At 69.1% G+C, this 55073-nt stretch carries 53 protein-coding genes (2 of these 53 only partly in view); 19 read left to right on the forward strand and 34 right to left on the reverse strand.

Features of this window, described 5'->3' with window-relative positions; translation table 11 throughout:
- On the reverse strand, nt 1-21 hold the start of the coding sequence (locus FHS00_RS05240; RefSeq protein ID WP_183470504.1) for a TldD/PmbA family protein. The gene continues 1326 nt to the left of window position 1, outside the view; the window shows 21 of its 1347 coding nt (coding positions 1-21); it begins with the start codon at nt 19-21; the stop codon falls past the left edge of the window.
- A 64-nt stretch (nt 22-85) separates the two neighbouring features.
- Nucleotides 86-1600: a hypothetical protein gene (locus FHS00_RS05245; RefSeq protein ID WP_183470506.1), complete on the reverse strand. Its 1515-nt coding sequence runs from the start codon at nt 1598-1600 to the stop codon at nt 86-88.
- Between the two features lie 122 nt (nt 1601-1722).
- On the opposite strand from FHS00_RS05245, the gene FHS00_RS05250 reads away from it, so the two are divergent.
- Complete coding sequence (locus tag FHS00_RS05250; RefSeq protein WP_221188714.1) at nt 1723-2466, forward strand: SDR family oxidoreductase; 744 nt, start codon at nt 1723-1725, stop codon at nt 2464-2466.
- Between the two features lie 4 nt (nt 2467-2470).
- Here the strand turns inward: FHS00_RS05250 and FHS00_RS05255 are convergent, their stop codons facing one another.
- Complete coding sequence (locus tag FHS00_RS05255) at nt 2471-2821, reverse strand: HNH endonuclease family protein (RefSeq protein WP_183470508.1); 351 nt, start codon at nt 2819-2821, stop codon at nt 2471-2473.
- Nucleotides 2822-2889: 68 nt separating this feature from the next.
- Between FHS00_RS05255 and FHS00_RS05260 the strand changes: the two genes are divergently transcribed.
- The 4 genes from FHS00_RS05260 (at nt 2890) to FHS00_RS05275 (ending at nt 7267) form a co-directional block, all read left to right on the forward strand.
- The gene (locus tag FHS00_RS05260) at nt 2890-4080 is read left to right on the forward strand and encodes a TIGR03862 family flavoprotein (protein ID WP_183470510.1); all 1191 of its coding nucleotides are present in this window, start codon (nt 2890-2892) and stop codon (nt 4078-4080) included.
- Between the two features lie 70 nt (nt 4081-4150).
- Nucleotides 4151-6298, forward strand: coding sequence for a YjbH domain-containing protein (locus FHS00_RS05265; protein WP_246391061.1), 2148 nt, complete (start codon nt 4151-4153; stop codon nt 6296-6298).
- 14 nt (nt 6299-6312) lie between these two features.
- Complete coding sequence (locus FHS00_RS05270; protein WP_221188715.1) at nt 6313-6942, forward strand: YjbF family lipoprotein; 630 nt, start codon at nt 6313-6315, stop codon at nt 6940-6942.
- A 100-nt stretch (nt 6943-7042) separates the two neighbouring features.
- A complete protein-coding gene (locus FHS00_RS05275) occupies nt 7043-7267 on the forward strand; it encodes a hypothetical protein (RefSeq protein WP_183470514.1) in 225 nt (74 codons plus the stop codon).
- A 120-nt stretch (nt 7268-7387) separates the two neighbouring features.
- Here FHS00_RS05275 and holA read toward each other — a convergent pair whose 3' ends face one another.
- From holA to FHS00_RS05295, 4 genes are all read right to left on the reverse strand, one after another.
- On the reverse strand, nt 7388-8410 hold the full coding sequence (holA, locus tag FHS00_RS05280) for a DNA polymerase III subunit delta (RefSeq protein WP_183470516.1): 1023 nt from the start codon (nt 8408-8410) through the stop codon (nt 7388-7390).
- Nucleotides 8407-8892: an LPS assembly lipoprotein LptE gene (lptE, locus tag FHS00_RS05285; RefSeq protein ID WP_183470518.1), complete on the reverse strand. Its 486-nt coding sequence runs from the start codon at nt 8890-8892 to the stop codon at nt 8407-8409. The genes holA and lptE overlap by 4 nt, the downstream gene beginning before the upstream one ends.
- Nucleotides 8879-11437, reverse strand: a complete 2559-nt coding sequence (gene leuS / locus FHS00_RS05290; RefSeq protein WP_183470520.1) for a leucine--tRNA ligase — start codon at nt 11435-11437, stop codon at nt 8879-8881. Before leuS ends, lptE begins: the two co-directional genes overlap by 14 nt.
- A gap of 163 nt (nt 11438-11600) precedes the next feature.
- Complete coding sequence (locus tag FHS00_RS05295; protein WP_183470522.1) at nt 11601-12746, reverse strand: porin; 1146 nt, start codon at nt 12744-12746, stop codon at nt 11601-11603.
- A gap of 179 nt (nt 12747-12925) precedes the next feature.
- Here FHS00_RS05295 and FHS00_RS05300 point away from each other — a divergent pair, with 179 nt between their 5' ends.
- Complete coding sequence (locus FHS00_RS05300) at nt 12926-13573, forward strand: YggS family pyridoxal phosphate-dependent enzyme (protein ID WP_183470524.1); 648 nt, start codon at nt 12926-12928, stop codon at nt 13571-13573.
- Between the two features lie 7 nt (nt 13574-13580).
- Here FHS00_RS05300 and FHS00_RS05305 read toward each other — a convergent pair whose 3' ends face one another.
- Nucleotides 13581-14819 carry an MFS transporter gene (locus FHS00_RS05305; protein WP_183470526.1) on the reverse strand — a complete coding sequence of 413 codons (1239 nt, stop codon included), beginning with the start codon at nt 14817-14819 and terminating at the stop codon, nt 13581-13583.
- 93 nt (nt 14820-14912) lie between these two features.
- The gene (locus tag FHS00_RS05310; RefSeq protein WP_183470528.1) at nt 14913-15407 is read right to left on the reverse strand and encodes a GNAT family N-acetyltransferase; all 495 of its coding nucleotides are present in this window, start codon (nt 15405-15407) and stop codon (nt 14913-14915) included.
- A gap of 65 nt (nt 15408-15472) precedes the next feature.
- Here FHS00_RS05310 and zapE point away from each other — a divergent pair, with 65 nt between their 5' ends.
- Complete coding sequence (gene zapE, locus FHS00_RS05315; RefSeq protein ID WP_183470530.1) at nt 15473-16546, forward strand: cell division protein ZapE; 1074 nt, start codon at nt 15473-15475, stop codon at nt 16544-16546.
- 249 nt (nt 16547-16795) lie between these two features.
- On the opposite strand, the gene FHS00_RS05320 is transcribed toward zapE, so the two are convergent.
- Genes FHS00_RS05320 through accD form a run of 3 tightly spaced genes read right to left on the reverse strand, consistent with a single transcriptional unit; the run spans nt 16796 to nt 19598 of the window.
- The gene (locus FHS00_RS05320; protein WP_183470532.1) at nt 16796-17329 is read right to left on the reverse strand and encodes a hypothetical protein; all 534 of its coding nucleotides are present in this window, start codon (nt 17327-17329) and stop codon (nt 16796-16798) included.
- Nucleotides 17326-18606, reverse strand: a complete 1281-nt coding sequence (locus tag FHS00_RS05325; RefSeq protein ID WP_183470534.1) for a bifunctional folylpolyglutamate synthase/dihydrofolate synthase — start codon at nt 18604-18606, stop codon at nt 17326-17328. The genes FHS00_RS05320 and FHS00_RS05325 overlap by 4 nt, the downstream gene beginning before the upstream one ends.
- The gene (accD, locus tag FHS00_RS05330; protein ID WP_183470536.1) at nt 18603-19598 is read right to left on the reverse strand and encodes an acetyl-CoA carboxylase, carboxyltransferase subunit beta; all 996 of its coding nucleotides are present in this window, start codon (nt 19596-19598) and stop codon (nt 18603-18605) included. Before accD ends, FHS00_RS05325 begins: the two co-directional genes overlap by 4 nt.
- A 191-nt stretch (nt 19599-19789) precedes the next feature.
- On the opposite strand from accD, the gene ilvD reads away from it, so the two are divergent.
- The 4 genes from ilvD (at nt 19790) to FHS00_RS05350 (ending at nt 25266) form a co-directional block, all read left to right on the forward strand.
- A complete protein-coding gene (gene ilvD / locus FHS00_RS05335) occupies nt 19790-21523 on the forward strand; it encodes a dihydroxy-acid dehydratase (RefSeq protein ID WP_183470538.1) in 1734 nt (577 codons plus the stop codon).
- A gap of 13 nt (nt 21524-21536) precedes the next feature.
- Complete coding sequence (locus FHS00_RS05340; protein WP_183470540.1) at nt 21537-22136, forward strand: DUF6478 family protein; 600 nt, start codon at nt 21537-21539, stop codon at nt 22134-22136.
- A gap of 88 nt (nt 22137-22224) precedes the next feature.
- The gene (locus FHS00_RS05345) at nt 22225-24240 is read left to right on the forward strand and encodes an FAD-dependent oxidoreductase (RefSeq protein ID WP_183470542.1); all 2016 of its coding nucleotides are present in this window, start codon (nt 22225-22227) and stop codon (nt 24238-24240) included.
- Nucleotides 24241-24360: 120 nt separating this feature from the next.
- Nucleotides 24361-25266: a LysR family transcriptional regulator gene (locus tag FHS00_RS05350; protein WP_183470544.1), complete on the forward strand. Its 906-nt coding sequence runs from the start codon at nt 24361-24363 to the stop codon at nt 25264-25266.
- A 65-nt stretch (nt 25267-25331) separates the two neighbouring features.
- On the opposite strand, the gene FHS00_RS05355 is transcribed toward FHS00_RS05350, so the two are convergent.
- The 3 genes from FHS00_RS05355 to FHS00_RS05365 are packed head-to-tail and all read right to left on the reverse strand — an operon-like array spanning nt 25332 to nt 27690.
- Entirely contained in the window at nt 25332-26273 is a 942-nt protein-coding gene (locus FHS00_RS05355) for a cation diffusion facilitator family transporter (protein ID WP_183470546.1), read from the reverse strand.
- Nucleotides 26274-26284: 11 nt separating this feature from the next.
- Entirely contained in the window at nt 26285-26971 is a 687-nt protein-coding gene (locus FHS00_RS05360) for a GNAT family N-acetyltransferase (protein ID WP_183470548.1), read from the reverse strand.
- Nucleotides 26968-27690 carry a competence/damage-inducible protein A gene (locus FHS00_RS05365; protein ID WP_183470550.1) on the reverse strand — a complete coding sequence of 241 codons (723 nt, stop codon included), beginning with the start codon at nt 27688-27690 and terminating at the stop codon, nt 26968-26970. The genes FHS00_RS05360 and FHS00_RS05365 overlap by 4 nt, the downstream gene beginning before the upstream one ends.
- Before the next feature lie 91 nt (nt 27691-27781).
- Here FHS00_RS05365 and map point away from each other — a divergent pair, with 91 nt between their 5' ends.
- Entirely contained in the window at nt 27782-28636 is an 855-nt protein-coding gene (gene map / locus FHS00_RS05370) for a type I methionyl aminopeptidase (RefSeq protein ID WP_183470552.1), read from the forward strand.
- Here the strand turns inward: map and rsmD are convergent.
- Both rsmD and FHS00_RS05380 read right to left on the reverse strand, forming a co-directional pair.
- The gene (rsmD, locus tag FHS00_RS05375; RefSeq protein ID WP_183470554.1) at nt 28615-29190 is read right to left on the reverse strand and encodes a 16S rRNA (guanine(966)-N(2))-methyltransferase RsmD; all 576 of its coding nucleotides are present in this window, start codon (nt 29188-29190) and stop codon (nt 28615-28617) included. The two genes, map and rsmD, sit on opposite strands and share 22 nt — an antisense overlap.
- Nucleotides 29187-30398, reverse strand: coding sequence for an NAD(P)/FAD-dependent oxidoreductase (locus FHS00_RS05380; RefSeq protein ID WP_183470556.1), 1212 nt, complete (start codon nt 30396-30398; stop codon nt 29187-29189). The genes rsmD and FHS00_RS05380 overlap by 4 nt, the downstream gene beginning before the upstream one ends.
- Before the next feature lie 79 nt (nt 30399-30477).
- On the opposite strand from FHS00_RS05380, the gene FHS00_RS05385 reads away from it, so the two are divergent.
- Complete coding sequence (locus FHS00_RS05385) at nt 30478-30966, forward strand: peroxiredoxin (protein ID WP_183470558.1); 489 nt, start codon at nt 30478-30480, stop codon at nt 30964-30966.
- A 79-nt stretch (nt 30967-31045) separates the two neighbouring features.
- Here the strand turns inward: FHS00_RS05385 and FHS00_RS05390 are convergent, their stop codons facing one another.
- From FHS00_RS05390 to FHS00_RS05420, 7 genes are all read right to left on the reverse strand, one after another.
- Nucleotides 31046-31930 carry a mechanosensitive ion channel family protein gene (locus FHS00_RS05390; RefSeq protein ID WP_183470560.1) on the reverse strand — a complete coding sequence of 295 codons (885 nt, stop codon included), beginning with the start codon at nt 31928-31930 and terminating at the stop codon, nt 31046-31048.
- Complete coding sequence (locus FHS00_RS05395; protein ID WP_183470562.1) at nt 31930-32217, reverse strand: 4a-hydroxytetrahydrobiopterin dehydratase; 288 nt, start codon at nt 32215-32217, stop codon at nt 31930-31932. Before FHS00_RS05395 ends, FHS00_RS05390 begins: the two co-directional genes overlap by 1 nt.
- Nucleotides 32214-33419 carry a GNAT family N-acetyltransferase gene (locus FHS00_RS05400; RefSeq protein WP_183470564.1) on the reverse strand — a complete coding sequence of 402 codons (1206 nt, stop codon included), beginning with the start codon at nt 33417-33419 and terminating at the stop codon, nt 32214-32216. Before FHS00_RS05400 ends, FHS00_RS05395 begins: the two co-directional genes overlap by 4 nt.
- 31 nt (nt 33420-33450) lie before the next feature.
- A complete protein-coding gene (locus tag FHS00_RS05405; RefSeq protein ID WP_183470566.1) occupies nt 33451-34227 on the reverse strand; it encodes a glycerophosphodiester phosphodiesterase family protein in 777 nt (258 codons plus the stop codon).
- Nucleotides 34224-34694: a RidA family protein gene (locus FHS00_RS05410; protein WP_183470568.1), complete on the reverse strand. Its 471-nt coding sequence runs from the start codon at nt 34692-34694 to the stop codon at nt 34224-34226. The genes FHS00_RS05405 and FHS00_RS05410 overlap by 4 nt, the downstream gene beginning before the upstream one ends.
- A 67-nt stretch (nt 34695-34761) precedes the next feature.
- Nucleotides 34762-36081 (reverse strand): HlyD family type I secretion periplasmic adaptor subunit, encoded by a 1320-nt coding sequence (locus FHS00_RS05415; protein WP_183470570.1) that lies wholly within the window; start codon nt 36079-36081, stop codon nt 34762-34764.
- Nucleotides 36081-37820 carry a type I secretion system permease/ATPase gene (locus FHS00_RS05420; RefSeq protein ID WP_183470572.1) on the reverse strand — a complete coding sequence of 580 codons (1740 nt, stop codon included), beginning with the start codon at nt 37818-37820 and terminating at the stop codon, nt 36081-36083. The genes FHS00_RS05415 and FHS00_RS05420 overlap by 1 nt, the downstream gene beginning before the upstream one ends.
- Nucleotides 37821-37998: 178 nt before the next feature.
- On the opposite strand from FHS00_RS05420, the gene FHS00_RS05425 reads away from it, so the two are divergent.
- Nucleotides 37999-38649 (forward strand): hypothetical protein, encoded by a 651-nt coding sequence (locus FHS00_RS05425; protein ID WP_183470574.1) that lies wholly within the window; start codon nt 37999-38001, stop codon nt 38647-38649.
- A gap of 3 nt (nt 38650-38652) precedes the next feature.
- Here the strand turns inward: FHS00_RS05425 and FHS00_RS05430 are convergent, their stop codons facing one another.
- The gene (locus FHS00_RS05430) at nt 38653-40974 is read right to left on the reverse strand and encodes a transglycosylase domain-containing protein (RefSeq protein ID WP_183470576.1); all 2322 of its coding nucleotides are present in this window, start codon (nt 40972-40974) and stop codon (nt 38653-38655) included.
- Nucleotides 40975-41221: 247 nt separating this feature from the next.
- Here FHS00_RS05430 and FHS00_RS05435 point away from each other — a divergent pair, with 247 nt between their 5' ends.
- Together FHS00_RS05435 and FHS00_RS05440 are read left to right on the forward strand one after the other, a co-directional pair.
- On the forward strand, nt 41222-41560 hold the full coding sequence (locus FHS00_RS05435) for a P-II family nitrogen regulator (RefSeq protein ID WP_183470578.1): 339 nt from the start codon (nt 41222-41224) through the stop codon (nt 41558-41560).
- Nucleotides 41561-41585: 25 nt separating this feature from the next.
- Nucleotides 41586-42965, forward strand: a complete 1380-nt coding sequence (locus tag FHS00_RS05440; protein WP_183470580.1) for an ammonium transporter family protein — start codon at nt 41586-41588, stop codon at nt 42963-42965.
- Nucleotides 42966-43082: 117 nt separating this feature from the next.
- Here FHS00_RS05440 and FHS00_RS05445 read toward each other — a convergent pair whose 3' ends face one another.
- The 7 genes from FHS00_RS05445 to dapA all read right to left on the reverse strand — a co-directional run bounded on the left by FHS00_RS05445 (nt 43083) and on the right by dapA (nt 49240).
- A complete protein-coding gene (locus FHS00_RS05445; protein ID WP_183470582.1) occupies nt 43083-44186 on the reverse strand; it encodes a DUF3618 domain-containing protein in 1104 nt (367 codons plus the stop codon).
- The gene (locus tag FHS00_RS05450; RefSeq protein ID WP_183470584.1) at nt 44179-44628 is read right to left on the reverse strand and encodes a phage holin family protein; all 450 of its coding nucleotides are present in this window, start codon (nt 44626-44628) and stop codon (nt 44179-44181) included. Before FHS00_RS05450 ends, FHS00_RS05445 begins: the two co-directional genes overlap by 8 nt.
- Nucleotides 44625-45452, reverse strand: coding sequence for a hypothetical protein (locus tag FHS00_RS05455; RefSeq protein WP_183470586.1), 828 nt, complete (start codon nt 45450-45452; stop codon nt 44625-44627). Before FHS00_RS05455 ends, FHS00_RS05450 begins: the two co-directional genes overlap by 4 nt.
- Before the next feature lie 180 nt (nt 45453-45632).
- Nucleotides 45633-46817 (reverse strand): amino acid aminotransferase, encoded by a 1185-nt coding sequence (locus tag FHS00_RS05460; protein ID WP_183470588.1) that lies wholly within the window; start codon nt 46815-46817, stop codon nt 45633-45635.
- A gap of 2 nt (nt 46818-46819) precedes the next feature.
- Nucleotides 46820-47719, reverse strand: coding sequence for a 3-mercaptopyruvate sulfurtransferase (sseA, locus tag FHS00_RS05465; RefSeq protein WP_183470589.1), 900 nt, complete (start codon nt 47717-47719; stop codon nt 46820-46822).
- Nucleotides 47720-47784: 65 nt separating this feature from the next.
- Nucleotides 47785-48261, reverse strand: coding sequence for an SsrA-binding protein SmpB (smpB, locus tag FHS00_RS05470; protein WP_183470590.1), 477 nt, complete (start codon nt 48259-48261; stop codon nt 47785-47787).
- Between the two features lie 103 nt (nt 48262-48364).
- Entirely contained in the window at nt 48365-49240 is an 876-nt protein-coding gene (dapA, locus tag FHS00_RS05475; protein ID WP_183470591.1) for a 4-hydroxy-tetrahydrodipicolinate synthase, read from the reverse strand.
- 147 nt (nt 49241-49387) lie between these two features.
- On the opposite strand from dapA, the gene FHS00_RS05480 reads away from it, so the two are divergent.
- Nucleotides 49388-51487 (forward strand): lytic transglycosylase domain-containing protein, encoded by a 2100-nt coding sequence (locus tag FHS00_RS05480; RefSeq protein ID WP_183470592.1) that lies wholly within the window; start codon nt 49388-49390, stop codon nt 51485-51487.
- Here the strand turns inward: FHS00_RS05480 and FHS00_RS05485 are convergent, their stop codons facing one another.
- The gene (locus FHS00_RS05485) at nt 51488-52354 is read right to left on the reverse strand and encodes a DMT family transporter (protein ID WP_183470593.1); all 867 of its coding nucleotides are present in this window, start codon (nt 52352-52354) and stop codon (nt 51488-51490) included.
- Nucleotides 52354-53031 (reverse strand): tRNA (5-methylaminomethyl-2-thiouridine)(34)-methyltransferase MnmC2, encoded by a 678-nt coding sequence (gene mnmC2, locus FHS00_RS05490; protein WP_183470594.1) that lies wholly within the window; start codon nt 53029-53031, stop codon nt 52354-52356. The genes FHS00_RS05485 and mnmC2 overlap by 1 nt, the downstream gene beginning before the upstream one ends.
- Nucleotides 53032-53079: 48 nt before the next feature.
- Between mnmC2 and FHS00_RS05495 the strand changes: the two genes are divergently transcribed.
- Together FHS00_RS05495 and FHS00_RS05500 are read left to right on the forward strand one after the other, a co-directional pair.
- A complete protein-coding gene (locus FHS00_RS05495) occupies nt 53080-54138 on the forward strand; it encodes an NAD(P)/FAD-dependent oxidoreductase (protein WP_183470596.1) in 1059 nt (352 codons plus the stop codon).
- 71 nt (nt 54139-54209) lie between these two features.
- Nucleotides 54210-55073, forward strand: partial view of a thiamine pyrophosphate-binding protein gene (locus tag FHS00_RS05500; RefSeq protein ID WP_183470598.1) — the 5' portion only. 762 nt of this gene lie beyond the right edge of the window; 864 of the gene's 1626 nt are visible here — the first part of the coding sequence; its start codon is at nt 54210-54212; the stop codon falls past the right edge of the window.

Consider the following 55073-nt stretch of genomic DNA (forward strand, 5'->3'; position numbering starts at 1 on the left):
ATCGGCGAGCTGGAGGGTCATGGCGGGTCCTTTCGGTCTGTCGCCCGACCATCTAGCGCGCCGGCGGCGGGCGGGAAAGCGCGGCTTATTTCAACCGCTGGCCATTGGCCATGACATGGCCCTCCGGCGTGACCTCGATGGTCGAGCCGAGTTCGTCGCGACCCAGCGGCGTGGTGAACAGCCCCAGCATCATCCGCGTGCTCATCAGCTGCTCGGCCGGTAGCGCGCCCAGCTTGGCCAGGTTCTCGATCAGCGTGTTCAGCCCGGTGGCCTTCAGCTCCAGCTTGCCCTCCGGCCGCGGAAAGCCCGGAAAGGTCTCCAGGTCCGAATTATCGAACACGAAGGCGCCATCGCCGAGGATCTCGGCCCCGGCGAGCCGCAGCACCAGTCGCTCCAGCGTCAGACGCTCGATCTCGGGCGCGGCCTCGGCCATCGCCGCCTCTTCGCCCACCGCTTCGGCGGTTTCGGGGTCAGTGAGATCCTGCGGCAGCGTCGCGGCGCCGGTGAACTCGGCGATCAGCGAGGCTGGGCTGCGCGGCAGCACGGCCTGCGGATCGAACAGCCGCCAGACCGGCTCGCCCACGGTCAGACCGTCGAGCGTCAGCCGAGCCGAGAAATCCTGCGGTGCCGCATCGGCGGCCAGCGGCGCGTCGACGCCGAAGCCGTATTCGGTGACGCCGATCTCGATCGGCAGGGGCAGCGGGCTTTCGGTCAGCCGCAGCTCCAGCCCCCGGGTCGAGGAATCATAGGTCGCGCGGGACCGATCGAGGGCCAACGCCACCGTGCTGCCCGCCGTGCGGGCGGTGCCGGCGGCGCGGCCCTGCGGGCCATCGCCCGAGAACTCGACCAGCGCGGGACCCGTGGCGTAGTCGAAATCGAGGACGAAATCCTCGGGCAGCGCCTCGGATTCCTCCATGCCCTCGGGCAGGGCCAGCACGCCGGAGAGAGCGACATCGGCCACCGCCGCGTCGATCGCGACGGTGCCGCCCTCCTCGGTGTCGGCGCCGTCCAGCGACAGCGACAGGTTGCCGGCGACGAGATCGTATTCGGTACGCCGCAGCCCGTCCGGGGCCGTGGTCGCGAGATAGCTGCCGACGGGCGCATCGAGCGTCAGCACCGCCTCGGCGGGCACGACCTCGCCATTCTCGGTCAGCCGCTCAAGCTCCAGCGCGTAGCGGGTCGCGGCATAATCGTAGCGCATCGCCTCTGGCACGCCGCTCACCGTCACCTCGAGCCCTTCTTGCCGGACCGCCAGGTCGATCGCCGCCTCGACGCCCTCCTCGTCGGTGCCGGTGATCTCGATCGGGTAGGATTCGGGCAGTGCCACATTGACCGTGCCATCGCCGGCCTCGGTGAAGGTGATCTCGGGCAGCCGCACGACCAACTCGCCATCCTCGCCCTGCATGGTCAGCACCAGATCGGTCACGGTCAGCGTGTCGCCCGCGCGGTTCTCGGCGCCGGTCTCGATCCGGGTCTCGCCCAGCCGGGCCGCGCCTTCCTGCCAGTCCTGCCAGACCTGTTCGGCGGTGACCTGGGCCTGCGCCGCGGGCGCCAGCACGAGCAGCGCACCGATTGCTGTGGTTTTCGACAATCCGGCCATGCCCGGGCCCTCCTCGCATTCCTGTCGCGGGCCATGCCCGCCCTGCCGGACCTCCGGCGTGCTGGACCGCAGACTAGGCCGCCGCTAGGCTGGACGAAAGGCGAAAGCGGGGGGAGATCACGATGCAGGGAAAGACGGTTCTGATCACCGGCGCGAGCCGCGGCATCGGCGCGGCGGCGGCGCGCGAGTTCGCCCGCGCCGGGGCCCGTGTCGCGCTACTGGCCCGCAGCGCCGAGGCGCTGTCGGACATCGCCAAGGAGTTGGGCGAGTCCGCGCTCGCCATTCCCTGCGACGTCAGCCGCTACTGGGAGATGGAGGCGGCGGTCGAGGCCTGCGTCAAGGCGTTCGGCCGCCTCGACGTGATGGTCAACAATGCCGGCGCGATCGAACCGATCGGCGCGATGGGCGATCTCGACCCCGAGGCCTGGGGCAAGGTGATCGACATCAACCTCAAGGGTGTCTTCAACGGCATGCGCGCGGCGCTGCCGGTGATGCTCGAGCAGGGCGGCGGCACCATCATCACCGTTTCCTCGGGCGCAGCGCACAACGCCGTCGAGGGCTGGTCGGCCTATTGCGCCTCCAAGGCCGGGGCGGCGATGCTGACCCGCTCGCTCGACCTCGAATACCGTGGCCGGGGCATCCGCGCGATGGGGCTGTCGCCCGGCACCGTCGCCACCCAGATGCAGCGCGAGATCAAGGCCTCGGGCATCAACGCGGTGAGCCGGCTCGACTGGTCGGTCCACATCCCGCCCGAATGGCCCGCCAAGGCGCTGGTCTGGATGTGTTCGGACCGGGCCAAGGACCAGATGGGCCAGGAAGTGTCGCTGCGCGACGAGGGCATCCGGCGGCGGATCGGTCTGGCCTGAGCGCTCAGTCGCGAACGCGGCGGCGGCCCGGTACCTTGGAGGAGAAGCCGGGTGGCCGTTTCGACACCCAGGCCACGAACTTCTCCAGCCGTGGATGCGCGCGCAGCGCCTCGGGTGTGTTGTAGTCGCGCGCCAGCTCGGTCTCGCTCAACGTGGCATGGATTTCCTTGTGGCAGATATGGTGCAGCAGCACCTGCGGCCCGTGTGTGCCGCCCCTGAGCTTGGGGACCAAGTGATGCGAGCTTTGCGGCACGCTAGGCGGGATCGGCCGCAGGCACAGCGCGCAGACCGGATCCTCGCGCGGGGTCGCGACGGACAGGGCCTCGGTCTGGCGTTTCTCGCGACGGCTTGGCATGGGGAAAAGATGGGGCGCGTGCGGCGCTCCGGCAAGCGCGGCCCGGGGCCGCAGAGCAGGTGCGGCGGGTGGCCGCGGGGGGCATGATGGCACGGGTGGTGGTGATCGGCGGCGGACCGGCGGGGCTGATGGCCGCCGAGACGCTGGCCTCTGCAGGGCTCGAGGTCACCGTCGCGGAAAAGATGCCGACCATGGGGCGCAAGCTGCTGATGGCCGGCAAATCCGGGCTCAACCTGACCAAGGTCGAGCCGCAGGTTGAATTCGACGCGGCCTATGGAGCGATGCCGCCGGCGCTGCGCACCGCGCTAGGCGCGTTCGGCCCGGACGAGGTGCAGCGCTGGGCCCGCGGGCTGGGACAGGAGGTCTTCACCGGCTCCTCGGGGCGGGTGTTCCCGACTGTCATGAAGGCTTCACCACTGCTACGGGCCTGGCTTGCCAAACTAGAGGAGCGTGGCGTTTCGCTGCGCACCCGCTGGCGCTTTGCCGGCTGGGACGGGGCGGCGGTGCTGTTCGACACGCCGCAGGGGCGCCAAGCCATGACACCGGATGCCACGGTGCTGGCGATGGGCGGGGCGAGCTGGTCGCGGCTCGGTTCGGACGGGGCTTGGGCTGCGCTGTTGCCCGAGGCCGTCGCACCGTTCCAGCCGGCCAATATGGGGTTCGAGATCGACTGGTCGGCGCATATGCGGCCGCATTTCGGCGCGGCGATCAAGCCGGTCGCGCTGATCGCCGGGGCGCGGCGGGTGCGGGGCGAGTTCGTGATCTCGGCGCGCGGGCTGGAGGGCGGCGGAATCTACACGGTCTCGGCCGAGCTGCGCGGCGGCGCCGGGCTGGCGCTCGACCTCGCCCCTGATCTCGAAGGGGAGGCAGTGGAGCGCCGCCTGGCCCGGCCGCGCGGCAAGGCCAGCCTCTCCAATCATCTTCGCAAAACGCTCGGCTTCGATCCGGCGCGGCTGGCGCTGCTGCAGGAATTCGCCCGGCCGCTACCGGCCGCGCCCGGGCCCCTGGCGACATTGATCAAGGCTTTGCCGGTACCGCTCGGCCCGCCGCGACCGATCGACGAGGCGATTTCGACCGCCGGGGGGCTGCGTTTCGACGCGCTCGACGGGTTGATGCTGCGTGAGCGGCCCGGGGTCTTCGCCGCGGGCGAGATGCTCGACTGGGAGGCGCCTACCGGTGGCTATTTGTTGACCGCCTGCCTCGCCACCGGCCATCTCGCGGGACGCGAGGCAGCAGCTTGGGCGGTGCGCCGCCCCTGATCGCGGCTCGCTTTCATTTGCGTGATTGCCCGGCTAGGGTGCGGCAAGCGAGCAGGGAGTGCAGCACGACATGACGATCCGAGCGATGCGCCGGGGCGGGGCAGCGAGTCTTCTGGCCCTTCTGGCGGCGGGGGCGGTGAGCGCCCAGACCGTTTCCGACCGGGGGCTGAGCTACACGCTCTACGGTACGCCGGGCCTGATCGAGACGCCCTCGGCGCTCAGCGCCAAGGACGGCCAGATCGCCGCCACTGTCGGCGCCTTCGACGGCCAGACCCGTACCACCTTCACCTTCCAGCTGCTGCCGAACCTCTCAGGCAGCTTCCGCTATACCCGGATCGAGGACTACACGCTTCCGGGCCAATCGGTACGCGACGAGACCTATTTCGACCGCAGCTTCGACCTGCGCTACCGCTTCAACGACGAGACGGCGACCATGCCCGCGGTCGCGATCGGCCTGCAGGACTTCCTCGGCACCGGCGCCTATGGCGCGGAGTACCTCGTCGCGACCAAGACCTTCGGCGACACGTTGCGAGTCTCGGCCGGCCTTGGCTGGGGGCGGTTCGGCTCGCATGGGGGCTTCGACAACCCGCTGGGCGTGCTCGCCTCGGATTTCGACAATAGGCCGAGCCTCGATTTCGGCGAGGGCGGCACCTTCGCACTGGACCAGCTCTTCCGCGGCGACGCGGCGCTGTTCGGCGGCGTGGAATACGCGCCTTCGGAGACCCTCACGCTCAAGGTCGAGTATTCCTCCGACGCCTATGATCGCGAGAGCGAGCTAGGGCTGATCGAACGCGATTCGCCGCTCAATTTCGGTGCCGTTTACCGGCCGCTGCCGGGCGTGCAGCTGGGCGCGTCGTGGCTCTACGGTTCGGAACTGGCGCTGACCGGAACCTTCCTGATCGATCCGACCGAGCGGCCTTATGGTCCCGGGCTCGACCCCGCGCCGGTGCCGGTGCGGATCCGCGACGCCGATGCCCGCGTGGCGCAAAGCTGGGACCGGAGGGCGATTCCCGAGGCAACGATCGGCGCGGCGCTGCAGCAGGCGCTGGCCGCCGAGGGCGTGGAGCTGTCCTCGATCCAGCTGTCGGACCGTGCTGTGCGACTGCGCTATACCAACACCCGCTACCGTTCCGAGGCGCAGGCGATGGGACGGATCGCTCGGATGCTGAGCCTCGGCCTGCCGGCCTCGATCGAGCAGTTCACGCTGGAACCGATGCAGCGCGGCGTGCCGCTCTCGGCGGTGACGCTGTCGCGCTCGGACATCGAGAGCTTTGCGGACGTCGCCGGCGGCACGGCCGCTTTGGCGCAGCGACGCGTGCTCGACGACGCGGGCTCGGCGGCGGCTCTCGCCGAACTGCCGCGCATCGATGACCGCTTTTCCTGGGGGATCGCGCCCTATGGTCGGATCACCGTCTTCGACAGCGAAGCGCCGTTCCAGCTCGAATTCGGCGCGCAGCTGACCGCCAGCTACGAGATCACCGACAGCCTCGTCGCATCGGGCACGTTTCGCCAACAGCTCTACACCAACCGCGAGGACCCCGAACTGGTCGTGGCCGAAGAGGGCGAGCCGCACCCGGTGCGCCGCAACGCCGCGCTCTATGCCAAGGAGGGCACGACCGGCATCCGCGACCTGACGCTGGCACATTATGGACGGCTGGCGCCGGACGTTTATACCCGCGCGACACTGGGATATCTTGAGGAGATGTATGGGGGCGCCTCGACCGAGGTGCTGTGGAAACCCGCCGACAGCCGGCTCGGTCTGGGTGCCGAGGTGAACTACGCCAAACAGCGCGACTTCGATCTCGGCCTCGGCTTCCAGGACTACGACGTCGTCACCGGTCATGCCTCGGCCTATTACGATTTCGACAACCGCTTCTACGGCCAGGTCGATGTCGGTCGCTACCTCGCAGGCGACTGGGGCGCGACCTTCATTCTCGACCGCGAGTTCGAGAACGGCTGGAGCGTCGGTGGCTATTTCACCCTGACGGATCTGCCCTTCGAGGCCTTTGGTGAAGGCTCCTTCGACAAGGGCATCCGGGTGTCGATCCCGCTCGACTACGTGGTGGGGCAGCCAACCCGGCGCGAAGCGTCGAGCACGCTGGCCTCGCTGCAACGCGACGGCGGCGCGCGTCTGCGGGTCGACGGGCGGCTCTACGAGGTGGTCCGCGACGGCCACCTGAACGATCTCGACGATGGCTGGGGACGGTTCTGGAAATGACAATGCGGATCAGGTTGACGGGCGCGCTGGTGGCGCTGGCTCTCTTGGCGGGCTGTGGGGGCGGGGCCGGACTTGGCGCGGCGTTGCAGGGCGGTCTGGCGTCGCTGACCGGGACTGGGGGCGCCGCGGCGTCCACGGCCGCTGCCCCGGCCGGGACCGCGGCCGATCCGGCGACGCTGCGACGGGTCGAGCTCGCGACGATCGGTATCGTCGGCACGGCGCAGCAGCTCACCGCCAGCGGCGGGCGCGAGACCTTCGCCGGACCCGAAGGCTTCACCTACACCCTGCATGACGGGATGCTGGTTTCGACCCGGGGTCTTAGCCACGATCTGATGGCCGCCGACATCCGCCAGAGCCGCGCCGCGCTGCGCGCCGGCGGGGGCGAGGCGCTGCGCGTGCACGAGACGCTCGACGGGCTGGACAGAATCGTTCGCAGCGAATTCGCCTGCACGATCACCGCAAGAGGGGCGGAGACGATCGAGATCGGGAACCGGCGGAAAGAGGCCCGTCGCTTCGACGAAAACTGCCGTGGCGAGGGCGTGATCTTCGACAATCGCTACTGGATCGACGGCTCCGGACGCATCGTTTCGTCGCGTCAGTTCGTCAACCTGAGTGTTGCATATTTGCGCAGCAGCGACCTTTAGTTTCGTTTTTCGGGGGGTGGACTCTGGTCATCCAGCTTGTGTGATACACCTATCTTGGCTATAGCCGACTTAACGCTTTGTTATCAACTGGAGTAGAGACATGCGCCTCACTAAGACCCTCGTCGCCGCCGCCCTCGCCGGCACCGTGACTGCCTCCTCGGCTTTCGCCGGTGGTCTGGCCGTCGAGATCGTCGAGCCCCCGGTCGTCGTCGTCGAGCCGGAAGCTCCGGCTCCCCGCGGCTCGCTGGCTGGCCCGCTCGGCTTCCTGCTGCCGCTGGCCGCCGTCGGCGCGCTGGTTGCTCTGGCCGCTTCGGACGACTCCTGATCTCAGGACCTTCCGGCCCTCGGGTCGGATGGCTGGAACGGCGGGCCTTCGGGTCCGCCGTTTCGCGTTTCAGAGCGTGGAATACAGGGCGAGACCGGTCTTGGCGCGCCGTGCCGCAGTCTAGCGGCGGGCCATCATCGCCAATCGGATCAGCGCCCGCTCGACCAATGCCTGCGCCGGCGCACGGCTTGCCGAACGCAGCTGCAGATCGGTCTCGATCAGCAGCATCACCGCCCGTTCAAGCCGGTCACGGCCCCAGCCGGAGGCCTGGCGCGCCATGGCATCGCGGCGCGGGCCCCAGACTGGGGGTCTGAGGCGGGCGATCCCCTGGCCCGGCCCGCCCGGATCGCAGGCCACGACATGCAGCTGTCGAAAGTGCCGCAGCGCCATGATGCACAGCGACACCGGCGTGGTGCCCTGAGCATAGAGGCGCCGCAGCAGCGCCGCGATCTGCGGAGCGCGGCCCTCCGCCACCACCGCGAGCAGCGCGTCGGCATCCGCCTCGGTCGAGCGCGGGGCGACCGAGGCGACATCGGCCGCGGTGGTCGCGCTCTCGTTGCCATGCTTGTAGAGGCCGAGCTTCTCGATCATCTGTCGAAACGCGCCAGGATCGAGCGCGCGCGACAATTCGGTCAGCAGCGCCCGCCCGTCGGCATCGGGCTCGGGTACTTGCGCCGCGGCGAGCATCGCGGCGATCTCCTCGGGCCCGGGCGGATCGTCGTAGAGGCCGATCGACACGGCGAGGGGCTGGGCCTCGAACAGCTTGCGCAGGGCCGACTTGGCAGGCAGCTGCGCGGCGGTGGCCAGGATCTGCGCGTCGCCGGGACGCCAGTCCTTCAGTGCGGCGTCGAAGAGCGGTGCCAGGCTGTCGGTCGCGCCCTCGACGAAGACCACGCGAGGGCCGGGAAAGAAGCCCTGCGCCTTGACCGCGTCTATCAACGCCGCGCCGTCGCGGCGCAGATCGGCGGCGGGCAGGCGGGTCAGCCGCATCTCAGTCTCGGCCTGCGGTCCGGCGAGACCGGCGATCACCTCGGCCCGGCGCTGCGCCACGCGCATCGCGTCGTCGCCCCAGATCAGCGCGCCCGCCACCTTGGGGTCGGGCTTGCGGAAGAAGGCGGCCGCGTCGCGCGTCGAGAGCTTCATGGCCGGGCAGGGACCGCCAGCAGGCGGGTCACGATCTGGTCCGCCAGCAGCACCGCCAACCGCTCGCGAGCGTCGCGCTCGGCCGCCTCGGAGGCCACCGTGCCGAGCGTCGTGGAGTAGCTGGCGATGTCTTCGACCGTGCCCTCGGCGAGCGCGTCACCGCCCGCGACCGGGCGCAACGCGTAACGCGCCGCTCCGAGCAGCCGGTAGCGCAGCACCGCGCCATCCGCGCTGATCGCGGCTTGCTCGGTCTCCTCGGTCACGTCGATGTCGAGCAGGTAGAGCGGGCGTTCGGCCGGCCCCAACCGGTCTAGCAGCCTTGCCCGCAGCAGGTAGCCGGGGAAGGTCGCCGGCGTCTCGACCGCCATGGTGCCGCGCAGCGGCGCCGCGCCGCCCGGCCCATAGGCCGGGGTGAAGCCGCAGCCGCCGAGCGCCAGCGCGCCCAGCAGCCAGGCCCGGCGGGAGGGCTCAGACGACCACATTGACGATCCGGCCGGGAACCACGATCAGCTTCTTGGGGCTACCGCCGTCGAGCGCACGGGTCACCGCCTCATCCGCCAGCACCAGTGCCTCGATCTCCGCCTTGGGCATCGCCTTGGGCACCGAGATCTCGGAACGACGCTTGCCGTTGATCTGGATCGGCATGGTCACGCTGTCCTCGACGAGGAAGCGCTCCTCGGCCACCGGCCAAGGCGCCGCGGCAACGAAGCCTTCGCCACCCAGACGGGCCCAGATCTCCTCGGCGAGATGCGGCGTCATCGGCGACATCAGCTGCGCGAGGGTACGTGCAGCGGTGCGGCGCGTCTCGGCAGAGGCGATCGATTTCGACAGCACCGAGGTGAAGGCGTAGAGCTTCGCGATCGCGGCGTTGAAGCCGAAGCTCTCGAGCCCGAGCGTCACGTCGCGGATCGTGCGGTGCAGCTGGCGCAGCAGCTCCTCGTCGGCGGCGGCATCGCCATCCGTGGCATCGGCGATCTCGTCGGCGATGCGCCAGACCCGGGCGAGGTGCTTGTGCGCGGCCTCGGCGCCCGAGGCGGTCCACTCCACGTCGCGCTCGGGCGGGCTGTCGGACAGCACGAACCAGCGCGCGGTGTCCGCCCCGTACTGCGCGAGGATCGCGTCCGGATCGACCACGTTCTTCTTGGACTTCGACATCTTGGCCGAGGGGATGATCTCGACCTTCTCGCCGGTGTCCTTGAGCGCGCCGTTCTCGACGCTCTCGGGCAGGTGGTAGACCGGGCGGCCGTTGGCGTCGCGGGTCTGGTAGATCTCGTGCGTCACCATGCCTTGGGTGAAGAGCGCGTTGAACGGCTCGATCGCCTTTTCGGGCAGGTGGCCGGTCGCATGCATCGCCCGGGCGAAGAAGCGCGAATAGAGCAGGTGCAGGATCGCGTGCTCGATGCCACCGATATACTGGTCGACATTCATCCAGTACTCGGCTTCGGCCATGTCGGTCGGCGTCTCGGCGCGGGGGCTGGTGAAGCGTGCGAAATACCACGACGAATCCACAAAGGTGTCCATCGTGTCGGTCTCGCGGCGCGCGTCCTTGCCACAGCGCGGACAAGGGGCGTCGCGCCAGTTGGCATGCCGATCGAGCGGGTTGCCCGGCACGTCGAAGGAGACGTCGTCGGGTAGGCGGACCGGCAGATTCTCTTTTTTCTCCGGCACCGCGCCGCAATCGTCGCAATGCACGATCGGGATCGGGCAGCCCCAGTAGCGTTGGCGGCTCAGGCCCCAGTCGCGCAGCCGGAAGCGGGTGACGCCGCGGCCGACGCCGTGCTCCTCGCAAAACGCGATGGCGGCGTCGATCGCCTCTTCGCCGGTCTGCTCGGTCGCGCCGGCAAAGCCCTTGATGTAGATCACCGGCTCGGTCTTGGGCGGCACATAGGCCGGCCCGCCATCCTCGGCGAGCGGCTGGCCGTCATCCTTGGCAGGTGCGAAGGTCGAGATCACCGGCAGGTCGTATTTGCGCGCGAAGTCGAGGTCGCGCTGGTCATGGCCGGGGCAGCCGAAGATCGCGCCGGTGCCGTAATCCATAAGCACGAAGTTGGCGATCCACACGGGCAGGTCGCGGCCTTGGTCGAAGGGGTGGCGTACCCTCAGCCCGGTGTCGAAGCCCAGCTTCTCGCCGGTCTCCAGCGCCTCCTCGGTGGTGCCGCCCTTGCGCGCCTCGGCGCAGAACTCGGCCACCTCGGCGCGCTCCTTCTCGAGCGCCCGCGCCAGCGGGTGGTCGGGCGAAATGCCGATGAAGCTCGCGCCCAGGAGCGTGTCGGGGCGGGTGGTGTAGACCTCGATCCGGTCATGGCCATGCACGGCTTCGGTCAGGCCGAACGCCATCTCGAGCCCGCGCGAGCGGCCGATCCAGTTGGCCTGCATCAGCTTGACCTTGGCTGGCCAGTCGTCGAGCCCGTCAAGCGCCGCCAGCAGCTCGTCGCTGTAGTCGGAGATCCGGAAGAACCACTGGGTCAGCTCGCGCCGCTCGACCTCGGCGCCCGAGCGCCAGCCCTTGCCGTCGATCACCTGCTCGTTGGCGAGGACGGTCATGTCGACCGGGTCCCAGTTCACCACCGCGTTCTTGCGATAGACCAGACCCTTTTCCAGCATGTCGATAAACAGCGCCTGCTGCTGGCCGTAATATTCCGGGTCGCAGGTCGCGAATTCGCGGCTCCAGTCGATCGACAGGCCCAGCGGCTTCATCTGCGCGCGCATGTCGGCGATGTTGTTGTAGGTCCACTCCTTGGGGTGCCCGCCCGAGGCCATGGCGGCGTTCTCGGCCGGCATGCCGAAGGCGTCCCAGCCCATCGGGTGCAGCACGTTGTGCCCGGTGGCCAGCTTGTGACGCGCGATCACGTCGCCCATCGTGTAGTTGCGCACATGGCCCATGTGGATCCGCCCCGACGGGTAGGGGAACATCTCTAGCACGTAGTATTTCGGGCGATCGGCGCTGCGCCGCGCGGTGAAGAGGCCGGCCTCGTCCCAGGCGGCCTGCCATTTGGCTTCAATCTCGGCGGCAGTGTAGCGCGACATGTCGGTGTCCTCGGATGGTCGTTCGGGGCGTCTCGGCCCGGTCGCGGTGATACTGCACATCGTCGTCCTGTGCCACACCCGCGCGCCCGCGAAAGCGCCTCTCGAAAAAGCGAAGGGCGGCTCCAGTGGAGCCGCCCTTGCCTGAAGTCGTGATCCGGGTGGATCAGAACTCGAAGTTCACCTCGACGGTGGTGCCTTCCAGGTACTCGCCGTCACCAATCTCGTCACCCGAGTCGGCATCGTCGTCAACCGCATAGGAGACGAGCATCGAAGCGCCTTCGGCCAGTTCGTAGGTGGTGGCAACGTAGTAGTCGTCGCCGTGGTCGGTCAGACCGGCGTAGGCCATCAGGCCCATGCCGAAGTCGAAGCCGGCCTCGACGATGAAGTCGGTGTTGCCGCGGACGTCTTCGTAGGCAGTTTTCACGGTCAGCGCGCCCGAGACGTAGTCAACGGCGACGCCGTAGCTGTCCTGGCCTTCGGACTCGGAGACGTAGAAGCCACCGACGGTGACCGGGCCGATCGGATAGGCGGCCTCGATGCCGGTCGAGTCCTCTTCGGTGGTCAGGTTGCGGGCGTAGGCCACATCGACGTCAGCGCCGGCGAAGGCGGTGCCGACCGAGATACCGAAGATCTCGTCCTTATTAAAATCGTCGTTGGTGTTGAAAATCAGCTGGGTTTCGCCATCTTCGTCGATCTGCGGAAGGAGGTTTTCGACTTCTTCCTGATAGGCTGCAGTCATCTCAAAGGCGCCGAAGGTCGCGGCGGTGCCAATGGAAAGCTGCTGAATCTCGTCGAGATTGCCAGGGAAGAACAGTTCGTCATCAATTTCCGGATCGTTCGACAGGTCAGGATCGTAGACGAAAGCAGTATCCAGAACGTAGGAGATCGAGGTCGAGAAGCCGTAGGCATCAAAGTCGCCACGGATCACGGTCTCGCCGTCGGTCTCGGAGAAGTTGTCCTGAGCCATTTCCGACACGCCGTCCCAGCGCTTGTCGGCTGCCATGTCCGTGTCACCGAAATACAGGCCAGCGGTCTCGGAAGTCAGCGAGAGCACGTAGCCTTCAGCGAAGATGTCGCCCTCAAGCCGGTTGTCGACGAGATCGGAGGTGACGGTGGCGGCAGCGGTCAGACCATTGTCGAGCTCCTGGGTCAGCGTGATGCCGAGCTCGGCGTCCCAATAGAAGCCGTCTTCGTCGCCGGCTGCGTTGTCATTGTAGCCCAGAGCGGCTTCGCCGTTGAAGGTGACTTCCGCGGCGGCGGCGCCGGCAAAGGCCACGATCGAGGCCGAGGCGAGCAGGATGCGTTTCATGAATTTCCCTCGTGTTTGCATTCCCGAGAATGCCAGTCCAGCCAGCATTGGCGTTTTCATTGCGCGGAGGGGCGTTCACACTCAAGGAGTTTGGCCCCAAGTCGAGGCCCCGCCAGAAAATTGATGCATCGGGGTCACACAGATGGCAGGGGAACCCCGGACCCCTGCAGGAGATGCCCATGTCGCTCGACACGATCCGCCGCCGCATCGCCGAAACCGCCCGTGAAGCGGGGCGCGACCCGGCCGATGTCACCCTCGTCGCCGTCTCCAAGATGCAGCCTGAGTCGCACGTTCTACCGGTGCTTGAGGCCGGTCAGCGGGTCTTCGGCGAGAACCGGGTGCAGGAGGCGCAGAATCGCTGGGGCGCATTGGCACCGCGTTTCCCGGGCGTCGAGATCCATGTCATCGGGCCGCTGCAGACCAACAAGGCGCGCGCGGCCATGGAGATCGCCTCCGCCATCCATTCGCTCGACCGGCCCAAGCTGGCGGAGACGCTGGCGCGGCTGGCGCAGGAGCGCGGTGCCTGTCCGGACCTCTTCGTGCAGGTCAACACCGGCGAGGAGCCGCAGAAGGCCGGGGTGCTGCCCGCCGAGGCCGACGGCTTCGTCGCGCGCTGCCGCGATCTCGACCTGCCGGTGGTCGGGCTGATGTGCATTCCCCCTGCCGAGGAAGATCCGGCGCCGCATTTCGACATGCTGCGCGAGATGGCCGGGCGCAACGGGCTGGCCGGGCTGTCGATGGGAATGAGCGGCGATTTCGAAGCCGCCATCGCGCGCGGCGCCACCCATGTGCGGGTGGGCTCCGCGATCTTCGGCGCGCGCGACTAGAGCGGCGTCAGGCCGGGGCGGCGATCGGGGTGCGGCGTTCGCGGATCGGCAGATGCACGATCGCCGAGAGCGCGCCGACGCCGACGCCGACCCACCAGACCGCCTCGTAATTGCCGTAGATGTCGTACATCCGGCCGCCCAGCCAGACGCCCATGAAGCTGCCGAGCTGGTGGCTGAAGAACACGATGCCGTAGAGCGTGCCCATGTAGCGCAGCCCGTAGAGATGGGCGACCAGCCCGCTCGTCAGCGGCACGGTGGCGAGCCAAAGGCTGCCCATCACGCCCGAGAAGATCAGCACCGTCGCGGGCGTCATCGGCGTCAGGATGAACCACGCCGCCGTCAGCGTCCGGCCGGTATAGATTCCGGCTAGCAGGTATTTCCGGCTATAGCGCTTGCCAGCCCAGCCCGCCGCGATCGTGCCGGCGATGTTGGCGAGCCCGATCAGCGAGATCGCCACCGCGCCCAGGCCGGCGGTGGTGGTGATGCCCAGCGAGGCCAGCACGCCACCTGCGGCGATCGGCGCGCAGATTTCGGTCACGAAGGCCGGGAAATGCGCGGTGATGAAGGCGAGCTGGTAGCCGCAGGAGAAGAAGCCGAGGAAAATCAAGGCGTAGGAGGGATCGCGCACGGCGCGCCCCAGCACCCGGGCCATGCTTTCCTGCAGCTCGGCGGTGGAGGCGGGGGCGGGCGAACGCATCATCGGCAAGGTGAGCAGCGTCGCGAGGATCAGCCCGGCGAAGACGATGAACACCGACTGCCAGCTCATGTAACCCAGCAGGATCTCGGCCATCGGTGCGCCAAAGACCTGTCCCGCCGAACCCGCCGCCGTCGCCACCGCCAGCGCCATCGAGCGATTGTCGTCCGAGGCGGCGCGGCCCACCACGGCGAGGATCACCCCGAAGCCGGTGCCGGCGATGCCGAATCCCACGAGGATTTCTAGCAGCTGGTGCTGGATCGGCAGGGTCGCACCGGCCGACAGGATCAGCCCCGTCGCATAGGCCAGCGCCCCCAGCACGATCGCCTTTCTATCACCGACCTTCTCGGCCATCGCCGCGAAAAGCGGCTGGCCGATGCCCCAGGCGAGGTTCTGGATCGCGATGGCGAGACTGAACTCGGCGCGCGGCCAGCCGAACTCCTCTGCGATGGGAATCTGGAACACGCCAAAGCTCGCACGGATGGCGAAGCCCGCCATCACGATGAGGCAACCGGCGATCAGGACGGGGGTGAAGAGGGGCTGGCGAGTCATGCGCGATCTAGGCCGCCGCTGCGCATTGCTGTCAATCCATGCCGTGCGCATGTAGCGGCCGACTGGCCCGATATTCAAAGAGGCCCGTTCCCGTCAGAGAGCGGGCGCCGCGTCCCACAAATAGAGCAGGTCGATGATCCTTGCCTCTCCGATCCGTTCGGGGCGGCGCTCGGCCAGCCACGCGCCCGTCGTCTCATAGAATCGGCAGGCGCGGTCGTTCCCGCCCAGCACCATCGCCGAGAGCGGGCCGGGGGCGGGACCGAGGGCCGCGGCGAAGAGCGCGCGTCCGAGGCCGCACCCCTGCGCCGCGCGGGTGAGGTAGAGTGCGTAAAGCTCTTCCTTGAAACCGCGCGCCGCCAGCGCCGCCTCGCGCTGCGGGCCCAGCTGCGCGAAGCCCGCTCCCGGGGCGATCACGATGCGGCTGGTCCCTCGGGCGATCTGCTGCTCCCATTGGCGCAGACGCATGTTGCGGTCGAAGCGGGCGATTTCCTCGACGGGCACGAGGCCGGGATAGGTTTCGGCCCAGCAGGTCACGTGCAGATCGGCCAGTTCGGGTACGTCGTCGGGCAGGGCGGGTCGAATCTCCATGGCCCGACCCTGCGGAGCGTGCCGTGGCTTTGCAATGCGCGAGGCTGCGGCTATGTCGCCTCACCATGAGCATCGAAGAAGCCTATCGTGCGCGCATCGAGCAGGGCGCGCTGAAACCGGATCCGGCGCAGGAGGCGGTGCTGCCCGCGCTCGACCGCGTGGCCCGCGATCTCGCGCGGCAACCCGAGCCGCAGCGCGGCGGCTGGTTCCGCAAGCCGAAAACGCCCGAGCCGGTGAAGGGCCTCTACCTCTGGGGCGGGGTGGGGCGCGGCAAGTCGATGCTGATGGACCTGCTGTTCGACGAGATCGACCTGCCCAAGGCACGCTGGCATTTCCACGCCTTCATGCAGCGGGTGCATGCCGACATGAACAAGGCCCGCGCGCGTGGTGTCGACGATGCCATCGCCCCGGTGGCCGAGGGGTTGGCGGGCGAGCTGCGCTTCCTCGCCTTCGACGAGATGCAGATCACCGACATCACCGATGCGATGATCGTGGGGCGCTTGTTCGAGAAGCTGTTCGAGCAGGGCGTCACCATCGTCACCACCTCGAACCGGGTGCCGGACGATCTCTACAAGGACGGTCTGAACCGGCAGCTCTTTTTGCCGTTCATCGAGACGCTGAAGGCGCGGATGGAGGTGCTGGAGCTGGCGAGCGCGACCGATCACCGTCAGGGGCGGCTCAAGGGGTCGGAGAGCTGGATCATGCCCAATGATTCGGGCGCGCGCGCCAAGCTCGACGCGATCTGGGCGGACCTCACCGGCGGGGCGGGGGGTGAGCCGCTGGTCCTGCGCGTCTCGGGGCGCGAAGTGACGGTGCCGGAATACCGCAATGGAATCGCCCGCGCCGGTTTCCACGAGCTGTGCGGCCGCCCGCTGGGGGCGGCAGATTACCTCGCGCTGGCCGAGGCGGTGAAGATCCTGATGATCGACGGCATCCCGCGCCTGTCGCGTTCCAACTTCAACGAGGCGCGGCGCTTCGTGACGCTGATCGACGCGCTCTACGAGGCCAAGACCCGGCTCGTCGCCTCTGCCGCCGCCGCGCCGGCCTATCTCTATGTCGAGGGCGAGGGCAGCTTCGAGTTCGAGCGGACGGCGAGCCGTCTCGAGGAGATGCAGGCCGAGGGCTGGGGACGGAGCTGAGCGGGAAACAGGCGCTTGGCCCGAAATAAAAGGGGGGCCGTTTCCCCGGACCCCCCTTTGGACTGTCGCCTGCCCACCTACCGAAGTCGCGGTCTTGCTGCCGCCTTGGTCGTGTCGTCCCCCTGTTGCCAAGCATTCCGTCAGGGGCCTTTCTGGTCAACCACGGCGCGAAGTTTCGTGACGTCATAAACCGACGGTTACGAGGTCGCTTTCGTCCCCTAGGCGATGCGCAAGCACCTGCGAGCCTTGTCAGGTAGGCGCTGGCGGCGTGCGGAGGGGGTACGTCCCGGACAGCTTCGGCGCGCCGTCGCAAGCGGGGGTGACGGGCGTGGTTCCGGCGTAGAGCGGCGTCTCCCAGGGAATCGTCGATTCGGTGACGAATCGGCCGTCGACGCAGACATCCTGCCCACCATTGCCGGCGTTGAAGCCGAATCCCGGCGAGCCACAGTCATCGACCGCGCCCCCGGCGTTCCAGGCCTGGAACACGCCGATGCCGGTCATCGGGAATCGCATGGCGATCGGATCGAAGCTCAGCAGCCACGAGGTGTCCGGGCCGAGCGCCTCGAGGCTCCAGTGGCCGAGCCGCTCGCCATGCCGCCAGCCGGTGATCTCGAAGGCGGTGATGTCGTCCTGCGTCACCAGCGCGGCGTCGCGCAGCACATCGGGAAAGCGCATCAGCCCGGTCATGCTGTAGCCCGCCGCGCCGCGCCAGCAGAACTGCAGCTCGACCGCCTGCGCCGGAGCGGCTGCCAGCGCCGCGAAGAGCGCCGGCCAGAGCCTCATCCGTTTTCGCGCAGAACGTGGCCCGCGAGGTAGAGCGAGCCGCAGATCAGGATGCGGGGCCGGGTGCCGTCGCGGGTGATCGCTTCCACGGCCGCCACGACGTCGGAAGCCTCCTCCACCGTCGCGAAGCCGGCCGAGCGTGCCGCCCGCGCGGTCTCGGCGGCAGGAATGGTGTTCGCCTCTCCGGGAATCGAGACGGCGCTCAGGCTCTGCGCCACGCCTGCGAGCGGCCGCAGGTAGCCCGCGATATCCTTGGTGTTGAGCATGCCGCAGATCAGGTGCACGGGCCGGTCCGGCATCGCCGCCAGGGTTCGGGCCAGAGCTTCGCCCGCCGCCGGGTTGTGCCCGCCATCGAGCCAGAGCTCGGCTTCACCCGCCAGATCGACCAGCGGGCCATGCCGCAGCCTCTGCATCCGGGCCGGCCATTCGGCGCGGGTCAGCGCGGCCTCCGCCGCCGCCTCGTCCCGGCCCAACGCGCGGAGCGCGGCGATCGCGGTGCCGGCGTTGACGATCTGGTGCGGCCCCATCAGCCGCGGCAGCGGCAGGTCCAGCAGGCCGCGCTCGTCCTGATAGATCAGCCGCCCGGCCTCGGTGGTGACGTGCCAATGCTGGCCATGCGCCATCAGCGGGGCGCCAAGCCGCGCGGCGCGCGCCTCGATCACCTCGAGCGCCGCCTCGTGCTGGGGGGCGACCACGCAGGGCACTCCGCGCTTGAGGATGCCGGCCTTCTCGCCCGCGATCTCCGGCAGCGTCTCGCCCAGATATTGCTGGTGGTCGAGGTCGATCGGCGTGATCACCGTGAGCGCCGGGCGCTCGACCACGTTGGTGGCGTCGAGACGGCCGCCGAGGCCGGTCTCCAGCAAGGTCCACTCGGCCGGCGTCTCGGCAAAGGCCAACAGCGCCGCTGCGGTGGTGATCTCGAAATAGGTGATCGGGTCGGGGCCGTTGGCGGCATGGGTCCGGTCGAGCAGCGCGGTCAGCGCCTCTTCGGAAATCAGCGTGCCCGCCAGCCGGATGCGCTCGTGGAAACGCGCCAGATGCGGCGAGGTATAGGCGTGGACCCTGTCGCCCGAAGCCTCGAGCCCGGCCCGGATCATCGCCTGGGTCGAGCCCTTGCCGTTGGTGCCCGCGAGATGGATGACCGATGGCAGCCGCCGCTCCGGGTGATCCAGCGCCGCGAGAAGCCGCCACACCCGGTCGAGGGTCAAATCAATGACCTTGGGGTGCAGCGTCATCATCCGCGCGAGGATCGCGTCGGAGCCGGCCCCGGCGCTCATTTCTTGGGCGTCTCCGCCTTGGGCGCGGCAGGGGCGGGCTGGGCGGCCGGGGTCTCGGCCTTCTCGCCCTTGGTGGCCACGGCCTCCTTGGCCGCCGCCGGCTCCGGCGTCGCGGGGGCGGGCAGGTCGCCCATCACCGCGGGCTCCATCCCCATCAGCATGCGGGTGATGCCGATCAGCTCGTCGCGCAGCTTGCCGCGCGGCGTCACACGGTCGAGCATGCCGTGGTCGAGCAGGTACTCCGCGCGCTGGAATCCCTCGGGAAGCTTTTCGCGGATCGTCTGCTCGATCACCCGCGGACCGGCGAAGCAGATCAGCGCGTTCGGTTCGGCGATCTGCACGTCGCCCAGCATCGCGTAGGAGGCGGTGACGCCGCCCGTGGTGGGATGGGTCAGCACCACGATATAGGGCAGGCCGGCCTCTTTCAGCATCTCCACCGCGACCGTGGTGCGCGGCATCTGCATCAGCGACAGGATCCCCTCCTGCATCCGCGCGCCACCGGCGGCGGAGAACAGCACCAGCGGGCATTTCAGCTTCACCGCTCGCTCGGCCGCCGCGATGATCGCGTTGCCGACATACATGCCCATGGAGCCGGCCATGAAGGAGAAGTCCTGCCCGGCGGCGACGATCTTGGTGCGACCGATCTCGCCCTCGGCCACCAGCATCGCCTCCTTCTCGGAGGTCTTGCGGCGGGCTTCCTTGATCCGGTCGACGTATTTCTTCTGGTCGCGGAAGTTGAGCGGATCGGCGATCGGCTCGGGCACCTTGACCTCGGAGAACACGCCGCCGTCGAACAGCGCCTTGAAGCGCTCGCGCGGGGTGATCGCCATGTGGTGCCCGCAATTGGTGCAGACGTTGAGATTGTCGGCCAACTCGCGGTGGAACAGCATCGTCCCGCATTCGTCGCACTTGGTCCACAGGTTCTCGGGCACCTCGCGGCGCGAGAAGATCGAGTTGATCCGCGGACGGACGTAGTTGGAAATCCAGTTCATCTTGCTGCTCCGGGCGCGTCGGGTCGGTGTCGGGGATACGCCCCGGCGCGGCGGATTGCAATTCGGACCGAGGGGCCGGCTGTCTCCACCTTGGGCGCGAATGGCGCGGGCCTAGGTCGCGAGCCGCCTTGCCGTCGGGAGAGGGGGCGACTATCCCTTGCCCCCAGCCAACTCCGGGAAGGGACAGCCCCATGCAGAACGCCCGTTTCGACAAGACGAAACTGCCCAGCCGCCACGTGACCGAAGGGCCCGAGCGCGCGCCGCACCGGAGCTACTTCTATGCCATGGGCATCTCCGAGGAGGAGATCCACCAGCCTTGGGTCGGCGTCGCCACCTGCTGGAACGAGGCCGCGCCCTGCAACATCGCGCTCAATCGTCAGGCGCAGTCGGTGAAGATGGGCGTGAAGAAGGCCGGCGGCACGCCGCGCGAATTCACCACCATCACCGTCACCGACGGCATCGCCATGGGCCATGAGGGCATGCGCTCCTCGCTCGCCTCGCGCGACGCGATCGCCGACACGGTCGAGCTGACCATGCGGGGGCATTGCTACGACGCGCTCGTGGGCCTCGCGGGCTGCGACAAGTCGCTGCCGGGCATGATGATGGCGATGGTCCGCCTGAACGTGCCGTCGGTGTTCATCTATGGCGGCTCGATCCTGCCGGGCAAGCTCAACGGCAAGGACGTCGTGGTCCAGGACGTGTTCGAGGCCGTGGGCCAGCACGCGGCCGGCAACATGACCGACGCCGAACTCGCGATCCTCGAGCGCGTGGCCTGCCCCTCGGCTGGCGCCTGCGGCGGCCAGTACACCGCCAACACCATGGCCTGCGTCTCCGAGGCGATCGGCCTCGCGCTGCTCAACTCCTCCGGGGCGCCGGCGCCCTATGAGAGCCGCGACCAGTACGGCGATTTCTCCGGCCAGGCAGTGATGCATCTGATCGAGAAGAACATCCGCGCGCGCGACATCGTCACCCAACAGAGCCTCGAGAACGCGGCGCGGGTCGTCGCCTGCACCGGCGGTTCGACCAATGCCGGCCTGCACCTGCCGGCCATCGCGCATGAGGCCGGGATCGATTTCGACCTGCTCGATATCTGCGACATCTTCCGCGACACTCCCTATTTCGTGAACCTGCGACCGGGCGGGGAATACGTCGCCAAGGACCTGCACGAGGCCGGCGGCGTGCCGGTGGTGATGAAGGAGCTGCGCAAGGCCAAGCTCCTCCACGAGGACTGCATCACCGCCTCGGGCCGCTCGCTGGGCGAAGAGCTCGAACGGATCGACCGCGAGGCGGACGGCCGGGTGATCCACACCGTGGCGAAGCCGATCACGCCCACCGGCGGCGTGGTGGGCCTCAAGGGCAACCTCGCCCCCGACGGCGCGATCGTGAAGGTCGCGGGCATGGCCGCCGAGGACCAGGTCTTCACCGGCCCGGCGCGCGTCTTCGAATGTGAAGAAGAGGCCTTCGAGGCGGTGCGCAAGCGCGAATACGCCGAGGGCGACGTGATCGTCATCCGCAACGAGGGCCCGGCCGGCGGTCCCGGCATGCGCGAGATGCTCTCGACCACCGCCGCGCTCTCGGGGCAGGGCATGGGCAAGAAGGTCGCGCTGATCACCGACGGCCGCTTCTCGGGCGCGACGCGCGGCTTCTGCGTGGGTCATGTCGGCCCCGAAGCCGCGCATGGCGGGCCGATCGCGCTCCTGAAGACCGGCGACATGATCACCATCGACGCCATCAAGGGCGAGATCTCGGTCGACCTGTCGGATGCCGAGCTGGCCGAGCGCAAGGGCGCGTGGAAAGGCCCGCGCACCAACGACTACACCGCCGGCGCGCTGTGGAAATACGCGCAGCTCGTGGGCTCGGCCCGCAAGGGCGCGGTGACCCATCCCGGCGCCGAGGGCGAGAGCCACGTCTACATGGACCAGTGACGGGGCAGGGCGGATGCGTCTGATCGGGCGCCGCCGCCCGACCCCGGAAGCTGCGGCGTCGAGCCTTTCGACGCCGCGCCTGCCCGGCGCCGATCGGGCCTGGCGTCCGGCCCCTTGGGTCGATGGCGGCCTGCCCGCCTCGCCTGGCAACGGCGCCGATCTGGCCGAGGGCGTGCGGCTGTTCCATGACGCCACCTCCGGCGCGGTCAACCTGTCCTCCGGCCCCGCCCACCCGGAAGGGCCGCGGCCGCTGGAGTTGCGTCAGGAGGGCTTCGATGGCGGGTTCCTGAGCCTTGCCATCGCCTTGCCGCAGCCCTTCATCGAGGGGCTGGGCCGGCACCACCTGCTCGGGATCGACGTCGATTTCGGTGCGGCCGGCCTGCCGCGCGCCTTTGCCCGGCTCAATCTGCGACAGGGGCCGAATCTCGAGAAGATGCTGCGCGGCCTGCCCGAGACCGGGCCCACCGGCACCGAGTTCGACCTCTGGGCACTCGAAACCGCTCCCGGCCGCGTCGAAGCCGGGTGGATCGACCTGATCTTCGAGGCGCCTCTGCCCCCGGTGATCGCGATCAATGACCTCGTGATCGCCCGCAGGTTCCGGGCGCAGTTTTGACGCGGCGCGGTCGCTCTAGGCTGACGTCGCGTCGGGGGTGACGTGCGCGTCAAGTCTGGACAATCTGACCGCCGAGAAGGAGGCCCGAATGTCCCGATACCCGCAGCTTCTGTCGCCGATCACGCTCGGCCCCGTGACCCTGCCCAATCGGGTCCTGATGGGCTCGATGCATACCGGGCTGGAGGAGACCGGCGATTGGGACCGGGTCGCCGCCTTCTACGCCGCACGCGCCCGCGGCGGCGCGGGGATGATCGTGACGGGGGGCATGGCGCCCAACCGCGAGGGCGGGGTCTATCCCGGCGCTGCAGGGCTGTTCACCGAGGACGACATCGCCAATCACGCCCGCGTCACGCGCGCGGTGCATGCCGAAGGCGGGCGCATCGCGATGCAGATCCTGCATGCCGGACGCTACGCCTATTCCAAGCACTGCGTCGCACCCTCGGCGATCCGCGCGCCGATCAGCGCCTTCACCCCCACCGCGCTCGACGAGGAGGGCATCGAGAAGCAGATCTCCGACATCGCCACCGCCGCGGCGCGGTCCGTGGAGGCGGGTTATGACGGCGTCGAGGTGATGGGGTCCGAGGGGTATTTCCTCAACCAGTTCCTCGCGCCGCGCACCAATCGCCGCGAGGATCGCTGGGGCGGCAGTCTCGAGAACCGGATGCGCCTGCCGGTCGAGGTGGTGCGCCGCGTCCGTGCCGCGCTGGGCCCCGAACGGCTGTTGATCTATCGCATTTCGCTCATCGATCTGGTGCCCGAGGGGCAGGATTGGTCCGAGGTCGTGGCGCTCGCCCGGGCGGTGACCGAGGCCGGGGCCGACGTGCTCAACACCGGGATCGGCTGGCACGAGGCGCGGGTGCCGACCATCGTGACCTCGGTGCCGCGCGCCGCCTTCGCGGACCTGACCGCGCGGTTGCGCCCCGAGGTTTCGGTGCCGGTGATCGCCTCGAACCGGATCAATACCCCCGAGATGGCCGAGCGCATCCTCGTTTCTGGGCAGGCCGACATGATCTCCATGGCGCGGCCCTTCCTCGCCGATCCGGATTTCGTGGCCAAGGCGGCGCGGGGGGAAGCGGCGCGGATCGCGCCCTGCATCGCCTGCAACCAGGCCTGCCTCGACCACACCTTCTCGGGCAAGTTGACGAGCTGTCTCGTCAACCCGCGCGCCTGCCACGAAACCGAATTGGTGCTGGCCCCGACGGAGACCCCGCGCCGCGTCGCGGTGGTTGGTGCCGGTCCCGCCGGTCTCGCCACGGCGCTGGCGGCGGCGGAGCGTGGCCACGCGGTAACCTTGTTCGAGGCGTCGGAGCGGATTGGCGGCCAGCTTCACTATGCTGCCGCGATTCCGGGCAAGGAGGAGTTTCGCGGCCTGCTCGACTGGTTCGAGGCCGAGGTTGCGGCCAGCGCGGTCGAGCTGCGGCTGGGGCAGGCGCCCGGGGCGGAGGATCTCGCGGGCTTCGACGCGGTGGTGATCGCTACCGGCGTCCGGCCGCGCGATCCCGGCATCCCGGGGCAGGAGGGGCCGAACGTGATCTCCTATGCCGATCTGCTCTCGGGCCGTGCCCAGGCAGGTCCGCGCGTCGCGGTGGTCGGGGCGGGCGGCATCGGCTTCGACGTGGCCGAGTATCTCGTGACCGGCGACAGCAGCACGCTGGACACCGCCGCCTGGCGCGCCGAATGGGGCGTCACCACGCCGTGGGAAGCGCGCGGCGGACTGGCGCCCGACGGACCGTGTCCCGAGCCTGCGATCCGCCGCGTCACGCTGTTGCAGCGCAAGGCCGAGAAGCTGGGCAAGCGGCTGGGCAAGACCACCGGCTGGGTGCACCGGGCCGGGCTGCAGATGCGCGCGGTCGAGATGCTCGGCGGGGTGACCTATGACCGGATCGATGCGCAGGGGCTGCACGTCACGACGCCCGAGGGGCCGCGGCTGATCGAGGCCGATACCATCGTGCTCTGCGCCGGGCAGGAAAGCGTGCGCGGCCCGGCCGACGCGCTGGCCGCGCGCGGGGTGGAGACGCATGTGATCGGCGGTGCCGAGGTCGCGGCCGAGCTTGATGCCAAGCGCGCGATCGATCAGGGCACGCGTTTGGCGGCGCGGCTCTAGCTGTTTCCGCAGGCGCATCGGTCCGTGGCAAACCGCTTTATTGTCAGGCGCCTGACCCAATCATGCCCGAATCCGGCGTCACACAGAAGCTCGGATCAATGATGAGCGTGGAGGGCGGGCATGGACCGGCTGACAGAGATGGAAGCCTTTGCCACGGTGGTGGACCAAGGCGGGTTCACCGACGCGGCCCGCAAGATGGGGATCTCCAAATCCGCCGTGTCCAAGCATGTGTCCTCGCTCGAGGCGCGGCTGGGCGCACGGCTGCTCAACCGCACCACCCGGCGCGTCAGCCCGACGGAGATCGGCCTGGCTTATTACGACCGGGCGCGGCGCGTGCTCAACGATGCGGGCGAGGCCGACGCGCTCGTCACCTCGATGCAATCGGCCCCTTCGGGGCTGCTCCGGATCTCGGTCGCCACGGATTTCGGCGTCAATCATCTGAGCCCGGTGCTCGGTGATTTCCTGCAGGAATTCCCCGACATTACTGTCAACATGGTGCTCAACAACCGCTTCGTGGAGCTGATCTCCGAAGGTTTCGACATGGCGGTGCGGATCGGCGAGCTGGAGGACAGCACGCTGCGCGCCCGCAAGTTGACCGAGACCACCAAGAAGATGATCGCCGCGCCGGGCTACTTCCAGAAATACGGCCGGCCCCAGCGGATCGACGACCTCAACGAGCACAAGCTGCTGCACTACTCCAACGCCGCCAACGGCGCGGTGTGGAAGCTGACGGCGCCGTCGGGCGAAAAGCGGCAGGTCCGCACTGCCGGCTGGCTCACTGTCAATGACGGGCAGTCGCTGCTCAATGCCTGCATCGGCGGGCTGGGCATCGCCTACCTGCCGTCCTTCCTCTATGCCGACGCGCTCAGGAAAGGGCTGGTGGAGGAGGCGATCCCGAACCTCCCGGCCGAGACGCAGGGCATCTACGCGGTCTATCCGCCGGGCCGCTTCACCCAGCCCAAGGTGCGCGCCTTCATCGATTTCCTGGTCCAGGCCTTCGCCGAGAAGGGCCCGGATCACTGGTAGCCGCGAAAGCGGCACCTGCCCGCCGCTTTCGACACTCGCGGCCCCCTTCGGGGGGCCGTCTTTTCCTATCCGTGGCCGATCGCCTCGGCCCCCTGGCAGGCATGCGCCGCGCATTCCATTTCCAGCGTGACATGGCCGATGCCGAAGCGCTCGCTCAGCGAGCGCTTGATCCGTGACTTGATCGCGTCGGCCTCGGACCAGCGCCCCTCATGCACCGCGACATGAGCGTCGAGCGCGGGCTCGTTCTCCTGCATCTGCCACAGATGGACGTGATGGACCGAGGCGACGCCCTCGACCTCCCGCAGATGGCCGAGCACGGCGCGGGTATCGAGATCGGGCGGCGCACCCAGCATCAGGATCCGGATCACCCCGCCGATCTGCGCCAGCGACATCCACAGGATGTAGCCGGCGATGCCGAGCGTCACCACCGGATCCACCCAAGCCCAGCCGAAGACCAGCACCGCGACGCCGGCGACGATCACCGCGACCGAGCCCAGCGCGTCGGCGAGGTTGTGCAGGAAGGCCGCCCGGATGTTCACGCTGTCCTTCGACATAGAATAGGTCAGAGCCGCCGTGACGAGATCGACGACCAGCGCCAGCCCCGCGATCCAGATCATGATCCAGCCCGCCACCGGCTCGGGCGCAAAGAGCCGCGCGATCGCCTCGTAGCCGAGATAGAGCCCGATCAGGATCAGCGTGGTGTAATTGACCAGCGCCGCCACCACCTCGGCCCGGCCATAGCCGAAGGTCATCTCCGCATCCGCCGGACGTCGCGCGATCTTGCGGGCGGCGAAGGCGATGATGAGGGACATCGCATCGGACAGGTTGTGCAGCGCGTCCGCGATCAGCGCGAGGCTGCCAGAGACGAGGCCTCCTACGATCTGTGCCAGCGTCAGCGCGAGATTGACCGCGATCGCCCCGGCGACCCGGCGGTCGCCCGCCTCCAGATCGACATGATGATGGCCATGCCCGTGGCCGTGACCATGCCCGTGATGATGCGATGCCATGACGTCTCCGTTCAGCCTCTTGCGCGACGGTAATGATAGGAGGTGATCTCCGCGAATCCGAGTTGTTCGTAGAGCGTGCGCGCCGGGGCGTTGGCCTGTGTCACCGCCAGCGCGAGCATGCGCGCCCCTGCCTCTCGCGCCCAGCCCGCCGCCATCGCCATCAGCGCCCGGCCGGTCCCACGCCGCCGCGCATCCGGCGCCACCTCGAGCGCGTGCAGCATCGCCGTGCCGGCATGGGCCGCCACGAAGGCGCAGCCATCCGCGAGGTGCAGCACCGCCTTGGGAGAGGGCGCACGTTCCATCACCGCCAGCCGTTCGGGGCCGATCCCGCCTGACGCCCAGAGCGCCCGCTCCGCGGGGTCGGGCGGCCAGCTTGTCGCAGGAGAGCGGGTATCTAGCGTCGTGAGCGGCGCGGCGAGGATCAGCGTCGGGTCCATTACCTCATAGCCGCGCGCCGCCAGCTCCGCATCGAGCGCCTCCTCGCCTTGGCGCAGCATGAACAGCGGTGCCCGGCCTTGCGCGCGCATCGCGGTTTCCGCGGCAGTGATGTCGCCCGGGCACCACGGCGCCTCGAACGTCGCCGCCGAGACCCGGCTGCCCCCGCCGGCCCCGTCGCGCAGCCGGACCGGACCGAGGTCTCGGGTGGCGGCAGCAGGCCATGTGGCGGCGAGCGCCGCGAAGGCGGCGCCGGGCGTCACGCCGGAAATTGCGCGGAAAGCTCCACCAGCGCGGCTTCGACCTCGGCGCCGTCGGCGCCGCGCACCACGATGTTGGTGCCGGACACGCCGTTCTCGGTGAAGGGATAGGAGCCGATGGCAAGGCCGGGATGCGCGGCCGCCAGCGTGGAAAGCGCCTCGGCCACGTCGCCCTCGCCGCGCTCGATCCGCAGGCTCTGCGACAGAACCGGCTTGCCGCCGGGGATGCGCGGCAGGAGCCCCGCCAGCATCGCCTCGAAGATCCGCGGCACGCCGGCCATGACATGCACGTTCTCGAGGCTGAAGCCCGGCGCGGCGCTGACCGGGTTGTCGATCAATGTGGCGCCTTCGGGGATCCGCGCCATGCGCAGCCGCGCGGCGTTCAGCTCGACCCCGCGCGCCTCGTAATGCGCGGCGAGGATGGCGCGCGCGTCGTCGCGCACCCCCGCCTCGAGACCGAAGGCGGCGGCGACGGCGGGGGCGGTGATGTCGTCATGGGTCGGCCCGATCCCGCCCGAGGTGAACAGGTGGTCATGCGCGGCCGAAAGCGCCCGCACCGCCCCGACGATGGCGTCGTGATCGTCGGCCACCACCCGCGCCTCGCACAGGTCGATGCCGCGCAGCGTCAACTCCTTGGCAAGGTGGTTCAGGTTGCTGTCGCGGGTGCGGCCGGAGAGGATCTCGTCCCCGATGACGAGCATGGCGGCGGTGGGGTTGGTCATGCGGCACTCCTTGGCTGGCTCAAGGTATAGGGCGCGGCGGGGCCCATTTCCACGCAGGCGGGTGGATTCCGCGGTCGATAGGCCCTATTTCATGGGCGACAGAGCAAAGGGGACGACATTGGACGAGACCGTAGCCGACGAACGCAAGGGCCGCCTCACGCGTGACGGCATCCGAATCCACGATCTCGCGGATTTCGCGGGGATGAACCGTGCCGGCCGGCTGGCCGCGACGATCCTCGACGACATCGCCGAGCACGTGGTGCCGGGCCAGCGGACCTCGGAGATCGACCGCCTCATCACCGACCTGATCGAGCAGGCCGGGGCCAAGAGCGCGACGATCGGCTACAAGGGCTACCAGCACGCCAGCTGCATCTCGGTCAACCACGTGGTGTGCCACGGCATTCCCGGCGACAAGAAGCTCAAGGACGGCGACATTCTCAATGTCGACGTCACCGTCATCGTCGATGGCTGGTATGGCGACACCAGCCGAATGTACGTGGCGGGCAAGCTCGGCCGCAAGGCGGAGCGGCTGATCCAGGTCACCCATGACGCGCTGATGCGCGGCATCGACGCGGCGAAGCCGGGCAACACCTTCGGCGACATCGGCCACGCGATCCAGAGCTATGTCGAGGAGAATCGCATGTCGGTGGTGCGCGACTTCTGCGGCCACGGGCTGGGCCGGGTGTTCCACGCGCCGCCAAACGTGCTGCATTACGGCCGCCCCGGCACCGGGCCGGTGCTGGAGGAGGGGATGTTCTTCACCATCGAGCCGATGGTGAATCTGGGCCGCCCCGAGACCAAGGTGCTGGGCGACGACTGGACCGCCGTGACCCGCGACAAGTCGCTCTCGGCGCAGTTCGAGCATTCGATCGGCATCACCGCGCAGGGCAACGAGATCTTCACCCTGTCGCCCGCCGACCGGTTTCACCCCACCTGGGATATCTGAGACCGCTCCAGCAGCGTGACATGGGTGTCGCCGTAGCGACGCGTGTCGAGGGGGTCGAACCCCTCGGGCGCCGGCTGCGGCGCGCTCTCTTCCCAGACGATCAGCGCGCCCGGCGCGATCCATCCCTGCGCCAGCGCCGAAGCCAGCGCCCGCCCGCCCAGACCCTTGCCATAGGGCGGGTCGAGAAAGACGAGGCTGGCGGGCTCCGTCGCGGCGGGCAGGCGGGTCGCGTCGCATTTCAGATGCGTCACCCGGTCGGCCACGCGCATCTTCGCGATGTTCTCGCGGATCAGCCGACCGGCCACCCGCCCGTCATCGACCGTCGTGACCCGAGCCGCGCCGCGCGACAGCGCCTCGAGCCCGAGCGCACCGGTGCCCGCGAAGAGGTCGAGCACATGTGCCCCTTCGATCGGGTCGCCGTAGCGCCCGCCCATCAGCGCGCTGAACAGGCTCTCGCGCACCCGGTCGGCGGTCGGCCGCAGATGCGCGCCCGCGTCGCCCTTGCCCAGGGCCGCGAGAGCGATCCCGCGATGGCTGCCGGCGATGATCCTCATTTCAGCAACGACTTGAGTTCGGTGGCGGGATCGGTCGCATGCGCGGGATCGGGCGATTTGCCCCCCTCGATCAGGCGCTTGCCGACCATGTAGGCGCGGCTGTCGTTCATCGCGTCCACGGCAATGAGCTTGTCGCCCCGGTAATACCAGTGCGACGCCTGCGCGGGCGTCTCGCCGGGGCGGACATGCACCGCGTCCCAGCCCGCGTTCAGCCCGGCGATCTGCAGCTTCACGTCGTACTGGTCGGACCAGAACCAGGGGCGGGGCCGATACTCGACCCCGCGTCCGATGATGTTGAGCGCCGCCGTCTCGGCCATGTCGATGGCGTTGCCGACGCTCTCCAGCCGGATCCGCATGTCGCCCCACAACAGCGAGGCGCAGTCGCCGGCGGCCCAGACGTTCTCGTCCGAGGTCCGGCAGTGGATGTCGCAGCGGATGCCGTTCTCGATGGCGAGGCCCGCGGGCTCGGCAAGCGCCGTGCCCGGCGCCACGCCGACGCCGACGATGGCAAAGTCGCAGGCGATCTCGGTGCCGTCCGACAGCCGGGCCCCGGTCACGCGGTCCTCGCCCAGCAGCCGGTCGAGGCCGCAGCCCTCGCGGATCTCGACCCCGTGGCTGGCATGCAGGTCGCGAAAATAGGTTGCCGTTTCGGGCGCGGCGACCCGCGCCAGGATGCGGGCGGCCTGTTCAATCACCGTGACCTTCAGCCCGCGCTTGGCGGCCACCGCCGCGGCCTCGAGCCCGATATAGCCGCCACCGACCACGAGCAGCCGGCGTCCTTCCACCAGTTCGGGTGCCAGCGCGTCGGCATCGGCGAGATCGCGCATCGTGTAGACCCCGGCGAGATCGCCGCCGACCTCGGCGGGCAGGCGGCGCGGATGGGCGCCGGTGCACAGTGCCAGCCGGTCGTAGCCGAGCGTCTCGCCATCCGAGAGCGTCACTTCGCGCGCGGCGAGATCGAGACCGGTGGCCGTGGCGCCGAGCCGCAGGTCGATGCCGTGCTCGCCATACCAGGCCTGCGGCCGCAGGAAGAGCCGCTCCTTGTCCATCTGCCCCAGCAGATAGGCCTTGGAGAGGGGCGGGCGCTGGTAGGGGGGCGCGGTTTCGGCGCCGACCAGGGTGATCCGCCCCTCGAAACCTTCGGCGCGCAGCTTGCCCACGAGGGAGGAACCCGCCTGGCCGGCTCCGATCACGACGACATGGGACATGGGCGCGCTCCTTCTTCCGCTGACCCGCGGCAACCTATATCGCTGAACCCCGACCGCAATCGCGAAAGGGAAGAGGGCGATGACGATCGGTGTGGGCGACAGGCTGCCGGGGGCGAATCTGATGCGGATGGGGGCCGAGGGCCCCGAGAAGGTGGCGCTGGAGGAGATCCTCGCGGGGCGCCGCGTGGTGATCTTCGGCTTGCCGGGGGCCTATACGGGGCTGTGCTCGACCGCCCATGTGCCGAGCTTCATCCGCTCGATGGAGGCGCTACGCGCCAAAGGGGTGGACGAGGTGCTTTGCATCGCGGTCAACGATCCCTTCGTGATGAGGGCCTGGGGCGAGACCACCGGCGCAGCGGAGGCGGGAATCACCCTGTTGGGCGATCCGGGCTGCGAGTGGGTCTCGGCGATCGGGATGGAGTTCTCCAACCCCGACCGCGGTTTCATCCGCCGCTGCAAGCGTTTCGCGCTGATGGCCGCGGACGGGGTGGTCAAGGTCTGGCATCCCGAGGAAGGGACCGGCACCTGCGATATTTCGGGCGGTGAAAGCATGGTCGAGGCGCTCTGAGCCCGATGCGAAAGGGGGGGGGGGCGCGGCCCCCCTTTCATCAATCCGATACTGTGCCTGTCGCGGCGTGGCGTCCCGCTCATTCGGCGGCGTGGCGTGCCTCGTCCCCGTCCTCGTCCGCGAGCTTGTTGGCGTAGAGCGTCCGGGTCGGGAAGGGGATCTCGATCCCGGCCTCGTCCAGCGCTTCCTTGACCCTGCGGGTGCAGTCGGTCTGGAACCCCCAGGCATCGGAGTTCGCACACCAGACGCGGACGGTGAAATCGACCGAGAAATCGCCAAGATTGCTCACCTGGATAAAGGGCTCGGGGTCCTTCATCGCGCGCGGGTCGGCCATGATCGTGTCCATGATGACCTTCTCGGCCTGGGCGAGGTTGGAGCCGTAGGAGACGCCGAACACCCATTGCACGCGCCGCGTCGGGTTGGCCGAGTAGCTGACGATGGTGTTGCCCCAGACCTGGCTGTTGGGGACGATGATCTGCAGATTCTGCAGATCCGCCAGTTCGATGTAGTTGAGCGAGATCGACTTTACCGTGCCCATCTGACCGTTGATGACGACGAAGTCACCGAGCTTGAAGGGCCGGAACAGCACGATCATCACGCCCGCCGCGACGTTCGACAGCGTGCCCTGCAGCGCGAGGCCGACGGCGAGACCGGCGGCACCGATGACGGCCACGACCGAGGTGGTCCGGACGCCCAGCGTGTTGAGCACGATCAGCGCCGAGAAGCCCACCACCGCGTACCAGACGATGTTGGACAGGAAGTCGAACAGCGTCTGGTCGAGCTTGGAATGACGCGAGGCCAACCCCTTGATCCGGCGCGACAGCCAGCCGGCGATGACGAAGCCGGTGGTGAGCACGAAGAGCGCGCTCAGCGCCCCGCCCAGGATCGCGGTGAGGAATTCGAGCGTGAGCAGGCTGCCCACCGTGGTGCCAGACCACAGCTCGGTGTTGAGAAAATCTTGCATCAGGTCTCCGCCAGCTTGTCCATCTTCGACGCGAGCTTCGCATCCAGCTCGGTCAGGCCGTCCGCATCATGGGTGGTGAGCGTGACGGTCACGGTGCGGTAGCTGTTGGACCATTCGGGATGATGATTCAACTTCTCGGCCCAGAGAGCGCAGCGAGTCATGAAGCCGAAAGCTTCAACAAAGCTTGAGAATCGAAACGTCTTGGTCACCGCGTCGCGGTCGGGCTCGGCCTGCCAGCCGGCGGCCTTGAGGGTCTTGCGCCCCGCCTCGTCGAGCCTCTCGGTCATTCCTGGTCCTCCATGCGTGTGCGCCGGAACGGCCCGTAGCCGGTCAGCACCTCGATCTCCTCGTCCACCGCGGCCCTCTCGGCCTCGAGATAGCGCGCCACCGCATCGCGAAAGCCCGCATCCGCGATCCAGTGCAGCGACTGCGTCGCCACCGGCAGGTATCCACGCGCCAGCTTGTGCTCGCCCTGCGCGCCCGCCTCGACGCGGGGCAGCCCATGCGCGAGCGCCCAATCGATGGCGCGATAGTAGCATAGCTCGAAATGCAGAAAGGGGTGATGTTCGAGCGCGCCCCAGTAACGGCCAAAGAGCGTGTCGCGCCCGATCAGGTTGAGCGCGCCGGCCACGGGGCGGTCCTCGTCCGAGGCCAGGATCAGCAGCATGTCGTCGCGCAGGGTCTCGTGCGCGATCTCGAAGAAGGCGCGGGTGAGGTAGGGCGATCCCCATTTGCGCCGCCCGGTATCCTGATAGAACGCCCAGACCGCGTCCCAGTGATGCGGCTTCAGATCGTCACCGGTCAGGTACTCGATGGTCAACCCAGCCGCCTGCGCGCCCTCACGCTCCTTGCGGATGGTCTTGCGCTTGCGCGAGCTGAGCGCGGCGAGAAAGCCCGCGAAATCGCCATAGCCCTCGTCGATCCAGTGGAACTGCTGGCCGGTGCGGCGCATCAGCCCCATCGCCTCGCCCGCCTCGGCTTCGGCCTCGGTGCAGAAGGTGGCGTGCAGGGAGGAGATCTCGTTGTTCGAGGCCAGCTGCACCGCGCCCTGCACCAGCGCCGCCATGCCGTCCCTCTCGAAGCCGGGGCGGGTCAGGAACCGCCGCCCCGTCACCGGGGTGAAGGGCACGGCGATCTGCAGCTTGGGATAGTAGCGCCCGCCGGCGCGCTCATAGGCGTCGGCCCAGGCATGGTCGAAGACGTATTCGCCCTGGCTGTGCCCCTTGGCGTAGAGCGGGGCGCAGGCGATCAGCTCGCCATCCCGCCGGGCCGCGAGGTAATGCGGCTGCCAGCCCGTGCCCGGCCCGACCGAGCCGCTCTGTTCGAGCGCCGAGAGGAAGCGGTGGGTGGTGAAGGGGTCGCGCGGGCGGCCGCCATGGGCAGCCTCGGGGGCGGCGCAGCCATCCCACTGGGCCGCGGGAATGTCGCGCAGGCTGGCATGGGCGGTGATCTCGACCACCGCGCCGGGGTCCGTCTCTGTCTGGCTCATGGCGGCAGAGTTGGGCCCGGCGCGGCCGGGGTCAAGCGGCGGCTGGCCCCGGCAGGTAGCCTTCGAAGGTCACGTTGTCGGCAACGCGTCGCGCCGCTGTCTCGGCCTCGGGCGAGCGGACGGTCCAGCACAGGATCTTGGCGCCCTGCGCCTTGAGTTCCGCGATGCGCGGCGTGTCCAGATCACCCGCGTCGTGGCTGACGAAGCTGGCGCCGAGATTGTCGAAATCGGGAATCCCGCGCAGCCGGTCGGCGAGGCGCGGGGGCAGGTCGGGCCAGTCGGCCGGATCGAAGTCGCAGGTGACGAGACCGCGCGGCAGTTCCGGGGCGAGGCGGGCCATCTCAGAGACCGAATGCGGGTTGAACGACATCACTGCGACCGGACCCGCATAGCCGTCGAGCGCGCGGGCGGCGGCGGCCTCGACCGCGCCGACATTGGGGCCGAGCGTGTCGTCGTGGTCCTTGATCTCGATCAGCAGCGGCACCCGGCCCGCGACGAGGTTGAGCACCTCGCCCAAGCTCGGGATCCGGTCGTCGCTGCCGGACAACCCGATGCCGCGCAGCGCCTCGGCATTGCGCGCCACCACCGGGCCGACCTCACCTGTCAGCCGCTCCAGCGTCTGGTCGTGGAAGACCACCGCCTCGCCGTCGGCGGAGCTGCGGATGTCGATCTCGATGCCATAGCCCGCCTCGATCGCGGCGCGCACCGCCGAGAGCGAATTCTCGGGGCGGCCCGCGCCGTGCAGGCCGCGATGCGCGATCGGGCGATCGAGGAAGGCTGCCGGCAGGGCGGGGACGGGCCGGCTCATGCGAGCGCGAAGACGGCCTCGATCTCGACCGCCACGCCCAGCGGCAGCGCCGCGACACCGACCGCCGAGCGCGCGTGCCGCCCGGCCTCGCCCAAAAGCTCGACCATCAGGTCGGAGGCGCCGTTGATCACCTTGGGCTGCTCGGTATAGCCGGGCTCCGAGGCCACGAAGCCGGTGAGCTTCACCAGCCGCGCGATCCGGCCGAGATCGCCGTCGCAGGCGGCGCGGGCCTGGGCCAGAATGCTGAGCGCGCAGGCGCGCGCGGCGGCGGCACCCGCCTCGGTGTCCATGTTCTCGCCCAGCCGTCCGGTGATCAGCCCGTCCGGCCCGGCCGAAATCTGTCCCGACACGTAAAGCAGCCCGTCATGGATCACGAAGGGTTCGTAGTTGGCCGCCGGCTTCGGCGCCTCGGGAAGTGTCAGCCCCAGCCGTGCCAGCCCGTCTTCGATCTTCTTCGTATCCAGCATGTCCGTCCCCTTAGACTGTTTGCGCGCAAGCTACCCTGCGCGCGCTGGGGGGGCAACGCCGGGGGCTTCAGCCCTCGCGGAAGGCGCGGGCGAAGTAGTCCGAGAGCGGTTTCACGAAATAGGCCAGCGGGGTGCGGTCGCTGGTCCGGATGAACGCCTCGACCGGCATGCCGGGGATCAGCCGCATATCCGCGGGCAGCTTTTCGATCTCGCCTTCGGTAAGGCGGATTTCGGCGCGGTAGAAGGAAACCGCGCGGCCCTCATCCTCGAAGGCGTCGGCCGAGATCTGCACCACCTCGCCGGTCAGTTCCGGGGTGCGGCGCTGGTCGAAAGCCGGCAGTCGCAGGACCACCTCCTGCCCGAGATGCAGCTGGTCGATATCGGTCGGCTGCACTTGGGTCGCGATCACCAGGGGCCGATCCTGCGGCACGATGTATAGCACGGGCTCGGCCGGGCGGATTACCGAGCGCGGCGTGAACACCGTGAGCCCGTAGACGATGCCGCTCACCGGAGCGCGGATATCGAGCCGGTCGAGCTGTGTCAGCAGGGAGCGGCGACGGTTCGACAGCTCGATTTCGTTGAACTGCAGGTCGCGCAGCTGGCTGATCGCCTCCTGCCGGCGCGAGGAGGCGAGCTTGAGAATCTCGATCTCGATCTCGGAGATGCGGCCGCCGGCCTGGGCCTTGCTGGCCTTCAGCTCGCCCACACGGCCGAGCAGGTTGGCCTGCTCGCGCTGCAGCGTCAGCACCCGCGTCGCCTGGGCCAGCCCGCGATCGAGCAGGGATTGCTGGTCGCCTAACTCTTCCTCGATCAGCTCGAGCTGCCGTGCCGTGGCCTCCTCCTGCGCTTCGATGCCGACGATCTGGTCGGCGATCTGTTCGCGCTGGCGGGCCAGCTGCTCGGCCTGCTGCGCTTCGCTTTCGAGGAGCGCCTCGATCAGCCGCTGCTGGCCCTCCATCAGCTCGGGCGCGACCTCGTTGTCGGTCTCAAGCAGCAGTTCCGGGAATTCGAGTTCCTCGCGGCCGTCGCGTTCGGCCTCGAGCCGGGCCCGACGCGCGAGAACTTCGAGAAGCTGGCCCTCGACCACCGCGAGCTCGCTGCGCAGCTGCTCCGGGTCGAGCTTGATCAGCAGCTGCCCGGCCTCGACCTCGTCACCCTCGTCGACGAGGATTTCCGCGACCACGCCGCCATCGGGGTGCTGCACGACCTGCCGGTTGCTCTCGACTTCGATCCGTCCCGAGGCGACCACGGCGCCTGAGATGTTGCTCAGCGCGGCCCAGCTGCCGAAGCCGCCGAGCAGCACGGCCAGCGCAAGAAAGCCGGCGACCAGAGGTCGCGCCGCGGACCACAGCGAAGGGGCGTCTGCGGGAGAGGTGGGTTTGCGCATCAGGACACGCCTCCGCCCTTGCCGCCGGTGGCGGCGATCTCACGGTGGTTCTGCACGGTTTCGCGCAGCACCTCGTCCTTGGGACCGAAGGCGCGTCTGCCGCCATTCTCGATCATCAGGATCAGGTCGCACTCGGCGATCGCGGCGGGGCGGTGCGCCATGATCAGCACGCATTTCCCGGCCGCCTTGGCATCCCGGATCGCCTGGTTGAGCGCCATGCTGCCGGAGTTGTCGAGGTTCGAGTTAGGCTCGTCGAGCACCAGCATGACCGGATCGCCATAGAGCGCGCGCGCCAGGCCGATCCGCTGGATCTGTCCGCCAGAGAGGCGGCCGCCCTTGGAGGAGACCAGCGTATCGTAGCCGTCGGGCAGCTTGAGGATCATCTCATGCGCGGCGGCGGCCTTGGCGGCGCGGACCACTTCGGCGTCGTCGGGCGACAGCGACATGCGGGCGATGTTTTCCTTGATGGTGCCGTCGAACAGCGTGACCTGCTGCGGCAGATAGCCGACATAGCTGCCCAGCACGTCGGGATCGTACTGGTCGAGGCTGGCGCCATCGAGGCGGATCTTGCCCGCCGCCGGGCGCCACAGGCCGGTCACGGCGCGCGCCAGCGTCGACTTGCCGGCGCCGGACGGGCCGATCACGCCGACCGCCTGGCCGGGCTCGAGCCGGAAGCTGACCATGCGCAGCGCAGCCTGGCTCTCGCCCGGGGGCAGCACGGTGACCTGCTCGCAGCTCAGCCGGGCCTTGGGGCGGGGCAGGGCCGTGCGCGGCTCGTCGGGGCGGACCTCGCCCAGAAGCACCGCCAGCCGGGACCAGCCCTCGCGGGCGCGCTGGAAGGAGGGCCACTGGTTGACGATCATCTCGACCGGGGCCAGCGCCCGGCCGAGCAGGATCGAACCGGCAATCATTGCGCCAGGCGACATCAGCCCTTGCAGCACCAGATAGGCGCCGAGGCCGAGCATCGCCGATTGCAGCAGCAGCCGGAACGCCTTGATCACCGCCGAGAAGCCGCCGCCGGTGTCGGTCGCGCCGATCGAGGCCACGAGCGAGCGTGCGCGGGCCTCATTCCAGCGGCCGAAGGAGGCGCCACGCATCCCCAGCGCCTGCACCATGTCAGCGTCCTGGCGGATCTGGTTGCCGAGCTGCTCGGATCGGAAGCTGGTGGCGTTCGATTCCTCGAGCTGCTTGCGGCTCATCATCTGGTTGGCCAAGGCCAGGATGATCAGCACCACCGCGCCGCCCAAGCCCAAGAAGCCCAGCATCGGGTGGAACAGGAAGATGCCGAAGAAGAACACCGGCGCGAAGGGCAGGTCGAAGCTGGCCATCAGCGCCGGCGAAGCGAGCAGCCGCTGCACCGATTCGAGATCGCGCTGGGCGGTCGCCGCCTCGGCCCGGGCCCGGTTGCCGGTGCTGGCATTGAGCGCGGCGGCGAAGACCCGCGCGTCAAGCCGCGCCTGGAACCGCGCCGCGATCCGGCTCATCACCCGGCCGCGCACCATGTCGAGCAGGCCCATCATTGCATAGAGGAAGGCCACGAGGATCGACAGGGCGACCAGCGTCGCGATCGAGCGCGATCCCAGCACCCGGTCGTAGACATTCATCATGTAGAGCGGGCCGGTCAGCATCAGTAGGTTGACGATCAGGCTGAAGATACCCACTGCCCAGAACAAGGCGCGGCTCTCGGACCGCGCCGCGCGCAGCTCGGCCGCGCCCAACGATTTCGCGTCTCGCATCATTCGCCTCGCTCTTGTCCAGTGCGGATGGCAGCGCCGGACCGGTCCCGGCCGCTGCCATGTTCTACTGCAATCGCCCTGCTCTGAACAGTTGCCGTCACCGTCTCGTGTCCTTGGTGGCGGCGGATCGCTGGACCGGAACGCCACGGCCGCTAACTTAGCGGGTATGACTTTGCGAATCATGAATATCCCGGCGATCTGGGGACTGGCGGCGTTGGCCGCGGGGGCGGCCTCGGCCACGCCCTATGACGGCACCTACCGAGTCAGCGGCGATGCGGACTGTTCCGCGATCGGCGAGGACGGGGGCGCGCTGCGGATCACGGACGGGCTGTTCGAGGGAGTCGACAGCCAGTGCCAGATGACCAATCCGGTCGACGTGGTCGACATGGATGCCACGCTCTACACCATGACATGCAGCGCCGGTGACACCAGCTGGACCGAGCGGGCGCTGCTGATGACGGCGGCCGAGGATGGCGGGCTGATCATGCTGTGGAACGGCTATGCCTTCCGCTACGAGCGCTGCGAACCGGGCGAGGAGGACGGCGATGAGCCCGGCTTCACCGAGATCGAGGCCGGCGACGCCGAGGCCGAGACCGGCCTGCCGCCGCCGCGCATCATCCTGCCGCGGGTGATCCTGCCGGAGGAGACGGCGCCCGACGACAAGGAGGAGACGTCTGCCTCGGAAGAGGTGGAAGAGGAGAGCGCCGAGGAAGCGGCCACCGAGCCCGACGAGGCGACGGATGATGAAGACGTGCCTGACACGGATGCGGAGGAGGGCGCCGCCGATGCCGCCCCCGAGGACGGGGACGGCAGCGACGAGGAGCCGGGCTAAGGCTCAGTTGGTCGCGGCGCCGAGGATCGAGTTCAGCACGTCGAGGATGACCCGCTCGCGATCCGGCTGCTGCTGGGCGGGCTGCGCCTGCTGTTGCTGCGCCGGTTCGGGCTGGCCCAGCATCTCGCGCAGGATCCGGTCGGTCTCGGGGTCGCTGGCCTGACCGCCCGAGGGCGAGACGTTCTCGCTTCCGGCGATCGCCTCCGGGGCCTGCGACGGCTCGGGGACGCGCATCGGCAGCGGCTTGACCGGCTGGCCCTCGAGCACCCGCACCATGGTCTCGCGCCAGATGGTGGCGGGCAGGCCGCCCCCGGTGACGCCCGATAGCGGCCGATTGTCGTCGTAGCCCATCCAGACGCCGGCGACGTAATCGCCCGCGAAGCCCACGAACCAGGCGTCGCGCGCGCCTTGCGTGGTGCCGGTCTTGCCGGCCACTTCCCAGCCATCGATCTGGGCACGGCTGCCGGTGCCCTCGGCGACGACGCGGCTCATCATCCAGGTCAGCTTCTCGGCGGCGTCCTGGCTGATGACCCGTTCGCCGATGCCGCCACCGGTGCCCATCAGCGGCGTGTCGTCGCCCTTGAGCTTGAGTTCCAGCAGCCCGTAGGGCGTCACCGAGGAGCCGCCGTTGAGGATGCCCGCATAGGCGCCGGTCATCTCCAGCAGCGTGCTCTCCGACACGCCGAGCGCCAGCGCCGGCCCGGCGGCGAGATCGCTGTCGATGCCGAACATCGAGGCCACGGTGCGCACGTTCTCGCGGCCGACCTGCTCGGAGACCTTCACCGCCGGGATGTTGCGGCTTTCGGCCAGGGCCTCGGTCAGGGTGACCATGCCGTCATACTTGCGGTCGTAGTTCTCGGGCGACCAGGCCCCCGAGCCGGGGATGTTCATGGTCAGCGGGCTGTCATCGACGAGGTCGTAGGGCTGCATGCCCAGATCGAGCGCCGCGGCATAGATGAACGGCTTGAAGGAGGAGCCGGTCTGGCGCAGCGCCTGAGTGGCGCGGTTGAAGGCGCCGGACGCCTTGACGTTGCGCCCGCCGACCATGGCGCGCACCGCGCCGTCGGCGCTCATCACCACGATCGCGGCCTGCGCCTCGGAGCCGGGGCTCACCCGTTCCTCGAACACTTGCAGCAGCGCCTTTTCGGCCGCGGTCTGGATCCGCGGATCGAGGGTGGTGCGGATCACCACGTCCTCGGTGGTGTCGCGGGTGAAGAACTCGGGGCCGGTATCCATCACCCAGTCGGCGAAATAGCCGCCCTGGTCCTGCTGGGCCGTGGCGGAGAGCGTAGCGGGGTTGGCCCGCGCGGCCTCGGCCTCGGCCGCCGAGAGATAGCCTTGGTCCTGCATCAGCCCGACGATGACGCTGGCGCGGCCCTGGCTGCGCGACAGGTTGTTGGTCGGCGCATAGGTGGTCGGCGCCTTGAGAAGCCCCGCCAGCATCGCCGCCTCGGCCGGGTTCACCTGTGCCGCCGGCTTGCCGAAATAGCGCTGCGAGGCGGCCTCGAAGCCGCGCGTGCCGGCACCGAGATAGGCACGGTTGAGATAGATGGTGAGGATCTCGTCCTTGGAGTAGCGGGCCTCCATCGCCATCGCGTAGACCGCTTCCTGCACCTTTCGCCACAGCGTGGTGCGCCGGCAGTCGGCCTCGTATTCGCTCTCGTTCTTCCAGACAGAGGCGTCGAAGGGCTTGCCGAGGCACAACAGCTTGGCGGTCTGCTGGGTGATGGTGGAGCCGCCATTGCCCGAAAGCGGGCCGCGGCCTTCGCTCAGGTTGATACGCACCGCCGAGGCGATGCCCTGCGGGTCGATACCGGGGTGCCACCAGAAGCGGCGGTCCTCGGTCGCGACCACGGCGTTGCGCAGATGCGGGCTGATCGTGTCGGCGGTGATCATGCCGCCGAACTGGTCGCCGCGCCAAGCGAAGGTCGCGCCGTCGCGGTCGAGCATCGTCACCGAGCCGCGGGCCCGGCCATCGACCAGATCAGTCACCGGCGGCAGCTGTGCCGCGTAATAGGCGACGCCCAGACCCACCACCAGCGTCAGCGCCAGCGCCATGCGCCAGCCGATGCCCCAGACCACCCGCATCACGAAGCGCAGCAGCCCCGAGACCAGCGCCGCAACGAAGCCCAGTGGGCCGCGCGGCTGGCGCGGTTCACGCGGCTTGCGGGCACGGGCGGCACGGCGCGAAGCGGGCTTGGCGGTGGCGCGCGCCTTTGGCTTGCCGCCATCACCCCTGCCGCCGCCATTACCGCCGTTACCGCCACTGCCGCCGTAGCGCCGCTCCGCGGTGAGGGGCGGTTTTCTGCCGTTGCTCGCGCTCATCTGACGATGCCTGTCCGTTATGATTGTCGGCCAGCATAGCTGCATCGCAGCGGAATGTTGAGCGGCGGGGATTCCTCCTGTCGGCATTTTTACGCCGCACATGAATCGGGCATCCCGACCTCTTTGTGCAAAAATTGTGCATCATGCCCGGTCTGGGGCAGGTCCGGACGCGCCCCATTGCTTGCCCCATGGGCAGGAACAGGGGCTTTTGAGGGCAGTCGTACCGAGACGCCACAAGGGGACCGACGTGAAACTCATCATCGCAACGATCAAGCCGTTCAAGCTCGAGGAGGTGCGCGAGGCGCTGACCTCGCAGGGCGTGCGCGGCATGATGGTGACCGAGATCAAGGGCTTCGGCTCCCAGTCCGGTCACACCGAGATCTATCGCGGCGCAGAATACGCCGTCAATTTCGTGCCGAAGGTCAAGCTCGAGATCGTGGTCCCCGAGGGGCTGGCCGAGCAGGTCGTGGCGACGATCGCCCGCACCGCCCGCACCGACAAGATCGGCGACGGCAAGATCTTCGTGCTCGACGTCGAGAGCGCGCTGCGCGTGCGGACCGGCGAAACCGACGACGACGCGCTCTGAGCCGACCCTCCCAGGAGACACAGGAATGACCCACTGGAAAACCCCGTTGCGCGGGCTGCTGCCGCTCGCCTGCCTGATGGCCGGACCGGCCTTCGCCCAGGAGGCGGCCGAGGCCGCCGAACCCGCGGCCCTCGAGGCGGGAATCGCCGCCGCGACCGACACCGCCTTCATCCTCAACTCGCTGCTGTTCCTGATCGGCGGCTTCCTCGTGTTCTGGATGGCGGCCGGTTTCGCCATGCTCGAGGCCGGGCTGGTGCGTTCCAAGAACGTCGCCATGCAGTGCCTCAAGAACGTGTCGCTCTTCTCCTTCGCGGGGATCATGTACTACCTGATCGGCTACAACCTGATGTATCCGCTGGGCAACTGGTCGATCGGCTCGGATGAGACCGGCGGCTATATCGGCGCCTTCGGCGTTGCGGTGCTCGAAGCGGTCGGCATCGGTCGTGATGCGGCCGACGATTACGGCTATGCCGCGACCTCGGGTGACTTCTTCTTCCAGCTGATGTTCGCCGCGACCACCGCCTCGATCGTCTCGGGCACGCTGGCCGAGCGCATCAAGCTGTGGCCCTTCCTGATCTTCACCATCGTCCTGACCGGCCTGATCTACCCGATCCAGGCGAGCTGGAAATGGGGCGGCGGCTTCCTCGACAGCCAGTGGGGCTTCCTCGACTTCGCCGGCTCCACGGTCGTGCATTCGGTCGGTGGCTGGGCGGCTCTGGCTGGTGTGCTGGTGCTCGGCGCGCGTGCCGGCAAGTTCAAGGATGGCCGGGTGATCCCGATGCCGGGCTCGAACCTGGCGCTGGCGACGCTCGGCACCTTCATCCTGTGGATGGGCTGGTTCGGCTTCAACGGCGCCTCGCAGCTGGCAATGGGCACCGTGGGCGACGTCGCCGATATCGGTCGGATCTTTGCCAACACCAACGCCGCCGCGGCGGGTGGCGCGGTCGCCGCGCTGATCTTCACCCAACTGCTCTACAAGAAACCCGACATCACCATGGTGCTCAACGGCGCGCTGGCGGGCCTGGTCTCGATCACCGCCGAGCCGCTGACCCCATCGCTCGGTGCGGCGACGCTGATCGGTGCGATCGGTGGCCTGATCGTGGTCTTCACGGTGCCGATGCTCGACCGCATGAAGATCGACGACGTGGTCGGCGCGATCCCGGTGCACCTATTCTGCGGCATCTGGGGCACCATCGCAGTGCTGTTCACCAACCCCGACGCCACCTTCGCGGGCCAGATCGTTCCGATCGTCATCGTCGGCGTGTTCACCTTCAGCGTCAGCCTGGTGGTCTGGATGGTGCTCAAGGCGGTGATGGGCATCCGGGTCGGCGAAGAGGTCGAGACGGCCGGGCTCGACATGTCCGAGCTGGGCATGGAAGCCTACCCCGACTTCACCCCGAGCTGACCCTCCCCGAGGCTCGACGGTGACAGGCCCGGGCGCATGCGCGCCCGGGCCTCCGGCTTTCGAATCGGCATGAAAAAGGCGCCCCGAAGGGCGCCTTTTCCGTCTGGTTTCGCCGGATCAGTGACCGCCGGCCTTCTGCCGGGCCTTCTCGGCCTCGGCCTGCGCGGAGGCGCCGACATCCTTCTTCTGGGCTTCGGACTTCGCGGTGTCGGCCACGTGCTCGGCCGCTTCGCGGGCGCGGCCCTGCACGTCGGTCGCGGCGTCCTTGAGGTCTTCCTGCACCGTGCGGGCGAGGCCCTGGGCCTGCTCCTTGGCGTCCTCGGCGGTGGCCTTGGCCACGTCGGCCAGCCGCGCGCGCTCTTCCTCGTAGACGCGATAGGCTTCGTCCATCAAATCGTCGCGATAGGTGCCGAAGGCTTCGTCTTCCTGCCGGGTGCGCGGCAGCATCGCGGCCACCGCGGCCCCGGCCGCCATCGCCAGCAGGCCGCCCAGCAGGGGCTGCTGGTCATACATGGAGGCGGCGCTGTCGCGGCCCTTGCGGGCATAGTACTCGGCCTTGACCTGCGCCTCATAGGCACGGGTGCGGGCAGCGATCACGCGCTTCTTGCCCTCTTCGGACATGCCATGCGTGCCGTCGGCGATCCGCTCGCGCAGGCTGCGGGCCGAGGCGCCCATCGACTTGCCACGGGCACGAGCCCGCTCGCGATACTCGCCGAACTTGCCACGGGCGCCGCCCATCGCGCCGCGGGCGCGGTCGCGCAGCGCACCGCCGCGGGAGCGGCTCTCTTCCCAAGGCGAATCGCCGTGATCCTCGGGCGTGGCGTGGACCGGGCCGCGCGGCTCGTCCATCTTGTCGGTGCCGTATTTGCGCGACAGGTAGGGGTCGGCGCCGAGACGGCCCGAACGGGCGTAATCGCGCTGGCCGCGATAATCGACCTCACCGGCATAATGCGGGTCGTCATGGCTCGAACGTGCGTTCGACACGGCGAGCCAGGCGAGGCCCGCGCCGACCAGAGCGATCGGAACCGGGTTGCGCTGCACGGTCGTGGAGATCGTGCGACCGATATCGGAGGCGTTGTCGGTGACGCTGTCGGTGACGGAGCGCATCAGCCCGTCGAAGGAAAGGCGCTCCTGCAGGTCGTCGATCGTGCGCTGCAATTCGGAACGCTCGGTCTCGATCTCGCGCTCGATTTCTTCGGGGGAACGGGTGGTGTCAGTCATTGATGGCTCCTTTGACGGCAGCGGCGTCGCGTCGGATGCTTTCGGCGCTGCGCTTGGGTGCATTGGTTACGGCCTTGACGCGGTTGATGCCGACTTTCACGAGGATCGCCGCGATCACGAGGATCACGCCGCCCACGATCAGCGCGGACCATCCCGCGCCGATGCCGGTTTCCGCCAGCCAGGCCACGAAGGCCGCGGCGAGGACATTGAGCGCGGTCAGGCTCAGGATCACGGCGCCGACCAGCAGGGCGATGCCCATCGCGGCGCGACTCACCGCACGCGACATCTCGGCCCGGGCGAGGTCGACCTCCTTGCGGACGAGGCCACTCACATGGTTGAGCGCCTCGGAGAGCAGCGCGGCCGTGCTCTTTGTCTCGACCCGGTGGACGGTGCCAGGGGGCTCCGTCCTGGGGTCGGTGCTCTGGGGTTCGGTATAGCTCATTTTTTCACCGCTCCGGTCGTGCCCGGCTGCGGCTTGCCGGGAATCTCGGGCTTCTCGTCGGGCATGTCGATGCCGCCGACGGGCATGGAGGACGGGTCCGCCTTGCCGGTGCCGCTACCCGAGGTGCCGCCGACGCCGCCGGTCGAGCCGGTCGCCGAGGCGGTGCCGGTGGAGCTGGTGCCGCCGACCGTTCCCGAGGTGCCGGTAGTCGCGCCGGTGCTGGCGGTGCTGCCCGTCGTACCGGTGGTGCCGGTCGGGGCCGGGCGCGGCGCGGCGCTGGTCACCGGCGAGGAGGTCGGCACGGGGCGCGAGATGCGGTCGTCCTCGTCATAGTCGTTCGGGGTCACGTCCGGGGCATAGCGGTCGTCGCGACCATGGCCGCCGAGGCGGTAGTCGTCGTGACGGGCGGAGGCCTTCATGAAGCGGGCCGCGACGAAGCCCAGAAGTGCCGCGCCACCGAGGAAGGCGGCCTGGTTGCGGCGTGCGAAGTCGTTGACGGCGTAGGCCATCTCGTCGAGTTCCATGTCGCGGATGCCGTCGGCGGTGTCCGCGACGGTGTCAGCGAGCTTCGCGAAGATCCGCTCCTGCGGGGAGCCGTCATGCAGATCGTCGGCCGCCTTGCGCAGCGCTTCGGCGATCTTCGACGTCTCGCTGGCGGCTTCGTTCTTGTATTCGCGGCCGTAATCATAGGCACGGGTCTTGGCCTCCTCGGCCATTTCCCGCGCCCGCTCACGGGCGGTGTCGGCGAATTCGGCCGCGCCGCTCTTGGCGTCGGCGGCCGCCCGTTTCGCCTTCTGGTCCATCGTCTCGCCAGTGCTGGCCATGTCGACCTCCTTGGGTTGCTGCTGGACAGTCGGCGCGGCGCGCCGTGTCCGTTTCGCTGGCAGAACCACCGGAGAGGAGCAAAAGTTTCGCGGATTCGTGAGGGAGCGGGGGAATCCGTACTAAAACGGAAAACGCCGCCCCGGGGGGCGGCGCCTGAATGCCTGCAAGGCTGATGGGAATCAGACCCCGGCGTCGATGATCGCGCGGGCCAGAATCGGGATGGTGCGGTCGTTCAGACCGGCGATGTTCATCCGGCTGTCGCCGACCATGTAGATGCCGTGATCGTCGCGCAGCCGCGCCACCTGCTCGGGGCTGGCACCCAGCCGCGAGAACATGCCGCGATGCTGGGCCAGGAAATCGAAGCGGTCGGAGTTCGACAGCTGCCGCAGCTCGGAGGCCAGCGCCTCGCGCAGCCGCAGCATGCCGGTGCGCACCTCTTCCAGTTCGGCCTGCCAGTCGGCGCGCAGCTCCGCGTCGCCGAGGATGGTCGAGACGATCCGCGCGCCGTGGTCGGGCGGGAAGGAGTAATTCTGCCGGTTCAGGTAGGACAGCGTGCCCTGCAGTGTGCGGGTCTGCGGCACGTCACGGCCGATGGCGATCAGGATGCCGGTGCGCTCGCGGTAGATGCCGAAGTTCTTGGAGCAGCTGGCGGCGATGATCACCTCGTCGAGCGCGCCGGCGATCAGCCGGGTGGCGCTCGCATCGGCGTCGAGCCCGTCACCGAAGCCCTGATAGGCGAGGTCGATCATCGGCACGAGGTGGCGCGCCTTGAGCGTCGCCACGATCTCGTCCCACTGCTCGGGCGAAGGATTGGCGCCGGTCGGGTTGTGGCAGCAGCCATGCAGCAGCACCACGTCGCCGGGCTTGGCCTCGGAGAGGTCGGCCATCATGCCGGCCATGTCGAGGCCGCGCGTCTCGGCGTCGAAATAGCGGTAGTTGCGGGTCTTGGCGTCGAGATGCTTGAGGATCGACAGGTGGTTGGGCCAGGTCGGGTCGGAGACCCAGATCGTGGCCTCAGGCGAGGCCATGCCGATCATCTCGAAGGCCTGGCGCACCGCACCGGTGCCGCCCGGCGTTGCCACGGCGGCGACGCGGTCGCGCGGCAGCGTGTCGGCCAGCACCAGGTCGATCATCGCGTCGGCGAAGGCCGGGTCGCCGGCCAGAGCGGTATAGCTCTTGGTTTCCTCGGTCTGGAGCAGCCGGGCCTCGGCGGCCTTGACGGCCCGCATGATCGGGGTGCGGCCCGAAGCGTCCTTGTAGACGCCGACGCCGAGATCGATCTTCTCGTCGCGCGGATCGGCCTTGTAGGCGCTCATCAGCGCCAGGATCTTGTCGGCAGGCTGGTCGGTCAGGTTCTCGAACATGTTCATCCTTCGAGGTTGTCTTCGGCGGGGCCGGAAATCTTGGCGGGGCCGGTCTCGACCGGCAGGTCGGGGAACATGCCCCATTCGGACCAGGAGCCGTCATAAAGCTGGTGGTCGGTCTTGCCGATCCGCTCGAGCGCCAACGACAGCACCGCCGCCGTCACGCCGGAGCCGCAGGTGGTGATCACCGGACGGTCGAGATCGACGCCCGCGCGTGCAAAGGCGGCGCGGATGCCGGGCTCGTCCTTCATCGTGCCGTCGGGGCGCAGCAACTCGCGGAAGAACAGGTTGCGCGAGCCGGGAATGTGGCCCGAGCGCAGCCCGGCACGCGGCTCCGGCGCGCCGCCCTCGAAGCGGGCGCTCGCGCGGGCATCGACGATGACATGGCTGCCGAGCTTGACCGCGCGCGCCACCTCGGTGGCGTCGACGGCCATGTCGCGGCGCGGGTTGATGGTCAGGTGCCGGTCGCGCAGCGGAGTCGGCTCGGCGGTGAGCGGACGGCCCTCGGCGCGCCATTTCGGCAGCCCGCCATCGAGCACCGCGACCTCGTCCTTGCCCATCAGCCGGAACAGCCAGCGCACGCGCGCCGCCGAGAACAGCCCCGCGCCGTCATAGACGACGATGCGGTGGCCGTCGCCGACCCCCATGGCGCGCAGCCGGGCGACGAATTTCTCGGGCGGCGGCGCCATGTGGGGCAGGCCGCTGCGGTGATCTGAGATGTCGTCGATGTCGAAATAGCGGGCGCCCGGGATATGCGCCGCGTCGTATTCGGCGCGGCCATCACGGCCGGTATCCGGCAGGTACCAGGAGGCGTCGAGGATCCGCAGGTCGGGGTCACCGAGCCGCTCGGCCAGCCAGCGGGTCGAGACGAGCGTGCGGGGGTCGTCGGCGGTCTCGGGCATGCGTTACCTCGGGTCGGGGCGCTCGGGCGGAGGAGTAGACCCGTGGCCCGCCGGGTGCAAGCGGCCTAGATCCCCTCGCGCAGCAGCCGTTGCTTCTGCCGGCCCCAGTCGCGCTTGGCCTCGGTGGCGCGCTTGTCGTGCAGCTTCTTGCCCTTGGCGATGGCGATCTTGAGCTTCACCAGGCCGCGATCGTTGAAATACATCACCAGCGGCACGATGGTCATGCCCTCGCGCTGGGTGGCGTTCCACAGCCGTGCAAGCTCCTTGCGCGAGACCAGCAGCTTGCGCTTGCGCCGCTCTTCGTGGCCGAAGGTGCGGCCCGCGTCATAGGGGGCGATATAGGCATTGGTGAGCCACAGCTCGCCATCCTCGACGGCGGCATAGCTCTCGGCGATGTTGGACTGGCCGGTGCGCAGGCTCTTCACCTCGGACCCCATCAGCTGGATGCCGCATTCGAGATCGCTCTCGATCGCATAATCGTAGCGCGCCCGCCGGTTCTCGGCGATCACCTTGTAATTCTTGTTCTGCTCTTTCTTGGCCATGCGCCCGATCTAGGGGCGCCACGCGCCCGAGTCCAGCGCGCCGCCGCCCTTCGCCATTCACTGGAAGATGCGGCGCGCCCGGACACGGCCGGGCGCGGTGGGGTCAGTGGCCGATCAGCCCGGCATGGCGCAGCGCGTCCTTGATCGCGAGCCGGGTGCCCTCGAGCAGCGGGGTGAGCGGCGAGCGCACCTCGTCGCGGCACAGGCCGAGCACCGACATAGCATATTTCGCGCCCGCCACGCCCGGCTCCATGAAGATCGCCTCGTGCAGCGGCATCAGCCGGTCCAGCAGGTCGAGCGCGACGTCGTAGCGGCCCCGGAGCGTCGCTTCCTGGAACTCGGCGCAGAGCCGGGGCGCGACGTTGGCGGTGACCGAAATGCAGCCCCGACCGCCATGGGCGTTGAAGCCCAGCGCGGTGGCGTCCTCGCCCGAGAGCTGGATGAAATCGACGCCGCAATGGATCCGCTGCTTGGGCACGCGGCTCAGATCGCCGGTCGCGTCCTTCACGCCGACGATCATCGGGTGGCGGGCCAGTTCGCCCATGGTGGTGGGCGTCATGTCGACCACCGAGCGGCCGGGAATGTTGTAGATCACGATCGGCAGGCCGCACTCGGCGGCGGCCATGAAATGCGCAACCAGCCCGCGCTGGGTCGGCTTGTTGTAGTAGGGCGTGACCACGAGCGCCGCGTCTGCGCCGGCGGATTTCGCCGCTTCGACCAGGCGTACCGTCTCGGTGGTGTTGTTCGAGCCCGCGCCGGCGATCACCGGGATGCGGCCGGCGGCGGTCTTCACCACGGTCTCGACCACGAGATCGTGCTCTTCATGGGTGAGGGTGGGGCTTTCGCCGGTGGTGCCGACGGGCACGAGGCCGTGGCTGCCCTGATCGATGTGCCATTCGACCAGTTTCTTCAGCGTCTCGAGGTCCACCTGGCCATCTGCGAAGGGGGTGACGAGGGCCGGGAGAGATCCCTTGAACATGCGAGAAATCCTGAGTCGGGGGGATGAAAATCGCGCGGACCCTAGACGGGATTCCGCTGCTTGCCAAGTTTGTGAATTGCGCCTTAACTCTGTATACCTAGGTTGGCGCACCATGCCGAGAGACACGGAATCCCGGAGCAGCCACGCATGATGACGACCCCCCGATTCTCTACCGCACTCGCCACCGCGCTGGGCCTGTTGGCCGCGCCTGCGATGGCCGATATCGAAGCGGCTCTCGACGCCGCCGAACGTCGCGACTGGGCGCAGGCCAAGGCCGAGGCGGCGCCGCTGGGCGCCGTGGCGCTTGACCTCGTGGCCTGGGAGAAGCTGCGCGCCGGTGCCGGCGAGTGGCCCGATTACGTCGCCTTTGTCGGCGCGCATCCCGACTGGCCCCGGCTGTCCGAGATTCGCGCCGAGGGCGAGCGCGACATGCCCAAGGGCCTGCCGCCAGAGCAGGTCATCGCCTGGTTCGGCGACACGGCTCCCGAGACCGGCGAGGGCGCGGTGCGGCTGGCCGAGGCGCTGATGGCGCAGGGCAAGCCCGACGCCGCCCGCGAGATGCTGGTCGAAAGCTGGCTGACGCTGGGCCTCGACGGCACCGGCCACGCCGCGATGATGGACGCCTTCGGCGACATCCTAGCCCCGCACCACGCCAAGCGGGTCGACGCCATGCTCTGGCGCTGGCGCATCACCGATGCCGAGCGGCTGTTCGACACGCTCTCGGCCGATGAGCGCAAGGTCGCCGAGGCCCGCGTGGCGCTGATCCGCGACCGCAACGCGGCGCAGATGCTCGGCCGCGTGCCCGAGCGGCTGCGCGACACGCCCGGCATCGCCAATGCCCGCTTCAACCGCTTCGCCGACAAGGGCGACTACACCGAGGCGCTCGAGATCCTCGAGCGGCACACCGGCAGCGAGAAGGCGCTGGGCGACCCGTTCCGCTGGGCCTCCTGGCGGGCGACGCTGGCGCGCTGGCTGATGCGACAGGGCGAGGCCGAGCGGGCCTACAAGCTCGCCAGCCAGCATTTCCTCGAAGAGGGCAGCTTCTACGCCGATCTCGAATGGCTCGCGGGCTATATCGCGCTGACCTATCTCGACGATCCGGAAAAGGCGCTGACGCATTTCAAGCATCTCGAGAGCGACGTCGAGAGCCCGATCTCGCTGGCCCGCGCCGGGTACTGGCAGGGCCGCGCGCGGGAGGCCACGGGGGCCTACGACCAGGCGGCGCTCGACTATGCCCGCGCGGCGCTGCACCAGACCGCCTTCTACGGCCTGCTGGCCGCCGAGAAGCTCGGCCTGACGCTCGACCCGGCGCTGGCCGGGCACGAGCCGGTGGCCGACTGGCGGCAGGGCGACTTCCTCGAGGACGACCGGACCCAGGCGGTGACCTACCTGCTCGATGCCGGGCGGTATGGCGACGCGCTGCGCTTCGTGGTCGAGCTGGGCCGGTCGCTCGATCGCGAGGGCATCGCCCAGCTCGGGCGAATGCTGATGGAGCGCGACGAGACGCATCTGGCGCTGACGCTGGGCAAGGCCGCGGCCTACCGGCAGATCGTGATCCCCGAAATCTATTTCCCGCTGCATGCGTTGGCCGAGACCGAGATGCCGGTCGCCCCCGAGCTGGCGATGTCGATCGCGCGGCGCGAGAGCGAGTTCAACATCGGCGCGGGCAGCCCGGTGGGCGCCCTCGGGCTGATGCAGCTGATGCCGGCCACCGCCGAGGAGGTCGCGGGCTGGATGGGCTTGCCCTATTCTCGGGCCAAGCTGACCAGCGACTGGCGCTACAACGCGAAGCTCGGCTCGCGCTACCTCGCCTATCTGGAGGAGACCTTCGGCCAGAGCCCGGTGATGATCTCGGCGGGCTACAACGCAGGCGCCTCGCGGCCGCGCACCTGGATGGCCGAGCGTGGCGACCCGCGGATCGGGCAGGCAGATGTGGTCGACTGGATCGAGCACATCCCCTTCACCGAGACCCGCAACTACGTGATGCGGGTCAGCGAATCGATCCCGGTCTATCGCGCCCGGCTGACCGGCGAGACCGGGCCGGTGCGGTTCTCGGACATTCTCAACGGCAAGCCGCCCCATGTGCGGCCGCAGGCGCGGCAGGCCGATCTCGACACCATGCCGCCGGCCCCGGTGCCGCCGGCGGTCGAGGTCACGCCGCAGGGGCGCGCCTCGACCATGTCGATCTCGGACCTCGCGCCGCTGTCGATCGACGGGATCCGTCCCCCGCAGCGCCCGGCCGAGTGATCACCCGGCCTTGCGGTGGGTGCGGATCAGCGTGAACACGCCCGCGCCCACCACGATCAGCGCGCCAAGCGCGACGTTGGGCGCGAGCGTCTCGCCGAAGGCCACGAGCCCCAAGCTGGCGGCGAAGGGCAGCTGCAGATAGGCGAAGGGCTGCACCGCCCCGGCCTCGGCCACCTCGTAGGTCTTGATCAGCAGGAAGTGTCCGCCGGCGCCGGTGACGCAAAGCAGCGCCATCACCGCCCAGTCCCATCCCATCAGCGGCTGCCAGTTGGGCAGGCCGATCACGGTCATCAGCACCGCACCCGACACCCCCGTCCAGAAGAAGCTCGTGGCCGCCGCGTCGCGCCGCGCGACGTAGCGGGTAAGCAGCCCGTAAAGCGCGAACATCATCGCCGCGATCATCGGGAACAGCGCTGCGGGCGAAAAGACACCGAAGCCGGGCCGCAGGATCACCAACACCCCGGCAAAGCCGATGCCGATGGCGACCCAGCGCCGCCAGCCCACGGATTCGCCCAGCACCGGGCCTGACAGCGCGGCGATGAGCAGCGGGTAGACCGCGAAGATGGCGTGGCTCTCAACAAGGCCGAGATAGACGAAGCCGATCACCATCACACAGATCTCGCCCGCCAGCAGCAGGCCACGGAAGGCCTGCAGCAGCGGCTGGGAGGTGCGCGCGGCAGCCCGGACCGAGCCCTTCTGGTGCCGTGCGATGGCGATCACGAAGGCGGCGAAGAACCAGTAGCGGATCATCACCACCATGAAGACGTTGTAGTTCTCGGCCAGATAACGCGAGATCCCATCCTGCATTGCGAAGACGAAGGTGGTGATCGTCATCAGCAGGATTCCGAGGCGGCTGTCGGTCCGCATCACAGGGGCCTCCGGGCGATGGTCATGTGGCGCTTGCGCCCGAAGCCCGGCGCCCGCGTCACCTCGAGCCCGGCGGCGGCCAGCGCCCGGCGGACATGGCCGGCGGCGGTGTAGCTCGCCAGTGTGCCGTCCGGTGCGGTATGGGCCGCGACCTCGGCCATCAGCGCGTCGCCCCACAGTTCGGGGTTCTTGGCCGGGGCAAAGCCGTCGAGGAACCACGCGTCGGCGTGGCCGTCATGTCCGGGCAGCGTCTCGCGCGCGTCGCCCCGAACGATCTCCAGGGTCACCGCGCCGTCGAAGACATATGGCCCGGGGCCATCCTCCAGCACCGCGACGAGGCGGGCCGAATAGGGCGCCAGCGTCGGAAACGCGGCAAGGGCCCGGGCGGTGTCGGCGGGTGTCATCGGAAAGGCTTCGAAGCTGGTGAAACGCAGGGTGCCGCCCGGCTGCGCCGCTTCCCAGGCTTCCCAGGCGGTGAGAAAATTCAGCCCGGTGCCGAAGCCCGTTTCCATGATCCGGAAATCTCCGCCGAAGCGCTCCGGCAGGCCGTTGCCCGCCAGAAACACGTGCCGCGTCTCGGCCAGCCCGTCCTGAATCGAGAAGTAGGGATCGTCGAAGCGGGTCGAGACCGGGATGCGGTCGTCGCGCCACGAGAGCCCGGCCTGCTGGTCGTTCATGCGCGTCTGCCTTAGGTTGCGCCTTCGTGATGGCGGGGGCGGCGGTCGATGGCAAGCGTGGATCTGACGGTGATGGGGGCAGGGGCCTGGGGCCTCGCGGTCGCGGTGGCCTGCGCCCGTCGCGGTGCGCATGTGCGGGTGATCGACCCGGCGGGTCCGGCCGCCGGCGCCTCGGGCGGGATCGTCGGCGCGCTGGCGCCGCATGTGCCCGAGCAGTGGAACGACAAGAAGGCGTTCCAGCTCGAGGCGCTGCTGATGGCCGAGGCGTATTGGGCCGACATCGCGCGGCTTTCCGGTGCCGATCCCGGCTATGCCCGTACCGGCCGGCTGCAGCCGCTCGCCGACGCGGCGGCGGTGGCGCGGGCCGAGGAACGCGCACGCGGCGCCGCCGATCTTTGGCAGGGACGGGCCGAATGGCGGGTGATCGCGGCCCATGAAGGCGGCTGGGGCGGCGACTGGGCGCCGGCGAGTCCAAGCGGCATGCTCGTGCACGACACGCTGACCGCCCGGCTGCATCCGCGCCGCGCGACACTGGCGCTCGCGGGCGCCTTTGAGACGCTGGGCGGCGAGATCGCGCGCGAGGGGCTGCCGGAAGGGCCGGTGGTCTGGGCCACGGGCGTCGCCGGGCTCGAAGAGATCTCGGCGCTGGCTGGCAAGACCGCCGGGACCGGCGTGAAAGGGCAGGCGGCGCTGCTTCGGGCGCGCGGCTTCGACGCCGCCGATATGCCCCAGCTCTTCGTCGACGGCCTGCACGCGGTGCCGCATGCCGATGGCACGGTGGGCATCGGATCGACCTCCGAGCGCGACTATGACGACGGCGCCGCGACCGATGCGCAACTCGACGAGCTGATCGCGCGGGCCCATGGGATTTGCCCTGCGCTGGCGGAGGCCGAGGTCGTCGCGCGCTGGGCCGGGGTGCGGCCCCGGGCGAGGAGCCGCGCGCCCATGCTGGGCAGCCATCCGTTCCGCGACAACGCCTTCATCGCCAATGGCGGCTTCAAGATCGGCTTCGGCCTCGCGCCGCTGGTGGGCGAGGTGATGGCGGATCTGGTGCTCGAAGGGCGCGACCGCATCCCCGAGGGCTTCCGACCCGAGGCCAGCCTCTGAGCAGCGCGGTGGGCATCTTGTCCCCTCTGTCCCGGCCCGGCATGGTCGGCCCGGGATCGGAGGAGATGAAGATGCGGCACGGTGGAAAGATTCTGGTGGATCAACTGGTCCGGCTCGGGGTGGAACGGGTGTTCTCGGTCCCGGGCGAGAGCTTTCTGGCGGTGCTCGACGGCTTGCACGACGCCGAGATCGCCAACGTGGTCTGCCGCCAGGAAGGGGGCGCCGCGATGATGGCCGAGGCGCATGGCAAGCTGACCGGGCGGCCCGGCGTCGCCTTCGTCACCCGCGGCCCGGGCGCGACCAATGCCAGTGCCGGCGTGCATGTCGCCCGTCAGGACAGCACGCCGATGGTGCTCTTCGTCGGCCAGATCGCCCGCGCGGACCGCGACCGCGAGGCGTTCCAGGAGGTCGATTACCGCGCCATGTTCGCCCCGCTGGCGAAATGGGTGGCGGAAATCGACGACACCGCGCGAATCCCGGAATATGTCGGCCGCGCCTTCGAGGTGGCGATGTCGGGCCGCCCCGGCCCGGTGGTGCTGGCACTGCCCGAGGACGTGCTGTCGGGCGGCGCCGAGGCGCGCGATCTCTCTCCCGCTCCCGAGCGGCTGGCCCCTGACCTGTCGGCGGCAGCGGCGCGGATCGTCGAGAGGCTAAGCCGGGCCGAGCGTCCGCTCGTCGTGGTCGGCGGGCCGCACTGGTCGACAGAGGCTGCCGCAGATCTCGCCCGCTTCGCACAGGCGCAGGGCCTGCCGGTGGCGGCGGGATTCCGGCGGCAGGACTACATGGACAACCGGCATCCGCATTACGCGGGCGACCTGAATGTCGGCATCAACCCGGCGCTGGCCGAGCGGGTGCGCGCTTCGGACGCGCTGCTGGTGCTCGGCTCGCGGCTGGGTGACATCGAGACACAAGGGTTTTCGCTGATAGACCCCGCC

It is taken from the genome of Limimaricola variabilis (assembly GCF_014195545.1).
Taxonomy (GTDB): Bacteria; Pseudomonadota; Alphaproteobacteria; order Rhodobacterales; family Rhodobacteraceae; genus Limimaricola; species Limimaricola variabilis.

Coding starts and splice junctions, on each gene's coding strand:
- FHS00_RS05380 (WP_183470556.1), bottom strand. CDS start 30,398: ATGTCCCATGTCGTCGTGATCGGAGCCGGCCAGGCGGGTTCCTCCCTC.
- FHS00_RS05415 (WP_183470570.1), bottom strand. CDS start 36,081: ATGCGCAAACCCACCTCTCCCGCAGACGCCCCTTCGCTGTGGTCCGCG.
- FHS00_RS05385 (WP_183470558.1), top strand. CDS start 30,478: ATGACGATCGGTGTGGGCGACAGGCTGCCGGGGGCGAATCTGATGCGG.
- FHS00_RS05445 (WP_183470582.1), bottom strand. CDS start 44,186: ATGACTGACACCACCCGTTCCCCCGAAGAAATCGAGCGCGAGATCGAG.
- FHS00_RS05480 (WP_183470592.1), top strand. CDS start 49,388: ATGATGACGACCCCCCGATTCTCTACCGCACTCGCCACCGCGCTGGGC.
- FHS00_RS05455 (WP_183470586.1), bottom strand. CDS start 45,452: ATGGCCAGCACTGGCGAGACGATGGACCAGAAGGCGAAACGGGCGGCC.
- ilvD (WP_183470538.1), top strand. CDS start 19,790: ATGCAGAACGCCCGTTTCGACAAGACGAAACTGCCCAGCCGCCACGTG.
- FHS00_RS05300 (WP_183470524.1), top strand. CDS start 12,926: ATGTCGCTCGACACGATCCGCCGCCGCATCGCCGAAACCGCCCGTGAA.
- FHS00_RS05425 (WP_183470574.1), top strand. CDS start 37,999: ATGAATATCCCGGCGATCTGGGGACTGGCGGCGTTGGCCGCGGGGGCG.
- FHS00_RS05350 (WP_183470544.1), top strand. CDS start 24,361: ATGGACCGGCTGACAGAGATGGAAGCCTTTGCCACGGTGGTGGACCAA.
- dapA (WP_183470591.1), bottom strand. CDS start 49,240: ATGTTCAAGGGATCTCTCCCGGCCCTCGTCACCCCCTTCGCAGATGGC.
- FHS00_RS05395 (WP_183470562.1), bottom strand. CDS start 32,217: ATGACCGAGAGGCTCGACGAGGCGGGGCGCAAGACCCTCAAGGCCGCC.
- holA (WP_183470516.1), bottom strand. CDS start 8,410: ATGAAGCTCTCGACGCGCGACGCGGCCGCCTTCTTCCGCAAGCCCGAC.
- FHS00_RS05275 (WP_183470514.1), top strand. CDS start 7,043: ATGCGCCTCACTAAGACCCTCGTCGCCGCCGCCCTCGCCGGCACCGTG.
- rsmD (WP_183470554.1), bottom strand. CDS start 29,190: ATGAGGATCATCGCCGGCAGCCATCGCGGGATCGCTCTCGCGGCCCTG.
- FHS00_RS05345 (WP_183470542.1), top strand. CDS start 22,225: ATGTCCCGATACCCGCAGCTTCTGTCGCCGATCACGCTCGGCCCCGTG.
- FHS00_RS05265 (WP_246391061.1), top strand. CDS start 4,151: ATGACGATCCGAGCGATGCGCCGGGGCGGGGCAGCGAGTCTTCTGGCC.
- lptE (WP_183470518.1), bottom strand. CDS start 8,892: ATGTGGTCGTCTGAGCCCTCCCGCCGGGCCTGGCTGCTGGGCGCGCTG.
- FHS00_RS05405 (WP_183470566.1), bottom strand. CDS start 34,227: ATGAGCCGGCCCGTCCCCGCCCTGCCGGCAGCCTTCCTCGATCGCCCG.
- FHS00_RS05430 (WP_183470576.1), bottom strand. CDS start 40,974: ATGAGCGCGAGCAACGGCAGAAAACCGCCCCTCACCGCGGAGCGGCGC.
- sseA (WP_183470589.1), bottom strand. CDS start 47,719: ATGCCCGAGACCGCCGACGACCCCCGCACGCTCGTCTCGACCCGCTGG.
- FHS00_RS05460 (WP_183470588.1), bottom strand. CDS start 46,817: ATGTTCGAGAACCTGACCGACCAGCCTGCCGACAAGATCCTGGCGCTG.
- zapE (WP_183470530.1), top strand. CDS start 15,473: ATGAGCATCGAAGAAGCCTATCGTGCGCGCATCGAGCAGGGCGCGCTG.
- mnmC2 (WP_183470594.1), bottom strand. CDS start 53,031: ATGAACGACCAGCAGGCCGGGCTCTCGTGGCGCGACGACCGCATCCCG.
- FHS00_RS05410 (WP_183470568.1), bottom strand. CDS start 34,694: ATGCTGGATACGAAGAAGATCGAAGACGGGCTGGCACGGCTGGGGCTG.
- FHS00_RS05340 (WP_183470540.1), top strand. CDS start 21,537: ATGCGTCTGATCGGGCGCCGCCGCCCGACCCCGGAAGCTGCGGCGTCG.
- FHS00_RS05355 (WP_183470546.1), bottom strand. CDS start 26,273: ATGGCATCGCATCATCACGGGCATGGTCACGGCCACGGGCATGGCCAT.
- FHS00_RS05250 (WP_221188714.1), top strand. CDS start 1,723: ATGCAGGGAAAGACGGTTCTGATCACCGGCGCGAGCCGCGGCATCGGC.
- FHS00_RS05320 (WP_183470532.1), bottom strand. CDS start 17,329: ATGAGGCTCTGGCCGGCGCTCTTCGCGGCGCTGGCAGCCGCTCCGGCG.
- FHS00_RS05450 (WP_183470584.1), bottom strand. CDS start 44,628: ATGAGCTATACCGAACCCCAGAGCACCGACCCCAGGACGGAGCCCCCT.
- FHS00_RS05390 (WP_183470560.1), bottom strand. CDS start 31,930: ATGCAAGATTTTCTCAACACCGAGCTGTGGTCTGGCACCACGGTGGGC.
- FHS00_RS05295 (WP_183470522.1), bottom strand. CDS start 12,746: ATGAAACGCATCCTGCTCGCCTCGGCCTCGATCGTGGCCTTTGCCGGC.
- FHS00_RS05310 (WP_183470528.1), bottom strand. CDS start 15,407: ATGGAGATTCGACCCGCCCTGCCCGACGACGTACCCGAACTGGCCGAT.
- FHS00_RS05400 (WP_183470564.1), bottom strand. CDS start 33,419: ATGAGCCAGACAGAGACGGACCCCGGCGCGGTGGTCGAGATCACCGCC.
- leuS (WP_183470520.1), bottom strand. CDS start 11,437: ATGTCGCGCTACACTGCCGCCGAGATTGAAGCCAAATGGCAGGCCGCC.
- smpB (WP_183470590.1), bottom strand. CDS start 48,261: ATGGCCAAGAAAGAGCAGAACAAGAATTACAAGGTGATCGCCGAGAAC.
- FHS00_RS05440 (WP_183470580.1), top strand. CDS start 41,586: ATGACCCACTGGAAAACCCCGTTGCGCGGGCTGCTGCCGCTCGCCTGC.
- FHS00_RS05325 (WP_183470534.1), bottom strand. CDS start 18,606: ATGAGCGCCGGGGCCGGCTCCGACGCGATCCTCGCGCGGATGATGACG.
- FHS00_RS05245 (WP_183470506.1), bottom strand. CDS start 1,600: ATGGCCGGATTGTCGAAAACCACAGCAATCGGTGCGCTGCTCGTGCTG.
- FHS00_RS05420 (WP_183470572.1), bottom strand. CDS start 37,820: ATGATGCGAGACGCGAAATCGTTGGGCGCGGCCGAGCTGCGCGCGGCG.
- FHS00_RS05495 (WP_183470596.1), top strand. CDS start 53,080: ATGGCAAGCGTGGATCTGACGGTGATGGGGGCAGGGGCCTGGGGCCTC.
- accD (WP_183470536.1), bottom strand. CDS start 19,598: ATGAACTGGATTTCCAACTACGTCCGTCCGCGGATCAACTCGATCTTC.
- FHS00_RS05305 (WP_183470526.1), bottom strand. CDS start 14,819: ATGACTCGCCAGCCCCTCTTCACCCCCGTCCTGATCGCCGGTTGCCTC.
- FHS00_RS05255 (WP_183470508.1), bottom strand. CDS start 2,821: ATGCCAAGCCGTCGCGAGAAACGCCAGACCGAGGCCCTGTCCGTCGCG.
- map (WP_183470552.1), top strand. CDS start 27,782: ATGGGCGACAGAGCAAAGGGGACGACATTGGACGAGACCGTAGCCGAC.
- FHS00_RS05365 (WP_183470550.1), bottom strand. CDS start 27,690: ATGACCAACCCCACCGCCGCCATGCTCGTCATCGGGGACGAGATCCTC.
- FHS00_RS05485 (WP_183470593.1), bottom strand. CDS start 52,354: ATGCGGACCGACAGCCGCCTCGGAATCCTGCTGATGACGATCACCACC.